Annotated in this window: 53 protein-coding genes (2 of these 53 cut by a window edge); 24 read left to right on the top strand and 29 right to left on the bottom strand. The window is 71.5% G+C overall.

The features are described from left to right. Positions 1-425, top strand: partial view of a prenyltransferase gene (locus tag ABZ911_RS27960; RefSeq protein ID WP_358062051.1) — the 3' end only. Its footprint begins 616 nt before the window's first position; only the last 425 of its 1,041 coding nucleotides appear in the window; the start codon falls outside the window, past its left edge; its stop codon occupies positions 423-425. Between the two features lie 140 nt (positions 426-565). Next, complete coding sequence (locus tag ABZ911_RS27955) at positions 566-1,534, top strand: DUF1702 family protein (RefSeq protein WP_358062048.1); 969 nt, start codon at positions 566-568, stop codon at positions 1,532-1,534. Here ABZ911_RS27955 and ABZ911_RS27950 read toward each other — a convergent pair. Together ABZ911_RS27950 and ABZ911_RS27945 are read right to left on the bottom strand one after the other, a co-directional pair. Next, complete coding sequence (locus ABZ911_RS27950) at positions 1,531-2,547, bottom strand: alcohol dehydrogenase catalytic domain-containing protein (protein ID WP_358062045.1); 1,017 nt, start codon at positions 2,545-2,547, stop codon at positions 1,531-1,533. The two genes, ABZ911_RS27955 and ABZ911_RS27950, sit on opposite strands and share 4 nt — an antisense overlap. Then, the gene (locus tag ABZ911_RS27945) at positions 2,544-3,443 is read right to left on the bottom strand and encodes a dihydrodipicolinate synthase family protein (RefSeq protein ID WP_358062042.1); all 900 of its coding nucleotides are present in this window, start codon (positions 3,441-3,443) and stop codon (positions 2,544-2,546) included. Before ABZ911_RS27945 ends, ABZ911_RS27950 begins: the two co-directional genes overlap by 4 nt. A 121-nt stretch (positions 3,444-3,564) precedes the next feature. Here ABZ911_RS27945 and ABZ911_RS27940 point away from each other — a divergent pair, with 121 nt between their 5' ends. Together ABZ911_RS27940 and ABZ911_RS27935 are read left to right on the top strand one after the other, a co-directional pair. Then, the gene (locus tag ABZ911_RS27940; RefSeq protein ID WP_358062039.1) at positions 3,565-4,353 is read left to right on the top strand and encodes an IclR family transcriptional regulator; all 789 of its coding nucleotides are present in this window, start codon (positions 3,565-3,567) and stop codon (positions 4,351-4,353) included. Positions 4,354-4,411: 58 nt separating this feature from the next. Further along, positions 4,412-5,254 carry an amidohydrolase family protein gene (locus tag ABZ911_RS27935; protein WP_358062036.1) on the top strand — a complete coding sequence of 281 codons (843 nt, stop codon included), beginning with the start codon at positions 4,412-4,414 and terminating at the stop codon, positions 5,252-5,254. A 39-nt stretch (positions 5,255-5,293) separates the two neighbouring features. On the opposite strand, the gene ABZ911_RS27930 is transcribed toward ABZ911_RS27935, so the two are convergent. From ABZ911_RS27930 to ABZ911_RS27920, 3 genes are all read right to left on the bottom strand, one after another. Next, a complete protein-coding gene (locus ABZ911_RS27930; RefSeq protein WP_358062033.1) occupies positions 5,294-6,595 on the bottom strand; it encodes an MFS transporter in 1,302 nt (433 codons plus the stop codon). Further along, positions 6,592-7,779, bottom strand: coding sequence for a mandelate racemase/muconate lactonizing enzyme family protein (locus ABZ911_RS27925; RefSeq protein WP_358062030.1), 1,188 nt, complete (start codon positions 7,777-7,779; stop codon positions 6,592-6,594). Before ABZ911_RS27925 ends, ABZ911_RS27930 begins: the two co-directional genes overlap by 4 nt. Positions 7,780-7,925: 146 nt before the next feature. Continuing rightward, positions 7,926-8,570 carry a class I SAM-dependent methyltransferase gene (locus ABZ911_RS27920; RefSeq protein ID WP_358062027.1) on the bottom strand — a complete coding sequence of 215 codons (645 nt, stop codon included), beginning with the start codon at positions 8,568-8,570 and terminating at the stop codon, positions 7,926-7,928. 79 nt (positions 8,571-8,649) lie between these two features. Between ABZ911_RS27920 and ABZ911_RS27915 the strand changes: the two genes are divergently transcribed. From ABZ911_RS27915 to uppS, 4 genes are read left to right on the top strand one after another with little or no spacing between them, the layout of a single operon-like run. Continuing rightward, positions 8,650-9,099: a pyridoxamine 5'-phosphate oxidase family protein gene (locus tag ABZ911_RS27915; protein WP_358062024.1), complete on the top strand. Its 450-nt coding sequence runs from the start codon at positions 8,650-8,652 to the stop codon at positions 9,097-9,099. 17 nt (positions 9,100-9,116) lie between these two features. Beyond that, positions 9,117-9,308: a ferredoxin gene (locus tag ABZ911_RS27910; RefSeq protein WP_358062021.1), complete on the top strand. Its 192-nt coding sequence runs from the start codon at positions 9,117-9,119 to the stop codon at positions 9,306-9,308. 6 nt (positions 9,309-9,314) lie between these two features. Next, positions 9,315-10,400 carry a Zn-dependent alcohol dehydrogenase gene (locus tag ABZ911_RS27905; protein WP_358062018.1) on the top strand — a complete coding sequence of 362 codons (1,086 nt, stop codon included), beginning with the start codon at positions 9,315-9,317 and terminating at the stop codon, positions 10,398-10,400. Positions 10,401-10,457: 57 nt separating this feature from the next. Next, positions 10,458-11,237: a polyprenyl diphosphate synthase gene (gene uppS / locus ABZ911_RS27900; protein WP_358062015.1), complete on the top strand. Its 780-nt coding sequence runs from the start codon at positions 10,458-10,460 to the stop codon at positions 11,235-11,237. A 13-nt stretch (positions 11,238-11,250) separates the two neighbouring features. Here the strand turns inward: uppS and ABZ911_RS27895 are convergent, their stop codons facing one another. The 7 genes from ABZ911_RS27895 to ABZ911_RS27865 form a co-directional block, all read right to left on the bottom strand. Further along, a complete protein-coding gene (locus ABZ911_RS27895; RefSeq protein ID WP_358062012.1) occupies positions 11,251-12,255 on the bottom strand; it encodes a sugar phosphate isomerase/epimerase family protein in 1,005 nt (334 codons plus the stop codon). Then, positions 12,252-13,415, bottom strand: coding sequence for a Gfo/Idh/MocA family oxidoreductase (locus ABZ911_RS27890; protein ID WP_358062009.1), 1,164 nt, complete (start codon positions 13,413-13,415; stop codon positions 12,252-12,254). The genes ABZ911_RS27895 and ABZ911_RS27890 overlap by 4 nt, the downstream gene beginning before the upstream one ends. An 11-nt stretch (positions 13,416-13,426) precedes the next feature. Further along, complete coding sequence (locus tag ABZ911_RS27885; protein ID WP_358062006.1) at positions 13,427-14,485, bottom strand: substrate-binding domain-containing protein; 1,059 nt, start codon at positions 14,483-14,485, stop codon at positions 13,427-13,429. Beyond that, complete coding sequence (locus tag ABZ911_RS27880) at positions 14,482-15,480, bottom strand: ABC transporter permease (RefSeq protein ID WP_358062003.1); 999 nt, start codon at positions 15,478-15,480, stop codon at positions 14,482-14,484. The genes ABZ911_RS27885 and ABZ911_RS27880 overlap by 4 nt, the downstream gene beginning before the upstream one ends. Continuing rightward, positions 15,477-16,967 carry a sugar ABC transporter ATP-binding protein gene (locus tag ABZ911_RS27875; RefSeq protein ID WP_358062000.1) on the bottom strand — a complete coding sequence of 497 codons (1,491 nt, stop codon included), beginning with the start codon at positions 16,965-16,967 and terminating at the stop codon, positions 15,477-15,479. Before ABZ911_RS27875 ends, ABZ911_RS27880 begins: the two co-directional genes overlap by 4 nt. Continuing rightward, complete coding sequence (locus tag ABZ911_RS27870) at positions 16,967-18,103, bottom strand: ROK family transcriptional regulator (protein ID WP_358061997.1); 1,137 nt, start codon at positions 18,101-18,103, stop codon at positions 16,967-16,969. Before ABZ911_RS27870 ends, ABZ911_RS27875 begins: the two co-directional genes overlap by 1 nt. Positions 18,104-18,284: 181 nt before the next feature. After that, the gene (locus tag ABZ911_RS27865) at positions 18,285-19,157 is read right to left on the bottom strand and encodes an SDR family oxidoreductase (RefSeq protein WP_358061994.1); all 873 of its coding nucleotides are present in this window, start codon (positions 19,155-19,157) and stop codon (positions 18,285-18,287) included. A gap of 195 nt (positions 19,158-19,352) precedes the next feature. Between ABZ911_RS27865 and ABZ911_RS27860 the strand changes: the two genes are divergently transcribed. Further along, a complete protein-coding gene (locus ABZ911_RS27860; protein WP_358061991.1) occupies positions 19,353-20,411 on the top strand; it encodes a dihydrodipicolinate reductase in 1,059 nt (352 codons plus the stop codon). 48 nt (positions 20,412-20,459) lie between these two features. Next, positions 20,460-20,786, top strand: coding sequence for a DUF6247 family protein (locus ABZ911_RS27855; RefSeq protein ID WP_358061988.1), 327 nt, complete (start codon positions 20,460-20,462; stop codon positions 20,784-20,786). 293 nt (positions 20,787-21,079) lie between these two features. Here ABZ911_RS27855 and ABZ911_RS27850 read toward each other — a convergent pair whose 3' ends face one another. The 8 genes from ABZ911_RS27850 to ABZ911_RS27815 all read right to left on the bottom strand — a co-directional run bounded on the left by ABZ911_RS27850 (position 21,080) and on the right by ABZ911_RS27815 (position 27,925). Further along, complete coding sequence (locus ABZ911_RS27850; protein ID WP_358061985.1) at positions 21,080-21,502, bottom strand: PepSY domain-containing protein; 423 nt, start codon at positions 21,500-21,502, stop codon at positions 21,080-21,082. Positions 21,503-21,698: 196 nt separating this feature from the next. Beyond that, positions 21,699-22,235: a flavin reductase family protein gene (locus ABZ911_RS27845; protein WP_358062193.1), complete on the bottom strand. Its 537-nt coding sequence runs from the start codon at positions 22,233-22,235 to the stop codon at positions 21,699-21,701. 2 nt (positions 22,236-22,237) lie between these two features. After that, positions 22,238-22,750, bottom strand: coding sequence for an NAD(P)H-dependent oxidoreductase (locus ABZ911_RS27840; protein WP_358061982.1), 513 nt, complete (start codon positions 22,748-22,750; stop codon positions 22,238-22,240). Then, on the bottom strand, positions 22,747-24,048 hold the full coding sequence (locus tag ABZ911_RS27835; protein ID WP_358061980.1) for an LLM class flavin-dependent oxidoreductase: 1,302 nt from the start codon (positions 24,046-24,048) through the stop codon (positions 22,747-22,749). The genes ABZ911_RS27840 and ABZ911_RS27835 overlap by 4 nt, the downstream gene beginning before the upstream one ends. Continuing rightward, positions 24,045-24,962 (bottom strand): ABC transporter permease, encoded by a 918-nt coding sequence (locus ABZ911_RS27830; protein WP_358061978.1) that lies wholly within the window; start codon positions 24,960-24,962, stop codon positions 24,045-24,047. The genes ABZ911_RS27835 and ABZ911_RS27830 overlap by 4 nt, the downstream gene beginning before the upstream one ends. Beyond that, the gene (locus ABZ911_RS27825; protein ID WP_358061975.1) at positions 24,955-25,725 is read right to left on the bottom strand and encodes an ABC transporter ATP-binding protein; all 771 of its coding nucleotides are present in this window, start codon (positions 25,723-25,725) and stop codon (positions 24,955-24,957) included. Before ABZ911_RS27825 ends, ABZ911_RS27830 begins: the two co-directional genes overlap by 8 nt. After that, positions 25,722-26,708: an ABC transporter substrate-binding protein gene (locus ABZ911_RS27820; RefSeq protein ID WP_358061972.1), complete on the bottom strand. Its 987-nt coding sequence runs from the start codon at positions 26,706-26,708 to the stop codon at positions 25,722-25,724. Before ABZ911_RS27820 ends, ABZ911_RS27825 begins: the two co-directional genes overlap by 4 nt. A gap of 161 nt (positions 26,709-26,869) precedes the next feature. Continuing rightward, positions 26,870-27,925: an MBL fold metallo-hydrolase gene (locus ABZ911_RS27815; RefSeq protein WP_358061969.1), complete on the bottom strand. Its 1,056-nt coding sequence runs from the start codon at positions 27,923-27,925 to the stop codon at positions 26,870-26,872. 101 nt (positions 27,926-28,026) lie between these two features. On the opposite strand from ABZ911_RS27815, the gene ABZ911_RS27810 reads away from it, so the two are divergent. Both ABZ911_RS27810 and ABZ911_RS27805 read left to right on the top strand, forming a co-directional pair. Next, positions 28,027-29,145: a histidine kinase gene (locus ABZ911_RS27810; RefSeq protein WP_358061966.1), complete on the top strand. Its 1,119-nt coding sequence runs from the start codon at positions 28,027-28,029 to the stop codon at positions 29,143-29,145. Next, entirely contained in the window at positions 29,142-29,747 is a 606-nt protein-coding gene (locus ABZ911_RS27805; protein ID WP_358061963.1) for a response regulator transcription factor, read from the top strand. The genes ABZ911_RS27810 and ABZ911_RS27805 overlap by 4 nt, the downstream gene beginning before the upstream one ends. Here ABZ911_RS27805 and ABZ911_RS27800 read toward each other — a convergent pair. Both ABZ911_RS27800 and ABZ911_RS27795 read right to left on the bottom strand, forming a co-directional pair. Then, complete coding sequence (locus ABZ911_RS27800) at positions 29,697-30,983, bottom strand: MFS transporter (protein WP_358061960.1); 1,287 nt, start codon at positions 30,981-30,983, stop codon at positions 29,697-29,699. The genes ABZ911_RS27805 and ABZ911_RS27800 overlap by 51 nt on opposite strands. After that, entirely contained in the window at positions 30,980-31,594 is a 615-nt protein-coding gene (locus ABZ911_RS27795; RefSeq protein ID WP_358061957.1) for a helix-turn-helix domain-containing protein, read from the bottom strand. The genes ABZ911_RS27800 and ABZ911_RS27795 overlap by 4 nt, the downstream gene beginning before the upstream one ends. A 124-nt stretch (positions 31,595-31,718) precedes the next feature. On the opposite strand from ABZ911_RS27795, the gene ABZ911_RS27790 reads away from it, so the two are divergent. The 11 genes from ABZ911_RS27790 to ABZ911_RS27740 all read left to right on the top strand — a co-directional run bounded on the left by ABZ911_RS27790 (position 31,719) and on the right by ABZ911_RS27740 (position 49,938). Further along, the gene (locus tag ABZ911_RS27790; RefSeq protein WP_358061954.1) at positions 31,719-32,369 is read left to right on the top strand and encodes a phenylalanine--tRNA ligase beta subunit-related protein; all 651 of its coding nucleotides are present in this window, start codon (positions 31,719-31,721) and stop codon (positions 32,367-32,369) included. A gap of 203 nt (positions 32,370-32,572) precedes the next feature. Then, positions 32,573-36,220, top strand: coding sequence for a multifunctional oxoglutarate decarboxylase/oxoglutarate dehydrogenase thiamine pyrophosphate-binding subunit/dihydrolipoyllysine-residue succinyltransferase subunit (locus tag ABZ911_RS27785; protein ID WP_358061951.1), 3,648 nt, complete (start codon positions 32,573-32,575; stop codon positions 36,218-36,220). Between the two features lie 197 nt (positions 36,221-36,417). Further along, complete coding sequence (locus ABZ911_RS27780; protein WP_358061948.1) at positions 36,418-36,573, top strand: hypothetical protein; 156 nt, start codon at positions 36,418-36,420, stop codon at positions 36,571-36,573. Between the two features lie 17 nt (positions 36,574-36,590). Next, a complete protein-coding gene (locus tag ABZ911_RS27775) occupies positions 36,591-36,767 on the top strand; it encodes a DUF6104 family protein (protein ID WP_358062190.1) in 177 nt (58 codons plus the stop codon). A 52-nt stretch (positions 36,768-36,819) separates the two neighbouring features. Next, positions 36,820-37,668 (top strand): DUF4132 domain-containing protein, encoded by an 849-nt coding sequence (locus ABZ911_RS27770; RefSeq protein ID WP_358061945.1) that lies wholly within the window; start codon positions 36,820-36,822, stop codon positions 37,666-37,668. Further along, positions 37,658-42,205: a hypothetical protein gene (locus tag ABZ911_RS27765; RefSeq protein ID WP_358061942.1), complete on the top strand. Its 4,548-nt coding sequence runs from the start codon at positions 37,658-37,660 to the stop codon at positions 42,203-42,205. The genes ABZ911_RS27770 and ABZ911_RS27765 overlap by 11 nt, the downstream gene beginning before the upstream one ends. Then, on the top strand, positions 42,202-43,281 hold the full coding sequence (locus tag ABZ911_RS27760) for an AAA family ATPase (protein WP_358061940.1): 1,080 nt from the start codon (positions 42,202-42,204) through the stop codon (positions 43,279-43,281). Before ABZ911_RS27765 ends, ABZ911_RS27760 begins: the two co-directional genes overlap by 4 nt. Further along, positions 43,278-46,652 carry a DUF5682 family protein gene (locus tag ABZ911_RS27755; protein WP_358061937.1) on the top strand — a complete coding sequence of 1,125 codons (3,375 nt, stop codon included), beginning with the start codon at positions 43,278-43,280 and terminating at the stop codon, positions 46,650-46,652. The genes ABZ911_RS27760 and ABZ911_RS27755 overlap by 4 nt, the downstream gene beginning before the upstream one ends. Beyond that, positions 46,649-48,331, top strand: coding sequence for a hypothetical protein (locus tag ABZ911_RS27750; RefSeq protein ID WP_358061934.1), 1,683 nt, complete (start codon positions 46,649-46,651; stop codon positions 48,329-48,331). Before ABZ911_RS27755 ends, ABZ911_RS27750 begins: the two co-directional genes overlap by 4 nt. A 60-nt stretch (positions 48,332-48,391) precedes the next feature. After that, complete coding sequence (locus ABZ911_RS27745; RefSeq protein WP_358061931.1) at positions 48,392-49,195, top strand: DUF4097 family beta strand repeat-containing protein; 804 nt, start codon at positions 48,392-48,394, stop codon at positions 49,193-49,195. Further along, positions 49,192-49,938 carry a PadR family transcriptional regulator gene (locus ABZ911_RS27740; RefSeq protein ID WP_358061928.1) on the top strand — a complete coding sequence of 249 codons (747 nt, stop codon included), beginning with the start codon at positions 49,192-49,194 and terminating at the stop codon, positions 49,936-49,938. Before ABZ911_RS27745 ends, ABZ911_RS27740 begins: the two co-directional genes overlap by 4 nt. Positions 49,939-50,013: 75 nt before the next feature. Here the strand turns inward: ABZ911_RS27740 and ABZ911_RS27735 are convergent, their stop codons facing one another. The 7 genes from ABZ911_RS27735 to ABZ911_RS27705 all read right to left on the bottom strand — a co-directional run bounded on the left by ABZ911_RS27735 (position 50,014) and on the right by ABZ911_RS27705 (position 55,070). Then, positions 50,014-50,880: an oxygenase MpaB family protein gene (locus ABZ911_RS27735; RefSeq protein WP_358061926.1), complete on the bottom strand. Its 867-nt coding sequence runs from the start codon at positions 50,878-50,880 to the stop codon at positions 50,014-50,016. Between the two features lie 47 nt (positions 50,881-50,927). Then, positions 50,928-51,884 carry a zinc-binding dehydrogenase gene (locus ABZ911_RS27730; protein ID WP_358061923.1) on the bottom strand — a complete coding sequence of 319 codons (957 nt, stop codon included), beginning with the start codon at positions 51,882-51,884 and terminating at the stop codon, positions 50,928-50,930. Between the two features lie 206 nt (positions 51,885-52,090). Further along, positions 52,091-53,071 carry a hypothetical protein gene (locus ABZ911_RS27725; protein ID WP_358061920.1) on the bottom strand — a complete coding sequence of 327 codons (981 nt, stop codon included), beginning with the start codon at positions 53,069-53,071 and terminating at the stop codon, positions 52,091-52,093. A 45-nt stretch (positions 53,072-53,116) separates the two neighbouring features. Then, on the bottom strand, positions 53,117-53,545 hold the full coding sequence (locus ABZ911_RS27720) for a type II toxin-antitoxin system VapC family toxin (RefSeq protein WP_358061917.1): 429 nt from the start codon (positions 53,543-53,545) through the stop codon (positions 53,117-53,119). Next, positions 53,532-53,810, bottom strand: coding sequence for a hypothetical protein (locus tag ABZ911_RS27715; protein WP_358061914.1), 279 nt, complete (start codon positions 53,808-53,810; stop codon positions 53,532-53,534). Before ABZ911_RS27715 ends, ABZ911_RS27720 begins: the two co-directional genes overlap by 14 nt. 100 nt (positions 53,811-53,910) lie before the next feature. Then, positions 53,911-54,789 (bottom strand): hypothetical protein, encoded by an 879-nt coding sequence (locus ABZ911_RS27710; protein ID WP_358061911.1) that lies wholly within the window; start codon positions 54,787-54,789, stop codon positions 53,911-53,913. Then, positions 54,786-55,070: a hypothetical protein gene (locus tag ABZ911_RS27705; protein ID WP_358061908.1), complete on the bottom strand. Its 285-nt coding sequence runs from the start codon at positions 55,068-55,070 to the stop codon at positions 54,786-54,788. The genes ABZ911_RS27710 and ABZ911_RS27705 overlap by 4 nt, the downstream gene beginning before the upstream one ends. A 297-nt stretch (positions 55,071-55,367) precedes the next feature. On the opposite strand from ABZ911_RS27705, the gene ABZ911_RS27700 reads away from it, so the two are divergent. Continuing rightward, positions 55,368-56,284, top strand: partial view of a serine protease gene (locus ABZ911_RS27700; RefSeq protein ID WP_358061905.1) — the 5' portion only. The gene runs 187 nt beyond the window's last position; only the first 917 of its 1,104 coding nucleotides appear in the window; the start codon lies at positions 55,368-55,370; its stop codon lies off the right edge, out of view.

The raw sequence follows: 56,284 nt of genomic DNA, 5'->3' as shown, positions 1-56,284 counted from the left end.
CGGTGCTCGGCGGCGCCGTGCGCGGGGCCCAGGCGTTCGAGCTGCTGGCCAGGGAGTGGTCCCGGTTCGTGGTGCCGGGGCTGGGTATCCGCTGCGTGTCCGACCAGCCGTGGGTGACCGGCGCGGAGACCTGCGAGCTGGTGCTGGCGCTGGACGCACTGGGCGACCGCGAGCGCGCCACCCGGCTGTTCGCCGACGTCCAGCACCTGCGCCACGACGACGGCTCCTACTGGACGGGCTGGCAGTTCGCCAACGACCGGCACTTCCCGCACGAGCGCTCCGGCTACACCGCCGCCGCCGTGGTCCTGGCGGCCGACGCCCTGTGCGGCTACACCGAGGGCGCCGCGCTGTTCAGGGACGCGGGCGCGCCCTCGGTGCCGGCCATCGAGCCGCATCTGTGCGGCTGCACTCCGGCCCGCGCCTGACCGCAACCCCTTTTACCTGTTCTTTGCCGTGAATTCCGGAGCGCCGCCGCTGGGCGTCGCCCGAGCCTTACTAGCTTCGGGAATGGCCGTACAAGGCGTCTTCCGGGGGAACAGTGGGCGACACGGACACGACCGCACTCTTGGACAACACTTTCCTGGGTTACGAGGATCCGCGCCCGTCCGGAGCGACCGGCCTGTGCCGGCTGCTCACCCGGCACCCGCGCGAGGCTGACCTGGCCAGACGGCGTTTCCGGCCGGGGCCCGCGCGTACCAGCCTGGAGCAGGCCGAGAAGGCCCACCTCTTCGGCTTCAACGCGATCCTGGCCGACGAGCTCGACCTGATCGAGGACCTTCCCCGCGAGCTGCGGGGTTCCGGCTACGAGGGCGCCGCGGCGGCCTGCGCGACACTGGACCTGCTCACCCTGAGCGGCGACCGGCGGCTGCACGCGCTGCTGATCGGCCCGGCCGCCGACCATCCGCAGGCCGTCTACCTGGGCGCGGGACGCGCCTGCGCCCGGTTGCGGGTGCCGCCGATGTGGGGGCTGCGCGGGCCGCATCCGCTGCGCCGCTGGTTCGCGGTCGACGGGTACGGCTTCCAGCGGGCGCTGTCGCAGGCCGACCGGCTGGTGGGTGAGAGGTGCGCGCCCGCCCTGCACACCAGGTCACAGCAGGCGATCTTCGATCTGGGGCTCGGGCGGCTGCTCTGGTTCCACGACTGCGCCTTCGCCGAGGACGTGGCGGCGCGGGTGGCGGGCTTCCCCGTAGGCCGGCGGCCCGACCTGTGGAGCGGTGTCGCCTACGCCGCGACGTACGTGGGCGGGGCCGACGACGAGGAGCTGGAACGGCTGGCCGCGCACGCCACCTCGGGCGGCTTCCGGGCGAACCTGGCGCAGGGGGCGGCGTTCGCGGCGGCGACGATGCTCCAGGCGGGGCACGTGCCGGACCGGGCGGTGCAGGCCGTGCGCACCCTGGCCGGAGCCGACCCGGACGAGGCGGCCTCGTGGACGGCCAGGGCCCTGGCCACACTCGACCTGGACCCGCACGACCACCAGGAGTTCCTGGCGTGGCTGGCCCACACCCGGCGGGTGTGGGCCAGGCGGGACCGCTAGCAGCGGACGAGCACCTTGCCCGCGATGCCGAGGTCCTGGGCGAGCTGGGCGAAGGCGGCGGGCGCCTCCTCCAGCGCGACCTGCTTCTCGATGAGCCGGTCCAGCTCGGCGGGCGCCTCGGCGACCCACTCGGCGGCGGCCCTGAACTCGGCGGCCGGGTAGGAGAACGTGCCGATCAGGCTGCGCTCGGCGGTGCTGATCGCGAACGCGCCCAGCTCGACGATGGGCGCGCCCATGCCGACGAGCACCACCCTGGCGCCCAGCGAGGTGGCGGCCAGCGCGTCGGCGATCGTCGCGGAGACGCCCACCGCGTCGAAGGCCACCGTGGCGGGCCCGCCGAGGCGCTCGCGCACCTGGTCGGGCAGCGCTCCGGCGGCCGGGTCGACGACCTCGGCGCCGAGGCTCTCGCAGAGCCGCCTGCGGCCCGCGTTCGGCTCGCTGACCAGGATGCGCTCGGCGCCCATCCGGCGGGCGGCCAGCACGACGGCCTGGCCGATGGGGCCGCCGCCGATCACCAGGACGGTGTCGGCCGCGGTGACCGCTCCCCTGGTGGCCGCGTGGTAGCCGACCGCCAGCGGCTCGATCAGCGCGCCGTACGCCTCGGGCATCGACTCGGGCAGCGGCACGAGGTTGGCGGCGGGCACGGCGACGTACTCGGCGAAGGCGGCGGAGATGGCGGGGTCGACGCCGATCACCCGCTTGGTGGCGCAGAGCTGTTCGGTCCCGGCGGCGCAGGCCGGGCAGACGCCGCAGGAGATCACCGGGTTGACCGTCGCGAGCAGCCCTTCGGGCAGGTCGACGCCGTCGCCCACGGCGGCGACCCGGCCGACGGTCTCGTGGCCCATCACCTGACCCGGCACCCGGCGCCCGTTCGCGCCGGTGTAGCCGTGCAGGTCGGAGCCGCAGATGCCGGTGGACAGGGTGCGCAGCAGCACCTGGCCGGGACCGGCCACCGGGGTCTCGCGCTCGGCCACCACCAGGTCGCCGAAGTCCTTCAGCACCAGCGCCCTCACGCGAACACCACGTCCTTCAGCCGGTCGAACAGCCCGTCGATCTGCCTGCGGGACTCGGCGTCCAGGCTGAAGGCCCGGGGGCCGCGGACGCGGGCGTCGGTCAGCACGCCCTGCCGTACCAGGAGGTGCTTCTCGAAGGCCACGTAGGAGTCGAGGCTGGTGACGGGGGCGAGCAGCGGGGTCAGGGCCTCGTTCACGGCTTGGGCCCTGGCCTGGTCGCCCGATTCGAGGGCCTGCCAGAGGGCGCTGATCGCCCACACCAGGTCGGGGCCCGGCATCGTGCCGACGACGCCGCGGGCGAAGCTGTCGGCGAGCGCCATGCCGCCGCTGCCCTCGAAGGCCCGCGCCCGGCCGCCGGTGGCGTCGCGCAGCTCGCTCAGCCGGGGGCCGACCGGCACCGCCTCGGGCTTGAACAGCACCCGGTCGGGCCCGTGCTCGTCCAGCAGGTTGGCCTGCAGGTCGAGGGAGATCGGGCGGCCGACGTAGCCGCTGGCGTCCTGGACGATCAGCGGCAGCTCGGTCTCGTCGAGGATCGCCCGGAAGTAGGACTCGATCTCGTCGTCGCCGGGCGCCGTGGAGAGCGGCGGCACCGCCATGACGGCGTCGGCGCCCGCGCGGGTGGCGGACCTGGTCAGCCGGAGCGCCACGTGGGTGCTCTCGGCGCCCACGCTGACCACCACCGGACCGCGCCCGTTCACCTGCTCGCAGACCACGGCCGCGAGCTGCTCGCGCTCGTCGGTGGCCAGCCGCAGGATCTCCGACACCATGGCGATGACGACGCCGTCCGCCCCCTGCGCCAGCACCCAGTCGACCTCGGCGCCGAGCGCCTTCTCGTCGATCGACCAGTCCGCGGCGAACGGTGTGGCCAGGACGGGGAGCACCCCGCGGAGCGTCATCCGATCCCCCTCTTGTTCGGTACTACAGAACGATATTCTCTAGTACCGAATCTATGGGGACATTCCCGCCGTTGTCAACGCCGGGTTTGACAGGTTTTCCCCGTCACGAGACCCTTGTTCGGTGGTAGCGAACGAGATTGATGCGCGATACCAGGTGCGCAGCGTCAGCCGCGCGATCGAGATCCTGGAGAGCCTGGAGCAGCCGGGCGACGGGCTCACCGTGACCGAGGTGGCGCGCCGGGTGAGCGCCTCCAAGAGCGCCGCCTTCTCCACCCTGCAGACCCTGGAGATGCACGGTTTCGTCTCCTCCCAGGGCGAGGGCACCTCCCGGCGCTACCGGCTCGGCCTGGCGCTGGCCAGGCTCGGCGAGCACGCGGTCGCGCAGGTCTCGCTGCGCGAGGTGGCCGGCCCGGTGCTGCGGGAGCTGTCCGAGGAGACCGGCATGTCCTCCCGGGTCGCGGTGCCCGAAGAGGGCTTCGCGGTGATCGTGGGACGCGTCGACGCCCCCGGCACGGTCCGCTTCGACCTGCACATGGGCCACCGCGAGCCGCCGCACTGCACGGGCCTCGGCAAGGCGATGGCGTCCGCGATGCCCGAGGACCGGCTACGGGAGATCGTCGAGCGGGTCGGCCTGCCGCAGCGCACCTCGCGGACCATCACCGACCTGCCCACGCTCCTGGCCGACCTGGCCGAGGTCCGCCGCCGCGGCTACGCCGTCGACGACGAGGAGGACGCCGAGGGGATCTTCTGCGTCGGCGCGCCCGTCCACGACCACCGCGGCCAGTGCGCGGGCGCGGTCAGCGTGACCGGCCTCAAGCTCGACCTGCCCGCCTGGCGCATCCACCAGATCGGCGAGAGCGTGCGCACCCACGCGGAGCGCATCACCGGCCTGCTCGGGGGCCGCCAGTAGGCGATGTCATATGCTCCTTGGCGAACAACGTTCTGCTATACCGAACAAGGAGTCTGACGTGATCGTCGACGTGCACAGCCACGCGTTCGGCTGCCCCGACCACTTCGCCGGCGACTTCCTCGCGCAGGCGGGCCGGTCCCGCACCGGCGAGGTGGACCTGACCGTGCGCTGGGAGGAGTACGCCGCGAGTTCGCCCGCCGACTCCAAGGCGATCGTCTTCGGCGGCAAGGCCAGGCTGTCGGGACTCTGGGTGGACGACGAGCACGTGGCCGCCTACGCCGCCGCCCACCCCGACCGGCTGATCGGCTTCATGTCCCTCGACCCCACCCAGGACGGCTGGCGGCAGGAGCTGCGGCTCGGGCACCGGGACCTGGGCCTGCGCGGCATCAAGCTGATGCCGATGTACGCCGGGTTCGACCCGGGCCACGAGGACTTCGACCCGCTGTGGGCCTACGCCTCCGAGCACGGGCTGCCCGTTCTGCTGCACACCGGCACCACGTTCGTCTCCCAGGCGCCGATCGAGTACGCCAGGCCGATGCTGGCCGACAAGGTGGCGCGGCGCTTCCCGGAGCTGCGCATGATCCTCGCCCACCTGGGCCACCCGTACGAGGGCGAGTGCCTGGCCGTCATCCGCAAGCACCCGCACGTCTACGCCGACGTCAGCGCGCTGCACTACCGGCCCTTCCAGCTCTGGCGGGCGCTGATGCTGGCGCAGGAGTACGGCGTGTGGGACAAGCTGCTGTTCGGCAGCGACTACCCGTTCACCACGGTGAACGACTCGGTGAAGGGCCTGCGCGCGGTGGCCGCGGTGGAGAGCCCCAAGGGGCTGCCCGGCCTGGACGCCGAGCAGGTCGAGCGGCTCATCGACCGCGACGCGCTCCCCCTGCTCGGCCTGAGCTGACCGCATGCGGAAGGGCCGCCGAGGCGGCCCTTCCTCCGGTCAGGACGTCGTCCAGTCCTTCCTGCGCGACAGCGTGAAGGCGACCGTCGCGCCACCGAGGGTGAGCGCGCTCACCACCAGCAGCCCCCACACGGCCGTGCCCGTCGTCTCACTGATCCACCCGATCGCGTACGGCCCGGCGAACCCGGCCAGGTTGCCCACCGAGTTGATGAAGGCCAGCCCGGCCGCCGCCGCCGTACCGGTGAGGAAGGTCGGCGGCAGGCTCCAGAACAGCGGGGTGGTGGAGAACAGCGCGGCCATGCCGATGCTGATCGCGATCAGCGCGAGGACCGGCGTGTCGCGCACCAGCACAGCGGTGAGCAGCGCCAGCGCGGTGACGGTGAGCGTGATGCCCGCCTGACGCGGGATGTTGCCCCGCTTCCTGGCGAAGCGTTCCCAGGGCAGCATGACCATCGCGGCGAACAGGTTGGGGATCATGACCAGCAGGCCGACGACGCCCGTGGAGTAGTCGCCCATGCTCTTGACGATCGTCGGCAGCCACAGCCCGAGGCCGTAGGCGCCGAACACCACGCCGAAGAAGAGGAAGATCAGGCTCCACAGCTTGCCGTTCCTGAACACCTCGCCCAGGCTCAGGCGGCCGTGGCGGCGCTCGGTGGCGGCCTCCTCCTCGGCGAGCGTGCCGGTGATCCAGTCCCGCTCGTCGTCGTCGAGCCACTTGGCGTCCTGCGGGCGGTCGGGCAGCCAGCGGTAGGTGACCACGGCGAGCAGCAGCGCGGGGATGCCCTCCAGGATGAAGACGAGCTGCCAGCCCTCCAGGCCCCACATGCCGTGCAGTTCCAGGATCCAGCCGGAGATCGGCGCGCTGATCGCGTTGGCCAGCGGGTTGGAGACGGCGAAGATGGCCAGGACCGTCGTCCGGTACTGCTGCGGGAACCAGAACGTGATGTACAGCAGCACGCCGGGGAAGAACCCGGCCTCGGCGACGCCGAGGATGAACCGGGCGACGGTGAACTGGGTCGCGTCCGCGACGAAGGCGGTGAGGATCGCGACGATCCCCCAGCTCACCATGATCCGGGCGATCCACTTGCGCGCCCCGAAGCGCTGCAGCAGCAGGTTGCTGGGCACCTCGAAGATCAGGTACCCGATGAAGAAGATCCCCGCGGCCAGCCCGAACGCCGACTCGGTGATGTTCAGCGCCTGGGTCATCTCCAGCTTGGCGAAGCCCGCGTTGTTCCGGTCGATGTAGGCGATCAGGTACAGCAGGCCGAGGAAGGGGCCGAGCCGCCACATCGCCTTGCGCATCGCCCGCTGGCCGACCGTGGGGGCGTAGGTCGTGGTCACGAGCGTTCCCGCCTCTCCCAGCCGGGGGCGAACATGTTCCAGAAGCCCTGCGTGGGCGGGTGCTCGGCGAAGACCTCGTCGACGAGCTCGACGCCGATCCCGGGCCGGGTGGGCAGCTCCAGGCGGCCGTCGACGACCGGCAGGCATCCCTGGAGGGCGTCGAAGACGTACGGCTCCAGCAGGCTGTCGAACGTCTCCAGGATCTTGAAGTTGGGGATCGAGGCCGCCGCGTGCGCCGAGGCCGTGGTGCAGAACGGCGAGTTGGAGTTGTGCGGCGCCACCACCATGGAGTGCACGTCGGCGATCGCCGCGATCTTGCGTATCTCCGTGTACCCGCCGGCCATGCTGAGGTCGGGCTGCACGATGTTGACCGCGTTGGTCTCGAACAGCCGCTTGTACTCGTAGCGGTTGTGGAAGTGCTCACCGCCGGAGATCGGGATCGTGGTCCTGGCGCGCAGCTCGGCGTACCTGTCGATGTGCGTCCAGGGTAGGGGCTCCTCGAACCAGCCGATGTCGAAGCGCTCCAGCTCGGCGGCCAGCTTGACGGCCTCGTGCATGACGAACCGCGCGTGGCCCTCGATGAACAGCTCGACCTCGGGGCCGACGGCGTCGCGGACGGCTTCGACGATCGCGATCGACAGTCCGCGCTCGGCGCGGTCCAGCTCGCCGGCGCCCGCGCCGAACGGGTCGAACTTCAGCGCCCGGTATCCTCTGCCGACGGTCTGCGCGGCCAGCCTGGCGAACGAGTCGGGCTCGCGCGGGCCGGTGTACCAGCCGTTGGCGTACACCGGGATCTCGTCCCGGCACGCGCCGCCGATCAGCCGGTAGACGGGCACGCCGAGGAACTTGCCCTGGATGTCGTGCAGCGCCTGGTCCACACCGCTGAGCACGATGCCGCCGATGTCGCCGCCGCGCAGGAAGTCGCCCTGGTACATGCGCACCCAGAGCTCCTCGGTGTCGAACGGGTCGGCGCCGATCAGGTGGCGGCGGCCCATCGCCTCGGCGAGCGCGCACGTCTCGGCGCCACGGTACGGATGGGTGATCTCGCCGACGCCGGTCAGGCCCTCGTCGGTGGTGATCCGCACGTAGCCGAAGTCGCGCCAGGCGGTGCCGAGACTGAGCGTCTCGACCTTGCTGATCCGGCCTGCGCCCGTGGCCGGGCGGGTCCGGTTGATGGTGAGCATGTGTGGGCCACCCCTTGTTGTTCGGTCCTCCCGAACGCTGTTCTGTATTGATGGTATGCTGCTCGAACAGCGCTTTCATCGTCAAGAGGCGGGCACGCAAAAAAAACCGGCCGGGACGCCTCCCCGGCCGGTAGACCTCAGGACGTTCAGATCCCGGGCGCGACCCGCTCCAGCACCCGCAGCGAGCCCGTCACGGCGACCTCCTCGAAGGCGCCCGAGGCGAGCGCGCGCAGGTATACGCCATAGGGAGCCTGGCCGCCGTCGGCCGGGTCGGGATAGATGTCGTGGAAGACCAGCGCGCCGCCGACGACGACATGCGGAGCCCAGCCCTCATAGTCGCGGGTCACCGGCTCCTCGGAGTGCCCGCCGTCGATGAACAGCAGGCCGAGCGGCGTGTTCCAGAGCGCGGCCACCCGCTCGGAGCGGCCGACGATCGCGACGACCTCCTCCTCCAGCCCGGCGGAGGCGATGGCGGTGCGGAAGGCGGGCAGCGAGTCCATCTTGCCGAAACGCGGGTCCACCAGCGTCGGGTCGTGGTGCGCCCAGCCGGGCTGGATCTCCTCCGAGCCGCGGTGGTGGTCGACGGTGACCACGACGGAGCCCGTCCGCCTGGCCGCCGCGCCCAGGTAGATCGCGGACTTGCCGCAGTAGGTGCCGATCTCGCAGATGGGGCCGCGCGGGCCGTAGGAGCAGGCGGCCTCGAACAGGGCCAGGCCCTCCTCGCGCGGCATGAACCCCTTGGCGTGCTCGGCCGCGCGGAGGAGGTCGGACGGCATGCTCGGATGGCTCATAGGCATGCACCCTAATCCAACCGAACAACATTCCGTCGACCTCTTGCCCGGCCATTTGGGAACCTGTTCTACTGACAGCGTGAATCAGCGAGCCCGGATCGCGATGTCCGCCGACGAGGTCACCGCCTTCCTCGGGGAGGCGCGCAAGCTGCAGCTCGCCACCATCAACCCCGACGGCACCCCGCACCTGGTGACCATGTTCTACGGCCTCGACGACGGGCGGATCACCTTCTGGACCTACGACAAGTCACAGAAGCGGCGGAACCTGGACCGCGACCCCCGGGTGAGCTGCCTGATCGAGTCCGGGGAGAACTACGAGGACCTGCGCGGCGTCCTGCTGTACGGCGTGGCCCGGCCCATCGACGACCGCGAACACGTGCTCGAAGTGGGCATGGAGATCGCCCGTAGGATGACGCCAGGGGTGCCGGACGAGGCGATGCGCGAATATGTCGCCCACACCGGGCGCAAGAGAGTCGCCTACCTCGTCGAGCGCACCAAGGTGGTCTCCTGGGACCACCGCAAGCTCTGACGGTCCGGGAGGCGGCCATGAAGATCAAAGTAGATGACCTGGTGTGCGAGGCCAACGCGGTCTGCATGGGGCTCGTGCCCGAGGTCTTCGACGTCGACGACGACGACCAGTTGCACATCCTGCTGCCTGAGCCGCCGCCGAACCTGCGGGACCGCGTACGGCACGCCGTGCGCTCCTGTCCGAAAGCCGCCCTCACCCTGGAGGAGTAACCCCACATGCGCGCCGCTCTCCTGCACGCCGTAGGCGATGACAAGCTCGACATCCGCGACGACTTCACGCTGACCCCCGTCGGTCCGGCGGACGTCCGGGTCAAGATCAGGGCGACCGGCGTGTGCCACTCCGACCTGTCGGTGCTCAACGGCGTCCTGCCGATGCCGCTGCCGGTCATCCCCGGGCACGAGGCGGCGGGCGAGGTCGTCGAGGTGGGCGACCACGTCACCACGGTCCAGCCGGGCGACCACGTCATCATCAACTGGACGCCCACCTGCGGCACCTGCCCCAACTGCGTGGCCGGCCAGCCGTACCTGTGCATGACGTATGTGATGCAGAGCTTCTCGCTGGCCCGCTTCCGCTACGGCGCCGACACCCCCGCCTTCGGCATGGCCGGCTGCGGCACCTGGGCCGAGGAGATCGTCGTCCCGTGGCAGGGCGCGATCAAGGTGGACGCCGACGTGCCGTTCGAGGTGGCGGCGCTGATCGGCTGCGGCATCACCACCGGCGTCGGCGCGGTGCTGAACACCGCCAAGGTCCGCCCCGGCTCGACCGTCGCGGTGGTCGGCGCGGGCGGCATCGGCCTGTCCGTCATCCAGGGCGCGCGCCTGTCCGGCGCCACCACGATCCTGGCGATCGACCCGCTGGAGTCCAAGCACGAGCTGGCCAAGAAGGTCGGCGCGACCCACGCGATCACCCCCGACCAGCTCAGGGACGCGATCGGCTCGATCACCGGTGGCGTCGGCTTCGACTACGGCTTCGAGGCCGTCGGCAAGTCCGCCGCCATCATGACGGCCTGGCAGGCGACCCGCCGCGGCGGCGACTGCGTCGTGGTCGGCGCGGGCGCGATGGACGACGTGGTCCCGCTCACCGCCTTCAGCCTCCTGTTCGAGGGCAAGAACCTCCTCTCCAGCCTGTACGGCGAAGCCGACGTCCGCCACGACTTCCCGTTCCTCGCCGGTCTGTGGAAGGCGGGCAAGCTCGACCTCGAATCGATGATCAGCTCCCGCATCCGCCTCGCCGACCTGAACGACGCCGTCCAAGCCCTCAAGAGCGGCGAGGTGCTCCGCCAGATCGTGCTGATGGACTGAGGCCAAGTGTTCTGAATACCCAGGTTTCTCCCCTGGGAAGTCCGCGATGATGGACCAATGAGTCTGCGTGCCCTCCTCAAAGACGCTCTTTACGCCATGTACGAACGGCGGCTGCGCGGACAGGTCGCCCGCGGCCCAGTGCCGCGCCATGTCGCGCTGATCATGGACGGCAACCGGCGCTGGGCGCGCGAGCAGGGATACGAGAACCCAAGCGTCGGACACCAGTACGGCGTCGAGCACATCCACGACGCGCTCGGCTGGTGCGAGGAGACCGGCATCGGCGAGGTCACCATCTTCGTCGCCTCCACCGACAACGTCCGCAAGCGCGGCTCGGCCCAGGTGGCGTACTACATGGAGCTGATCGAGCACGTGATCGCGGCGCGCATCGCCCTGCCGGGCAACCGCTGGCGCATGCACGTCGCGGGCCGGCTCGACGACCTGCCCGACTCCACCCGGCACGCGCTCAAGCTGACCGAGGAGGTCACCCGGGACCGCGACACCGGCCACCACCTGACCGTCGCCATCGGCTACGACGGCCGGGTGGAGATCGTCGACGCCGTCCGCTCCCTGCTCGACCAGCGCGTACGCCAGGGCGCCACGATCGAGGAACTGGCCACCACGATCACCGACGACGACATCGCCGCCCACCTGTACACCGCCGGACGCCCCGACCCCGAACTGGTCATCCGCACCAGCGGCGAACAGCGCATGTCGGGCTTCCTGCTCTGGCAGGCGGCCGAATCCGAACTACACTTCTGCGACGTCTACTGGCCCGGCTTCCGCAAGGTCGACTTCCTCCGCGCCCTACGCGCCTACGCACGCGGACGCCGCCCCTGAAGACCGGCCGGACTCAGTCGGTGGAGAAGGCCGCGTCGAAGGCGGCCGCGGGTGGGGTGATGGCGTTGAGTCCGCGGATGTAGGCCAGGGCCTCGGGGGCGCCGGCCAGGCGGTCCATGCCCGCGTCCTCCCACTCGATCGAGATCGGCCCGTCGTAACCGATCGAGTTCAGCGCCCGGAAGCAGTCCTCCCACGGCACGTCGCCCCGGCCGGTGGAGACGAAGTCCCAGCCGCGCCGCAGGTCCGCCCACGGCAGGTGGGAGGAGAGCCGTCCCCTCCGGCCGTCGCCCACCCGGACCCTGGTGTCCTTGCAGTCGACGTGGTAGATCCGGTCGGCGAAGTCGAGGATGAAGCCGACCGGGTCGAGGTCCTGCCACACCATGTGCGAGGGGTCCCAGTTCAGGCCGAACGCCTCGCGCCCGCCGATGGCCTCCAGGGTCAGCTTGGTGGTCACGTAGTCGTAGGCGATCTCCGAGGGGTGCACCTCGTGCGCGAACCTGACGCCGACCTCGTCGAAGACGTCCAGGATGGGGTTCCAGCGGTCGGCGAAGTCCTGGTACCCGGCGTCGATCATCGAGGCGGGGACGGGCGGGAACATCGCCACCGTGTGCCAGATGGACGAGCCGGTGAAGCCGACGACGGTGTCCACGCCGAGCAGGGCGGCGGCGCGGGCGGTGTTCTTCATCTCCTCGGCCGCGGCGCGCCGTACCGACTCCGGGTCTCCCGTGCCCCACAGGCGGGCCGGGAGGATCGCCTGGTGGCGGGCGTCGATCGGGTGGTCGCAGACCGCCTGGCCGACGAGGTGGTTGGAGATGGCCCACACCTTCAGCCCGTGCTTGTCGAGCACCGCCCGCTTGGCGGCGACGTAGGCGGGGTCGGCGACGGCCGCGGTGACATCGAAGTGGTCGCCCCAGCAGGCGATCTCCAGGCCGTCGTACCCCCACTCGGCGGCCAGCCGGCACACCTCGTCGAAGGGCAGGTCGGCCCACTGCCCGGTGAACAGCGTGACCGGTCTCATGGCGTCTCCTCCACGTGCGTGTAGCGGCTGCCGTCAGCCGCGCTCTGTTCCACCGCGGCCAGCACCCGCTGGACCCGCAGCCCGTCGGCGAACGAGGGCGACGGGTCGGTGCCCCGCCCGATCGCCTCCAGGAAGTCCTTCACCTCGTGGGTGAAGGTGTGCTCGTAGCCGAGCCCGTGCCCCGGCGGCCACCAGGCTCCCGCGTACGGATGCGACGCCTCGGTGACCAGGATCCGCCGGAACCCGCCGTCGTCACCGCCCTGCTCGTGCACCCACAGTTCGTTCATCGCCTCGAAGTCGAAGGCGAGGCTGCCCAGCGACCCGTTGACCTCGACGCGCAGCGCGTTCTTGCGCCCGGTGGCGAACCTGGTCGCCTCGAACGAGGCCAGCGCCCCACCGGACAGCCGCCCGATGAACACCGCCGCGTCGTCCACGGTGACCGGCCCCCTGGCCTCGGTACGGCTGCCGCCCAGCCCTTCCGACTCCCCGGCGAGCGGCCGTTCCTTGACGAACGTCTCGGTGAGCGCGGACACGCCGACGATCCGCTGCCCGGTGATGAACTGCGCGGTGTCGATGATGTGCGCGCCGATGTCGCCCAGCGCTCCGGACCCGGCCCGGTCCCGCTGCAGCCGCCACACCAGCGGGAACTCCGGGTCAACGATCCAGTCCTGTAGGTAGACCGCCCGGACGTGCCGGATTTCGCCCAGCCGCCCGTCGGCGACGAGCCGCCGGGCCAGCGCGACCGCGGGCACCCTGCGGTAGTTGAAGGCGACCATGCTCCTGCCGGGCGCGCCGGCCGCCGCCTCGGCCATCGCCTCGGCCTCGGCCACGGTGTTGGCCAGCGGCTTCTCGCAGATGACGTGCTTGCCGGCGGCCAGCGCGGCGATCGCGATCTCGGCGTGCGAGTCGCCGGGCGTGCAGATGTCCACGATCTGCACGTCGTCCCGCTTGACCAGCTCCCTCCAGTCGGTCACCACCGAGGCCCAGCCGAGGCGGGCCGCCGCCGCGGCCGCGCGCTCCTTCGACCGGCCGGCGAGCACCGCCATCACGGGTGTCACCGGCAGGTCGAAGAAGGCCCCCACGCTGCGCCAGGCCTGGGAGTGGACGCGTCCCATGAACGCGTGGCCGACCATGCCCACGCCGACGGTTCTGTCAGACATTCAGACCCCGATCATGATTCAAAGCCGAGCGGCAGGTACTTCTCGACGTTCTCCTTGCTGATGGTCTCCGACGCCAGGGTGATCGACTGCGGGACCTGGGTCTCCACGAGGTCACTCATGCCCTTTCCTTGGGCGATCAGCCGGGCCAGCTTGATGGCGGAGGAGGCCATGGTCGGGCTGTAGGTGACGGTGGCCTCCAGCACCGAGGAGCCGCTCTGGATCTCCTTCATCGCGTTCAGCGACCCGGCGCCGCCGACCATGAAGAACTCCTTGCGGCCCGACTCCTTGATCGCGGCGAGCACGCCCACGCCCTGGTCGTCGTCGTGGTTCCACAGCGCGTCGATCTTCTTGTGCGCCTGCAGGAGGCTGGTGGCCACCTGGTTGCCGGTCTCGACGGTGAACTTGGCGTCCTGCTTGGCGGTGACGGAGAAGCCGTAGGACTTCAGCGCGTCGGCGAAGCCCTTGCTGCGGTCCTGGGTCAGCGGCAGCGTCGCGATGCCCTGGATCTCCACGATCACCGGGCTGGCGACGCCCTTGTCCTTGAGCTTCTTGCCGATGTAGTGCCCGGCGGCCACGCCCATGCCGTAGTTGTCCCCGCCGATCCAGGTCCGGTAGGCGAGCTTGTCCGGGAAGACCCGGTCCAGGTTGATCACCGGGATCCCGGCGGCGGTAGCCTGCAGCGCGATCTGGTTGAGCTGCTGGCCGTCGTTGGGCAGGATGACCAGCGCGGCGACCTTGGCCGCGATCAGCGTCTCGACGGCGGCGATCTGCGCGTTGATGTCGTTGGTCGGCTCGACGGGCTTGAACTCCACGTCGGAGTAGAGCTTGGCGGTGGCCTCGGCGTTCTTGGCGATCGCCGCGATCCACCCGTGGTCGGCGGCGGGCGCGGAGAAGCCGATGACGACCTTGGCGCCCGGCTGGTCGTTCCCGCCGGTGGCGGGCGCGGGCGCGGGAGCCGCGGTGGCGGGCGAGTCCTGCGGCGCGTTACTGGTGCAGGCGGAGGCTAACGCCCCGGCCCCGAGTACGGCACCGCCGACGAGGAATCCCCTGCGGGCGACGTTCTTGGTCATGTGGTTCTCTCCTTGAGGTTCCGCCGCTGGAGAAGGACGGCGACGACGATGATCAGGCCCTTGGCGATGAGCTGGTCGCTGGTGTTCAGGCCGTTGAGGATGAACAGGTTGGTGATGAGGGTGAAGATCAGCAGGCCGAGGATGGAGCCGATGATCGTGCCCCGGCCGCCGGTGAGAAGGGTGCCGCCGATGATGACGGCGGCGATGGCGTCGAGTTCGTACAGGTCGCCGTGGGTGGAGGAGCCCGTGGTGGTGCGGGCCATGATGAGGATGGCGGCGATGCCGCAGCACAGTCCGGACAGCGCGTACAGCAGCGTGGTGTGCCTGCGCACGTCGATTCCGGCGAGCCTGGCCGCCTCGGGGTTGCCGCCGACCGCGTAGGTGCGGCGGCCGAAGGTGGTGCGGTTGAGCAGGATCCAGCCGAGCACGACGACCAGGGCGAAGATGTAGACGAGCACCGGGATGCCGAGCCACCGCGTCGTCGACAGGTTCACGATCGCCTCGTTGCCCGTCTGGATGAGCTGGGTCTTGCGGTCCGACATGCGCTGGGCCAGGCCGCGCGCAGCCACGAGCATGGCGAGGGTGGCGATGAAGGGCACCATCCGCCCGTAGGAGACGAGCAGGCCGTTCACCAGCCCGGCCCCGGTGCCGACCAGGATCGCGCAGAGCGCCATCACGAACGGCCCGTACGCCTGGGTGGCCAGGGTGGTGGCCCAGACCGAGGCGAGCGCCATGATCGCGCCCACCGACAGGTCGATGCCGCCGCCGATGATCACGAAGGTCATGCCGACGGTGATGACGCCGATGGTGGCCGCCAGGGACAGGATGCTGACCAGGTTGGAGGCCGTGGCGAAGTTCTCCGGCTTGGTGGCCACACCGATCCCGGCCAGCAGGACCAGCGCCACGACCAGGCCCAGGTGGCGGCCCTGGCCCGCGCGGGCCAGCAGCCCGGGGGCGAGCGCCGGGCGCACCTGTTTCACGCGTGAGTCGTTCATCCGGCCGCGCTTCCTTCCATGATCATGTCGAGGACGGCGTGCTCGTCCAGGTCCCGGGCGTCGCCCTGATGGATGACGGTCCCCTCGCGGATCACCAGGACCCGGTCGGCCAGGCCGAGCACCTCGGGCACCTCGCTGGAGACGAGCAGCACCCCGATGCCCTCGTCGGCCAGCTTCCTGATCACCGCGTACAGTTCGGCGCGGGCGCCGACGTCCACGCCCCTGGTCGGCTCGTCGAGCAGCAGGAGTTTGCGGCCGTTCAGCAGCCAGCGGGCCAGTACGGCCTTCTGCTGGTTGCCGCCGGACAGGGTCTTGATCGGGCGTTCGGGGTCGGCGGGCCTGATGTCGAGGAGCTGGACCAGGCGCCTGGCCTCCTCGCGTTCCCTGGCCCGGTCCAGCCAGCCCAGGCGGGCGAAGCGGGGCAGGCTGCCGAGGCTGATGTTTGCGGTGACGCTCTGGTCGAGCAGCAGCGCCTGGGCCTTGCGCTCCTCGGGGGCGAGACCCATGCCGCGCCGTACGGCCGTGCTGGTGCCGCCGCGGGTGAGCGGGGTGCCGTCGAGCAGGACGCGGCCCGTGGCCCGGCGGGCGCCGTAGACCGCTTCCAGGATCTCCGAGCGGCCCGAGCCGACCAGGCCCGCCAGGCCGACGATCTCGCCGGCTCGGACCGAGAAGGACACGTTCGCGAACACGCCGGGGAGGGTCAGGCTCTCCACCTGGAGGACCTGCGCGCCGGGTTCGCGGGTGGCGCGTGGCGGGAAGACGTACTCGACGTCGCGGCCCGTCATGAGGGAGACGACGCGCGAGGTGGGGGTGTCGCGGGCGGGCAGGCCGACCGCCACCGTGCGGCCGTCCTTGAGCACGGTGACCCGGTCGCCGATCTCGCGGATCTCCTCAAGCCGGTGCGAGATGTAGACGACGGCCACGCCCTGCGCGGTCAGTTCCCTGATGATCCGGAACAGGTTGCCGACCTCGTCGTGGGCGAGCGCGGCCGACGGCTCGTCCATGATGATCAGCTTGGCGTCGTGGGACAGCGCCCGCGCCATGCTGACCACCTGCTTGGCCGCCGGGGACAGCCGCGCGACCTCGGTGGACGGCCTGATCTCCGGGTGGCCCAGCCTGGCCAGCACCTGCCCGGCGGCGCGGTGGGCGGCGGCGCGCCGGGTGAAGCCGAACCTGGCGGGCTCGTGGCCGAGGAAGATGTTCTCCGCGACGCTGAGCCCGTCGACCAGGTCCAGTTCCTGGTAGATGGTGGCGAAGCCGAGCCGGATGGCGTCGACGGGGCTGGACGGGCGCACCTGGACGCCGCCGAAGGTGACGGTGCCCTCGTCGGGCTGGTGGACTCCGGCGAGCACCTTGATGAGGGTGGACTTTCCGGCGCCGTTCTGGCCGAGCAGGCAGTGCACCTCTCCCGCGCGCACGTCCAGGTCGACGCCGTCGAGGGCGCGGACGCCGGGGAACTGCTTGACGATGCCCTTCATGACCAGCATCAGGCGGCCCTCCAGACGTGGTCGGTGATGAGCCGGGCGGCGCCGATGACGCCCGCCGTACCGCCGAGTTCGGACAGCACGATCGGCAGGTTGCCGGTGGCCAGCGGGAGCGAGCGGCGGTAGACGGTGCTCCTGATCTCGGCGAGCAGCACGTGGCCGAGTCCGGCGACGCCGCCCGCGACGATCACCATGCCGGGGTCGAAGAAGCTGACCAGGCCCGCCAGCACCTGCCCGACCCGGCGCCCGCCCTCCCGGACGAGCCGCGCCGCCTCGGGGTCCCCCTGCGCCGCCGCGTCCGCCACGTCCTCGGCGGTGAGCGGCCCCTCCTTCCTCGCCAGGTACGGCGAGGCCGCCGCGATCGCCCGCGCCTGCCGGGCCAGCGCGGCCCCGCCGAAGGACGCCTCCAGGCAGCCGGTGTTGCCGCACGCGCACGCGGGCCCCTGCTCCTCCACCTGGATGTGCCCGATGTCGCCGGCGCTGCCCGACACGCCCCGGTAGATGCGGCCGTCCACCACGATCCCGCAGCCGATCCCGGTACCGAGCTTGATGAGCAGGAAGTCCCCGACCCGCTTGGCGACCCCGGCGTGCAGCTCGCCCAGGGCCATGATGTTGACGTCGTTGTCCAGCACGACCGGGCAGCGCAGTTCCTGGCCGACCGCCTCGCGCACCGGGTAGCGGTCCCAGCCGGGCATGATCGGCGGGACGACCGGGGTGCCGTCGCGGAAGCTCACCGGGCCCGGCACGCCGATGCCGACGCCGTGCAGCCGGTCGGCGCCGAGCTTGCCGAACAGTTCGACGGCCCGGCCGAGCACGTGCGCGGGGCCCGCCGCGACGTCGCACGGTTCGCTGAGATGGCCGAGGATCTCCAGTTCGCCGTTGGTGACGGCGACGTCGAGGGAGGTGGCGCCGATGTCGACGCCGCCGAAGCGGAGGCCGCGGGCCAGCCGTACCCTCCCGGAGCGGCGGCCGCCGCGGGAGGCGGCCGGGCCCGCGTCCTCGGCGAGGCGCGCGCCCATCAGGCGGTCGAGTTCCACGGACAGGCGGGGGCGGGAGAAGCCCAGATCGGCCGCGAGTTCGACGCGGGAGCGGGGGCCGTCGCGGAGCAGGCGCAGCAGGCTGGCCTGGGGGGCGGTCATCTGCTTCACATGTCCTCCGGTATGGAGTGATGTGAGCAGAAGCTAATCCGCTTCTGTCGTTTTGTGAAGACCCTTTTATGAATTCGACTCCATCTTTCGCCGATCGTCGACATAAGAAAGGGTCACGACGACGAAGGGCGGGCCACCTCGTGATGAGGTGGCCCGCCCGTGGCGCGATCGGTCAGAGCATCGCCTTCATGGAGTCCTGCGCGGTGAGCACGTACGGCTGCTCGGCCATGATGGCGTCCCAGTTCGCGGCGATCGCCTCGGGGTCGAGGTCGTCGGTCTTCCAGCCGGGCCCCTCCGCGACGAACACCCGCGCCACCCGGCCGCCGCCCACGCTGAACACCTCACCGCTCACCTCGCACGAGTCGTGCACCAGGAACGCGACCAGCGCGCTCACCCGCTCGGCGGTGAACTTGGCCTCGAACTCGGCCGGCAGCAGCGCCTCGGTCATCCGCGTCCAGGCGATCGGCGCGATCGCGTTCGCCTTGATGCCGCTGCGCGCGCCCTCGATGCCGAGCGTCTTGGTCAGCCCCACCAGGCCCATCTTCGCGGTGGAGTAGTTGGCCTGGCCGAAGTTGCCGAACAGGCCCGCGGGCGAGGAGGTGTTCACGATGCGGCCGTAGCCCTGCTCCTTCATGTACGGGTAGGCGGCGCGGCTGACCAGGTACGAGCCGCGCACGTGCACCGCGAGCACCGAGTCGAAGTCCTCGACCGTCATCTTGCCGAGCGACCGGTCGCGCAGGATGCCCGCGTTGTTGACGAGGACGTCGACCCGGCCGAACGCGTCCACCGCCGCCTGGACGAGCGCCTTCGCGCCCTCCGGGGTGGCCACGTTGTCGGTGTTGGCGACCGCCTGGCCGCCGTTCTTGACGATCAGCTCCACGACGTCGGCCGCCGGGCCCGCCGAGGCGCCGGTGCCGTCGAGCGCGCCGCCCAGATCGTTGACCACGACCTTCGCGCCGCGCTCGGCCAGCAGCAGCGCGTGGGCGCGCCCGAGTCCGTGACCGGCGCCCGTGATGATCGCGACCTTGTCGTCGAAGCGCAGCATCGAACCTCCCGAGGAGAACATCGTTCTAGTCAGCTCACCTTAGCCCGCCCCGTCAGGACGGACCAGTATCCCCATCGTCGCGGATAGTGATCAGACACCTCTTTTTCTGCTAGAGTTCATCCCCCGCACGGGCGGTGGTCAACGAAGCCCTCCACCCCGCCTCGGCCCCGCCCTTCACCCGGCTGGAGGCCCCGCATGCCCGTGAAGCCGCCCCTCCGCGTGGTCCAGTGGGCCACAGGCGCCGTCGGACGCTACTCGCTCCGCAACGTGCTCGCCCGCGAGGGACTCTCCCTGGTCGGCGTCCTCGTCTACGACCCGGACAAAGTCGGCAGGGACGCAGGGGAAATGGTCGGCCGCCGGGCGGCGGGCGTCACCTGCACCGACGACGTCGAACGCATCCTCGCCACCGAGGCCGACTGCGTCCTGCACATGCCGCTGCCCGCCTCCTACTTCGGCGGCGACCACACCTCCGACCTCGAGACCATCTGCAGCCTGCTCGCCTCGGGCAAGAACGTCATCACCACCACCGGGTTCGTCTACCCCAAGTCGTACGGGCCCGGGGCCGTCGCCCGCCTCGAAGCCGCCTGCCGCCGCGGCGGGACCTCGCTGCACGGCACCGGGATCAACCCCGGATTCATGAGCGACTACCTGCCGCTGGCGCTCACCGGCCTGTCCGGGCGGGTCGACCACCTGTACGTCCGGGAGTCGTCCGACTTCCGGGGCCATCCGTCGCGGCAGATCGTCGTCGACCTGGTCGGGTTCACCCGGTCGGCCAAGGACTACACCGCCGCCGTCCGGCCGTACCGGGCCTACCAGCGGGCGCTCTTCGCCGAAAGCGTGCAACTCGTCGCCGACGCGCTCGACGTGCGGCTGGACGAGGTAGAGGAGACCGACGAGTTCGAGCTGGCCCGCGAGGAGTTCGAGATCTCGGCCGGGCTGGTGCGGGCGGGGACGGTGTGCGCGTCGCGGTGGGTGTTCTCGGGGCTGGTGCGCGGGCGGCCATTCATGACCATCGAATGCGTGTACAAAGCCGACGCGACCAAGGTACGGCGCTGGCCCGACCCCGGCTTCACCGTCCACATCGAAGGCTTACCGCAGATGACGGTCACCGTGGACGAGGTCTCCCACGGCCTGGCCGCAGCGGCCGCCCGCGCCGTCAACACCATCCCCGCCCTCTGCGCCGCCCCACCCGGCATCCACACCCTCCTCGACCTCCCCCTCTCCACCGGCCGCGGAACCGTACGCCTGTCCTGACCGCTTGTTGCGGACTCCGAGCGATGTCCTTGGGGGTGACCAGTAGAGATGCCGTCTGGAGCGGAGCCACTGCCGGAGAAAGACCTGCGCGCTATACGTGAAGCGCTGGTCGTGTCACAGGACCGCGAAGGGTTCGACTCCGGCCTCGGCATCGCCTTGGCCGAGGTACGGGCCAGCCTCGATCTCAGTCGGCTGAGCGCGTTCATCCACACGTGGTGGCTGATCGCGCGCGACTCGGTCAAGGACCCGCAGGGCCGCAGAGACCTCTACGAACGCGCTGCCCATATCCAGGATCTGGCCGACCGCGATCAGCCGCTCCCCCACGGCGACAAAACCTGGCGTGAGTTGCTCACCGAGCGAGGTGTCGAGCTTTAGGTGTAACACGAGGTGTACATCGTTCTCGGGCAGTGGGTCTAGGGTCGCCGTTGGGACGCCGGCCCCGTGCGCTCGGTGAGCGTAGCCCTCGGTAGACGCCCGCCCCGTGCCGAGGGTGGTGGGTCAGCTGGCGTGCCGTATTGGATCATGTGTGGGGGAGAGTTCCCGCCGGTGTTCCCCGGGTGGCCCCGCGACGCGCACCGCCTCCAGGGTGTGAATGCTGAAGGCGGCTCCCCCACGAGGAAGCCGCCTTCAGGAGCCGTTGGGGTCAGTCGATCTTCGAGGCCGTCGCCTCAGTCGTCATCTTCGGAGTCGTCGGAGTCGTCCTTGTCGTCCCTGGCGTCGTCTCGGTCGTCGGAGTCGTCGTCGTCGGTGTCGTCGTCGGTCTTGTCGAGCTCGTCGGCCAGGACGGTTCCCTTGGCGGCGTCCACCGAGATCTCGTGCTCGGTGCCGTCGGTGGCGGCGATGTCGACCTCCCATGCCTGCAGACCGTCATCGGTCTCCAGTTCGGACGAGGTGACCTTCCCGCCCGGCACCTTGGCGAGCGCCGTCTTCTCCGCCTGCTCCCGCGAGATCGCGGGGACGGCCGTGGTGCCCTGGTCCTGGAAGGACGTGGTGGTGGAGGAGGGGGACGGGGTCTGGTTGGCGAAGGCGGCGCCTCCCACCGCGAGCACGGCTACCGTGGTCAGTCCAGCGATGATCATGGGCTTGCGCATCAGAGTCTCCGGTGCGGTCGGTGTTCGTGCTGACACCGCCAGGTTGCCGGGACAAGTGATAGCGGCGAACTGCGAGAACCCTAACGTCTGGTTAACGCCGCCAGGGCCGTGGCGCGATGCTCCGCCGGGCGCGGCTTTGGGGCGTTCGGAAGAGGGGTGAGCCCCGCGCGAAGGGGGTGCGCGGGGCTCGGGGGGGTTAGAGGTGGGGCAGGAAGCGGCCGTAGCGGCCCTGGTGGTAGAGGAGGGGGGCGCCGCGGCCGGTGGAGGTGTCGGTGACCAGGCCGACGACCAGGGTGTGGTCGCCGATGTCGACCGTGGTGTGCGGGGTGCAGATCAGATGGGCTGAGACGTCCTCCAGGAGTGGTGTGCCGTCGGGGGCGGGGTTCCAGCGGGTGGGGTCGGCGAAGCGGTCGATGCCCTTGCGGGCGAAGCGGGTGGCCAGGTCGTGCTGGTGTCCGGCCAGGACGTTCACCGCGAACCGGTCGGCCAGCCGGAGCCACGGCCAGGTGGTGGAGTTGTGGTCCACGTAGAAGGACACCAGCGGCGGTGTCAGGCTGACCGACGAGAACGAGGTCGCGGTGAGCCCCACGGGTACGCCTTCGGCCGCGGCGGTGATGATGACGACGCCGGTGGCGTGCCGGGCCAGCGCCTGCCGGTAGGCATCGGCGTCGACGACCCGGTCGGCGCGGCGCCTCTCACCCGAGGCGGTGGTCAGGTTCGCGGGATCGGTGATCGTCACCGCAGGGCTCCTTCTCGGATCGGGATCTGGGGGGCGACGCGTTCGGTCCAGCGGGCCAGCGCCTCCGCCCCCGGCAGTTCGGACTCCAGGAGGGCGAGTCCGGGCGTGGGGACGAAGGCGCCGAGTTCGGTGAGGAGCGGCCGGAAGTGGACCTCGACCGCGAGGGCGTGGCGCGGGTCGCCCATCACGAGGACGGGCAGCGCCGTGGTCCCGTCCAGGGCGTTCGGGGGTAGCCGGTCGACAAACGCCTTCAGCAAACCGGTGTAGGTCGCTTTGTAGGTGGGGCTCGCGAAGACGGCGATGGAGGCGCCCGCCACCAGTTCCAGGGCGATCTCCAGCCCGGCGTGCGCCCCGGGGGCGAGAACGGCGGAGGCCAGCGCGGACAGGTCGACGACGTCCCTGGGCCCCTGGTAGCCGATCCGGAAGGCCAGGGCCTCGGTCGCGTCCACCGCCGCCTCGTACGTCCTCGATCCCGAGCGCGGGTTGCCCACCACGGTCACGATGCTCACGACACCTCCAAGAGTTCGGGCCTGGCCAGGCCGTAGTGGTCGCGCAGGGTGCGCCCCTCGTACTCGGTGCGGAACAGCCCGCGCCCCTGCAGTTCGGGTACGACGTGGTCGACGAAGTCGGCGAGCCCACCGGGCAGGTGGGGCGGCATGATGTTGAAGCCGTCGGCGGCCCCGTTCTCGTACCACTCCTGGAGCTGGTCGGCGATCTGCGTGGGGGTGCCCGCGACGACGCGGTGGCCGCGTCCTCCGGCGAGCCTGGCGATCAGCTCGCGGATGGTCAGGTGCTCCCGCGCGGCCAGCGAGGTGACCAGCTCGAACCTGCTCTGCTGGCCGTCGGGGTTCGGCGCGACCTCGGGCAGCGGCCCGTCGAGCGGGTACCCGGTGAGGTCGACGCCGAGGATGGTGGACAGTTGCCGCACGCCGTACGCGGGGATGATCAGCTCTTCGAGTTCCTTCTCCAGGCGCAGCGCCTCGCGTTCGGTGGAGCCGATGATCGGGGAGATGCCGGGGAGGATCTTCAGCGAGCCGGGGCTTCTGCCGTACCGCGGGAGTCTGTTCTTGATGTCCTTGTAGAAGGTTTGGGCGTCCTGGAGGGTCTGCTGGGCGGTGAAGACTGCCTCGGCGTAGCGGGCGGCGAACTCCTTGCCGTCCTCGGACGAGCCGGCCTGGACGAGCAGCGGGTGGCCCTGGGGCGGGCGCTGGACGTTGAGCGGGCCCTGTACGCGGAAGTGGGTGCCTTCGTGGTCGACGGGCCGGATCTTCGCGGTGTCGGCGTAGACGCCGTTCCGGTGGTCGGCGAGGACGGCGTCGTCCTGCCAGCTGTCCCAGAGTTTGGTGACCACCTCGATGAACTCGCCGGCTCGCTGGTAGCGCTCGGCGTGCGGGGGGCGTTCGATGCCGAAGTTGCGGGCTTCGGCCTCGCCCGCCGAGGTGACGATGTTCCAGCCGGCCCGGCCCCGGCTGAGGTGGTCCAGCGAGGCGAACTTGCGGGCGATGTGGAACGGCTCGTTGTAGGTGGTGGAGACGGTGGCGATCAGCCCGATGTGCTCGGTCACCGCGGCGAGCGCGGCCAGCAGCGTGAGCGGCTCGAATCCGCCCAGCGCGTTGTGCCGGACGTCGCCCCACAGGGCCAGGCCGTCGGCCAGGAAGACCGAGTCGAGCTTGCCGCGCTCGGCGATCCTGGCCAGCTCCTGGAAGTGGCGCAGGTCGGTGATGCGGGCGGGGTCGGTCAACGGATGCCGCCAGGCGGCCTCGTGGTGACCGACGCCCATCAGGAAGGCGTTCAGATGCAGGCTCACGGGGTCCTCCAGGTGGAGAAGCGGCGCTCCAGGCGGATGAGAAGCAGGTTGAACAGCAGGCCGAGCACGGAGATCGTGATGATCCCGGCGTACATGTCGGGGACGCGGAAGTTGTACTGCGCGTAGTTGATGAGGTAGCCGAGCCCGGCCTTGGCGCCGACCATCTCGGCGGCGACCAGGACGAGGATGGAGTACGCCCCGGCCAGCCGGATACCGGTGAACACGGTGGGCACAGCCGCGGGCAGGATCACCTTCTGGAACAGCCGGTACGGCGTGAGCCCCATGGACCTGGCCGACTTGATCAGCAGCGGGTCGACGCCTTTGACGCCCGCGATGGTGTTGAGCAGGATCGGCCACGAGCAGGCGTACAGGATGATCGAGATCTTGGAGGTCTCCCCCAGCCCGAGGACGAGCACGAACACCGGCAGCAGGGCCAGCGCCGCGGTGTTGCGGAACAGTTCGAGCGCCGGGTTGAGGAAGTCGGCGACCGGCCGGTACCACCCGATGAGCAGGCCGAGCGGGATCGCCGCCACGATGGCCAGGCCGAACCCGGCCAGCGACCTGATCAGCGACGCCTGCACATGCTCGGCCAGCTCGCCCCCGCTGAGCAGGTCCGCCCAGGCCAGCGCGACCTCGCTGAGCGGCGGCAGGAAGGTCGGGTCGACGACCGCCAGCCTCGGCAGCGTCTCCCAGACCAGCGCCAGCATCACGATCGCCGCCGACGAGCGGACGACGCGCCCGGCGATCCGCGCACCCGAACCGGACCGGACGACCGGGACCGGCGGATCCACCGGTTCGGTCGGAGTCGCAGGGGCGATGCTCGCCGAGCCGGTGAGGGCGTCGGACAGGGTGATCGGAGGGTCGTCGAGGGCGGAGGCCGACAGGCCCGCCGACGCCGGGGACGGCCTAGGCAACGGAGGCCACCTCCTCGCGCAGCAGGGTCCAGATCGCGTGCCGGTACTCGCCGAACCGCGGGTCGGCCCGCAGATCCCCCTCACGGGAGTCGAACGACACGTCGATCACCTGCCGGACGCGCCCGGGCCGCGACGACATCACCGCGACCCGCTGCCCGAGGTACACGGCCTCGTCGATGCCGTGCGTGATGAACACGATGGTCTTGCCCGTCTTCTCCCAGATGCGCAGCAGTTCCTCCTGCAGCGACTCCCTGGTCTGCGCGTCCAGCGCGGCGAACGGCTCGTCCATCAGCAGCACGTCCGGGTCGAAGGCGAGGCTCCTGGCGATCGCCACCCGCTGCCGCATCCCGCCCGACAGCTCGTGCGGGTAGCGGTCGCCGAACCCGCCGAGCCCGACCAGGTCGAGGTGACGCCGGGCCAGCGCGCTCCGCTCCTTCCGCGGTACGGCCTTGGCCTCCAGCCCGAACTCCACGTTGCCCAGGGCGGTCCGCCACGGGAACAGGGCGTACTGCTGGAACACGATCCCCCGGTCGAGGCCGGGCCCCTCGACGGGCACCCCGTCGATGCGGATCTCGCCGGAGGTGGGCGCGGTCAGGCCGGTGAGCAGGTCGAGCAGGGTGGACTTGCCGCAGCCGCTCGGCCCGACGAGGGTGAGGAACTCCCCTTCCCGCACCCCCAGGTCGATGCCGTCGAGCGCGCGGAAGGGCCGGTCGGAGTCGCGGACGGCGAACTCCTTGGTCACCTGCCGGAATTCGATCTTCATGTGGCGCCTCCCGAGGCGTACGGGTTGTAGGCGTTGGTGTAGACGTCCTCGGCCTTGACCTGGCCGGGGCGGAGGTCGCCCTCGCGTTCGAGCCAGTCGATCCACCGCTTGATCTCGACGTCGGCGATGACGCCGCCGGTGGTGGCCACGCCGCTGCTCTTCCAGTAGCCGATGGAGGTGGCGTCCTCGTTCCTGCCCCGCCTGGCGATGATCTCCTTGTACTTCGCGACGACCTCGTCCCTGCCGTGGGTCCTGGTCCACTCGATGGCCTTGGCGGTGGCCTCGACGAACTTCCTGGTCGTGCTCGGGTTCCGCTCGATGAAGCGCGTGGTCAGCACGTAGGTGCCGGCCGAGAACGGCCCGAACAGCTCGATGTCGGTGAACAGCGGCCGCAGAGCGCCGCGCTCCAGCGCCTTGTCGCGCAGGACGCCGCTGAGCACGGCGACGTCGATCTGCCCCTGGCGCAGGCTCTGTTCGAGGTTGACCGGCGGCACGACGACCGGCTCGACCTGCTTGACCTGCTCGGCCGTGAGCCCGCCGCGCTTCAGATACTCCTTGAGTACGGCCTCGGCGTGCGCGCCCAGCGTGTTCATGCCGATCTTCTTGCCGATCAGGTCCTTGGCGCTCCTGATCGGGTTCCCGTCGAGCACGAAGAAGCCCTGGTTGGCCTCCTTGTCGCTGCCGTAGTAGCTGATCACCGACTTGATCGGCGCCTTGGCGGCGACGAGCTTGACGACCGCGCCGTTGAAGGCGCCGCCGAAGTCGGTCTGTCCGGTAGCCGCGGACTGGATGTCCTGCGGCCCGCTGATGGTGTTGCCGATCCACTTGAGCTTGACGGGCTTGAGATAGCCGAGTTCCTCGGCCAGCTCGGGGAAGGTGACGGCGCCGACACTGCCCTGGTATCGAAGCTCCTGGGTCTCGGCGGCCTGGGCGGTGCCGCAGGCGGTGAGCAGGAGGGCCACGGGGATGATGCGTTTGATCACGGGGTTTCCTCAGCTAGGGGGGAGATTGACCGTGATCAAAGACACTGGGCGCTGACGACGCGGCAGAAGTCGACATGCGCGCGCCGGGTCAGGAGGAAGACCGGGCTCATGCGTCAGACGCTACGCAGGCCCGCTCAAGAAGTCAACATTTCCTACTGGGTTTACATGAAATACAGATCCGGCTCGCCGCGCACCGACCGCACCCGTCCCCTGGCCTCCAGCCAGACCAGGTGGGCCAGCGTCTCGTTGTTCGCCCCGCGCCGCATGAACGCCGGAATCGTCTCCCACGGCCTCGACCAGGTCAGCCTGGTCGCGATGTCCCAGCAGGTGAGGCCATCGGACCCGGCCAGCACGCCCTCGATCTCGGCCAGCCGCTCGTCGTGGTGGGCCATCACGTAGTCGACGCGCTCGGCCAGCTCCAGGAAGCGGTACTCGTGGGCGGGCAGCACCTCGTCCACGTCCATCTTGCGCACGGCGGCCAGCGAGTCGAGGTAGTCGGCCAACGGGTTCGGGCCCGACTGCGGGTGCACGGCCACGATCGGGGTGATCTTGGCGAGCACGTGGTCGCCGGAGAACAGCACCCGGCGCTCGGGCTCGACGAAGCACAGGTGCCCCGGCGAGTGGCCCGGCGTCCAGAGCGCCCGCAGGTCCCAGCCAGGCAGGTCGAGGCGGTCGCCGTCCTCGATCAGCCGGTCGGGCTTGGCCATCGTGACGAAGCTCCTGAGCATCATCGACGCGCCGGCCAGTTCGTCCAGCGTCTGCGCCGGGACGCCCGACCTGACCAGGACCGCCCGCTCCCGCTCCACCAGCGAGTCGATCGCCGCCTCGTCGTAGCGGTCGTGCAGCAGGCGCGCGTCCGCCGGGTGCAGCCCGATCCAGGCGCCGCTCATCTCGCGCACCCGCCCGGCCAGGCCGTAGTGGTCGGGGTGGATGTGGGTGACCAGCACGGCCTTGACGTCGGTGATCGCGTATCCGGCGACGCCGAGGCCGTCGACCAGCGCCTGGTAGGCCTCGTCGGTGTTCCAGCCCGCGTCGATGATCGCCACGCCGTCCGGCAGTTCCAGCGCGTAGACCAGCACGTATCGCAGGGGGTTGATCGGGATCGGCACCGGGATCGACCAGAGGCCGGGCCGTACCCGCTCCACTTCCGGCATCAGCCCGCCGAGCCAGGCCTCGCGCTGGGTCACGTTCGCCGGAGTCACTACAAACTTCGTCATGCCGCTGATTGTGCCTCCTTTCCCGAATGATGTTCTATTCGGGTGCTGTGTGCACAGCCGGCTCTAGGAGGCGCGCCGCCGTACGGCCTACAATCCGGCAGGTGCCAGACTCGCGGTTACGCCGGGCCAGAATCGTCACGCTGGGCACCCTGAGCATGGCCGTGCTCGCCAGCCTGCTCCTGCCCGGAGCGGGCCTGTTCCGCGAGCCGAGCCCGGTGCGCGCCGTGCTCGGCGCGCTCGCCATCGCCGCCTTCGCCGCCGCCCAGGCGGGCGTCCTCTACGCGGCGATCACCCCGGCGCTGAGCGGCGGGATCCATCGGCGGTTCGTCGTCGCGTTCGCGGTGACCACGCTCGTCTCGATCCCGCTGGCCGGGCCGGTGGGCGGGGCGGACTGGCAGACCTGGGCCTGGATCGGCGCCTCCGTCGTGGCGACGGCGCCGATGCTGGCGGGCCGGGCGGTCGCCGTCGCGGTGACGGTGGCGGCGACCGCGGTCTCCGCCGGGGTCGGCTGGTGGGTGGGCGGGCCCGTCGACGACTTCGTGACCATCACCGCCCTGATCGGGCTGTCCACCGTGGCGATCAGCGGCGTGCACGTCTGGCTGTGGAACCTGCTGCTGGAAGGCGAGGAGGGCCGGGCGGCCCAGGCCAGGCTGGCGGCGGCCGAGGAGCGGCTGCGCTTCGCCCGGGACGTGCACGACCTGCTCGGCCACGACCTGTCGCTGATCGCGCTCAAGGCCGAACTCGCCGAACGGCTGGCCGTCTCCGCGCCCGAGCGCGCCGAGCGGGAGGCCGCCGACCTGCGGCGGCTGGCCGCCTCGGCGCTCGCCGACCTGCGCCAGGCCGTACACGGGTATCGCGCGACCGACCTGCGGGCGCAACTCGCGGCGATCGAGCGGGTGCTGCGCTCCTCCGGGGTGCGCTGCACGGTCGGCCTGCCGGGCGGCGAACTGCCGCAGGAGGCCGCCGACCGGCTCGCGCCCGTCGTCCGCGAGGCGAGCACGAACGTGCTGCGGCACAGCACCGCGACCTGGTGCCGGATCGAGATCTCCCGCCGGGACAATGGGTTCCTGATGACCGTGACCAACGACGGCGCCCGCGCCGCCCCGCCCGACCGGCACAGCACCGGGCTGCGCGGCCTGGCCGAGCGGCTCGCCGAGTCGGGCGGCTCGCTCCGTACCCGCCTGGAGGGCGGCGTGTTCACGCTGGAGGCCGTGCTGTGATCAGGGTGCTGCTCGCCGACGACGAGGACCTGATCCTGGCCGCGCTGGCGGCGCTGCTCGGCCTGGAGGACGACCTGGAGGTGGTGGCGCGGGCCGCCGACGGCCGGGACGCCGTGCGGGCCGCGCTGGCGCACCGGCCCGACGTGGCCGTGGTCGACCTGGAGATGCCCGCCATGGGCGGCCTCGACGTGAGCGCCGAGCTGGCCACCGCGCTGCCGTCGTGCGCGGTGGTGATCCTCACCGGGCACAGCAGGCCGCCGCTGCTCAAGCGCGCCCTGGACGCGGGGGCCAAGGGGTTCCTGCCCAAGGGCTCCCCCGGCGGCACGCTGGCCGACGTGATCCGCCGGGTGCACGCCGGGGGCCGGTACGTCGACCCGGCGCTGGCCGCCGACGCGCTGACCGCGCCCGAGTGCCCGCTGACGCCGCGCGAGCTGGAGGTGCTCAGGCTGTCGGAGTTCGACACCCCGGTGGCGGTGATCGCCAGGCGTACCCACCTGTCCAACGGCACGGTGCGCAACTACCTGGCGGCCATCGTCGCCAAGCTCGGCGTGTCAGGCCGGGCGGACGCCTTCCTCCTCGCGCGCGAGCACGGCTGGCTCTAGCGGCCGGCCCGGCATCCTGACGTACAGCAGCGCCGAGGCCAGCACCAGCAGCGCGGTCAGGCCCCAGGCCGTCGCCGTGCCCGCCTGGGCGGCCAGCGTGGCCAGGCCCAGGTTGGCCAGCCCGCCTCCGACATGCAGGGAGAGCGAGGCCATCGAGGAGGTGGTGGCGCGCTGGGCGGAGGTGACCCGGTGGTGGGCCATCTCGGCGCGCAGCAGCCCGTTGACCGACAGGCCGGTGAACATGACCGCGTAGGCGCCGCCCGCCGCCACCACGCCGACGACCCCGTCCAGGCCGGTCGTGGCGGCCAGCGCGGCCAGCGACAGTGCGCTCAGCACCGTGCCCGCCGCCGCCCCGCCCGGCGAGGTGCGCGCCACCCGCGCCACCCACGGCGCGATCGCGCTACCCAGCGCGCTACCCGCGAACCCGACCGCCGCGACCACCGCGTACACGGTCGCGCCCGACTCGGCGGCCCCGGTCAGCTCGGCCAGCCGCCCCGGGGTGAGCAGCTCCACCGCGACCAGCGCAGCCCCGAACGCCACCCCCGCCAGCATCAACCGGCGCAGCACCCCGTCCCGGGCGGCCAGCGCCAGCCCCGACCCGATCGTGGCCGGCACCGCCCGCAGTACCTCGCCCAGGCGCGCCTTCGGATGCGGCGGCTCCGGCATCGCGAACAGCACCACCACGAGCAGCACGGCCGCCGCGGCCGACCCCATCAGCGTCGGTACGGCCAGCGGCATGATGATCCGCTCCGGCACCACGAGCGGCACGAACCCGCCCACCAGCGTGCCGCCGAGCAGCGCCACCGACTCCATCGTGTAACCCCGGGACAGGCCGGGCCTGAGGTCGGAGCCGGGCCCTTCGAGGGCGTGCACGGTGTCGACGTACCAGGCTTCGGCGGGGCCGCTCGACAGCGCCCTGGCCACGCCCTTGAACACGGAGCAGACCAGGAACAGCCAGAGGGAGTCGGCGAAGGCGGCCAGGCCGAGGCCCAGCACGCTGAAGGCGGCCGAGCAGGAGAGCACCACCTTGCGGCCGAGCACGTCGGCCAGGCCGCCGGTGGGCAGTTCGAGCACGATGATGACCAGCGAGTAGGCGGCGACGACGAGACCGGCCTCGGCGATGCCCAGGCCGCGTTCCAGCATCAGCAGCACCATGGCGGGCATCATCAGGCCGGGCGGTAACCAGGTCAGGAAGCTGACCAGCATGTACCTGCGGCGGGCGGATCTGGGGGTCACCGTGCTTCACCTCCTTCGGAGTCTTCGGAGGCGGACGCGGGCGTGTCCTCGGGTGCGGACGGTGAGCGGGGGTAGGCCGTGAGCCCGAGGTAGACCTGCTGGGCCGCGGGGTCGTCGCCGTAGCGCTCCTCCATCTCGTCGCGGAGCTCGTCGATGCGCCGGAAGTACTCCCGCACCCCTTCCGGCGTCAGCCGGACGAGCAGGTCGCTCATCCCGCTGACGTCGCCCCACTCCGCGGGCCAGGCCGAGGCGTCGAACGACCGCACCGAGCGGACCAGCGCGTCAAGCTGGCGCATCCGCATGACCTCGAGCACCTCGCGGCCCTCCGGTGTCGCGGCCATGTCCTTGTTGTCCCATGAGGTGTAGCGGTGCCGGGCCCGCCAGCGCCGCTCCCGGCCGTCGCGCTGCTCGGGGTCCTCCTCGATGAAGCCGTACTTGGCCAGCTCGCGCAGGTGGTAGCTGGTCAGGCCGGAGCTCTCGCCGACCTTGCGGCCCAGCTCACTGGCGGTCGCGGGCCCCTCGGCGCGCAGCAGGCCGAGCATCCGCGACCGCAGCGGGTGCGTCACCGCCTTCAGCACCTGGGGATCACTGATCCGGTACGAGTCGTCCATGAGACGAGAGTAGAACCGCAAAGAGAAATTTGCAAACCTTTCTTTGCGGTCTGTCGGCACCGGCGTGGCCAGGGGATCCTCCGGTGACCGGACGGGCGGCTGTGCGGTGGCTAAGCTGCCAGGCATGCTCGACGACATCTACGTGGATCCCGCCGTCGCGGAGCTCAGGCCCGACTTCGCGGTGCTGGCCATGACCGCGCACGGACTGCGCAACGGCCCGACCGACGAGCGTTCGCGCGCCTGGCTCGAAGGGGCCTCGGCGCGGGCCGTACCGAATGACCATGAGCGGCTGGAGGCGTGGCGGGAGGCGTACCGCGCGTTCGGGGCGAAGCCGTCGCGGACCCGGCCGTCGGTCGACGCGCTGGCCCGCAGACTGCCGCTGCCCGAGATCAACCAGGTGGTCGACGCCTACAACTCGGTCAGCGTCCGGCATGTGCTGCCCATCGGCGGCGAGGACCTCGACCACTACACGGGGGCCGCCAGGCTGGTCAGGGCCGCAGGCGACGAGCCGTCGGAGGAGGCGCTCGGCACGCCCGAGGCCGGAGAGGTCGTCTGGCGCGACGACCTCGGGGTCACCTGCCGCCGGTGGAACTGGCGCCAGGTGGTCCGCACCCGGATCACCGAGGAGACGGTCAACGCGCTCTTCCTGCTGGAGCGCCTGGAGCCGATGTCGACGGAGGAGCTGAAGGCCGCCGGCGAGGAGCTGGCCGACCTGCTCACCGAGCTCGCGCCGGGCGTCCGGATCGCCTCCAGGATCATTGGCAGCGGGAAGTAAAACCCGCGCCACCACGTTGATACCAAACAGTAACAATGACTGCACCGCCAAGATTGACGAGGGGGGCGTGACCGCGTTGGCCTGTCCTGAGAGGATCAGTGCTGGCGGCCTCGCCTCAAAGGCGCATGCTGTCGTCCAGGCGAGTAGCCTTGGACAGGTTCTCTATCATCAACGCCGATCTGCGGAAGAGGGCGATTTCCGCCGTGTCGTCTGAGTCGTCGCGGACAAACCCGCTGGCAAGCTTCGGTCAGAACGAATGGCTTGTCGACGAGCTGTATCAGAAGTACCTCCAGGACCCGGAGTCTGTTGACAAGGCCTGGTGGAACTTCTTCGCTGACTACAACCCTGACAACGGCCCGGGGCGCGCCCCGGCCAGGGAGGCGGCCAACGGCACTGCTACCGCGCCCGCCCCCCCTCCACCCAAGGCTGCGGTGACCCCGAAGCCTGTCGAAAAGCCGAAGCAGCCTGCGACTCCGGTGCCCGCGGGCGCCGAGGAGATCAGGCTGCGCGGCGCCGCCGCCCGCACCGTCGCGAACATGGACGCCTCTCTGTCGGTCCCCACCGCGACCAGCGTCCGGGCCATCCCGGCCAAGCTGCTCATCGACAACCGCATCGTGATCAACAATCACCTCGCGCGCGGTCGTGGCGGCAAGGTCTCCTTCACGCACCTGATCGGCTACGCCGTCATCAAGGCGCTGCGGGGCATGCCGGAGATGAACTACTCCTACACCGAGGTCGACGGTAAGCCGACCCTGGTCAAGCCCGAGCACGTGGGCCTCGGCCTGGCGATCGACGTGCAGAAGAGCAACGGCGAGCGCCAGCTCCTCGTGCCCTCCATCAAGGGCGCCGAGGACATGGACTTCCGCCAGTTCTGGATGGGCTACGAGGAGGTCGTCCGCAAGGCCCGCTCCGGCAAGCTCGGCGTCGACGACTTCGCGGGCACCTCGATCTCGCTGACCAACCCCGGCACCATCGGCACGGTCCACTCGGTCCCGCGCCTGATGCCCGGACAGGGCACGATCATCGGCGTCGGCGCGATGGAATACCCGGCGGAGTACCAGGGCGCCTCGCCCGACACGCTCTCCCGGCTCGCCGTCTCCAAGGTGATGACCCTCACCAGCACCTACGACCACCGGATCATCCAGGGCGCCCAGTCGGGCGACTTCCTGCGCCAGATCCACCGGTTGCTGCTCGGTGAGAACGGCTTCTACGACGAGATCTTCGAGTCGCTGCGGATCCCGTACGAGCCGGTCCGCTGGATGCAGGACGTGTCGGCCTCGCACGACGACGACGTGGCCAAGTCCGCGCGCGTCATCGAGCTGATCCACGCCTACCGCGTCCGCGGCCACCTGATGGCCGAGACCGACCCGCTGGAGTACAAGCAGCGCAAGCACCCCGACCTCGACATCCAGTCACACGGGCTGACCCTGTGGGACCTGGAGCGCGAGTTCGCCACCGGTGGTTTCGGCGGGCGTCCGCTGATGAAGCTGCGCGAGATCCTGGGCGTGCTGCGCGACTCGTACTGCCGCACCGTTGGCATCGAGTACATGCACATCCAGAACCCCGAGGAGCGGGCCTGGATCCAGGCGCGCATCGAGAAGGCGCACGCCAAGCCGGACCGCGAGGAGCAGCTGCACATCCTCGCCCGGCTGAACACCGCCGAGGCCTTCGAGACGTTCCTGCAGACGAAGTTCGTCGGCCAGAAGCGCTTCTCGCTGGAGGGCGGCGAGTCGCTGATCCCGCTGCTCGACTCGGTGATCGGCGCGGCGGCGGACGAGCACCTCGACGAGGTCGTCATCGGCATGGCGCACCGCGGCAGGCTCAACGTGCTGGCCAACATCGTCGGCAAGTCCTACGGGCAGATCTTCGGCGAGTTCGAGGGCAACCTCGACCCGCGCACCGCCCACGGCTCCGGCGACGTGAAGTACCACCTCGGCGCCGCGGGCGAGTTCACCGCCCACGGCGGCAAGACGATCATCTCGTCGGTGGTGGCCAACCCGTCCCACCTGGAGGCGGTCGACCCGGTCCTGGAGGGCGTCGTGCGCGCCAAGCAGGACCTGCTGGAGCGCGGCGAGGAGGGCTTCTCGGTCCTTCCCGTCCTCGTCCACGGCGACGCGGCCTTCGCCGGCCAGGGCGTGGTGGCCGAGACGCTCAACCTGTCGCAGCTGCGCGGCTACCGCACCGGCGGCACCGTCCACATCGTGGTCAACAACCAGGTCGGCTTCACCACCTCGCCCGCGTCCTCGCGCAGCTCCGTCTACGCGACCGACGTGGCGCGGATGATCCAGGCGCCGATCTTCCACGTCAACGGCGACGACCCCGAGGCCGTCGTCCGCGTCGGCAAGCTGGCCTTCGAGTACCGGCAGGCGTTCCGCAAGGACGTCGTCATCGACATGGTCTGCTACCGCCGCCGCGGTCACAACGAGGGCGACAACCCCGCCTTCACCCAGCCGCTGATGTACGACCTGATCGACGCCAAGCGCTCCACCCGCAAGCTCTACACCGAGGCGCTGATCGGGCGCGGCGACATCACGGTCGAAGAGGCCGAGCAGGCGCTGCGCGACTACCAGGCCAAGCTGGAGCAGGCGTTCACCGAGACCCGCGAGGCGAGCAAGAAGCCGCTGGAGCCGGGTGCGATGGTGGTGCCGGCGCGCGAGGAGGTCGTCAAGTGGTCGCACGACGACACGCCGACCGCGATCACCGACGAGACGCTCAAGCGCGTCGTCGACACCCAGCTCAACCTGCCCGAGGGCTTCACCATCCACCCGCGTCTGGCGCCGGTCATCCAGCGCCGCGGTCAGATGGTCGAGCAGGACCAGATCGACTGGAGCATGGGTGAGACGCTGGCCTTCGGCTCGCTGCTCATCGACGGCCACCCGGTCCGGCTGGTCGGCCAGGACTCCCGCCGAGGCACGTTCACCCAGCGCCACGCGGTGCTGGTGGACCGGGTCACCGGCGAGGAGCACACCCCGCTCAAGGCGTTCAACGACGGCACCACGAAGCTCTACATCTACGACTCGCTGCTGAGCGAGTTCGCGGCCCTGGGCTTCGAGTACGGCTACAGCGTCGAGCGTCCCGACGCCCTGGTGGCGTGGGAGGCCCAGTTCGGCGACTTCGTCAACGGCGCCCAGACGATCATCGACGAGTTCATCTCGTCCGGTGAGCAGAAGTGGGGCCAGAAGTCGGGTGTCGTGCTGCTGCTGCCGCACGGCTACGAGGGCCAGGGGCCTGACCACTCCTCGGCCCGCATCGAGCGGTTCCTGCAGGTCTGCGCGCTCGACAACATGACGGTCGCGCAGCCGTCCACCCCGGCCAACTACTTCCACCTGCTGCGCTGGCAGGTCGAGTCGGGCCGGCACAAGCCGATGGTCGTCTTCACGCCGAAGTCGCTGCTGCGCAACAAGCAGGCCACCTCCAAGGCGGCCGACTTCACCTCCGGCACCTTCCAGCCGGTCATCGGCGACTCCGTCGTCGACCCGGCCAAGGTGACCAAGGTCGTGCTGTGCTCCGGCAAGATCTACTACGACCTGGTCAACGGTCGGGAGAAGGCCGGTCGTACGGAGGACGTCGCGATCGTCCGCCTTGAGCGGCTCTTCCCGTTCCCTGTCGACGAGCTCTCCGCCGAGCTGTCGCGCTACGGCTCCGATGTGAGCCTGGTGTGGGCGCAGGACGAGCCGGTCAACATGGGCCCGTGGCCGTTCCTCACGCTGAAGAACGCCGAGAACCCGAACCTGTTCGGCGGTCGTGGCATCAGCCGGGTCTCCCGCACGCCCAACAGCTCTCCGGCGACCGGCTCACACGCGGCCCACGAGAACGAGCTCCACCAGATCCTCACGGAACTGTTCGGCTAACCGCTCCACCCAGGAACCCCCGCGAGCCTCACGGCCGCGGGGGTTCTCGCTTTCCAGCGGCAAACGAGCTGCTAATTGGGCTCTGGTTAGCAGCTAATTAGCTGTTAACGGCGCCAGAATTAGCAGCTCGTGACGAAGCCTGCAGCAGATGATCATCGAGCTGCACACACACCTCCATCGCAAGGACCCGGCTCACCGTGACCTCGCACGCGGCCAGTCACAATGTGGTGGCGCAGACCGCGCGTACCGACCTGCGCGAGCTTGAGGACAGGGGGCTGCTCGCTAGAGTTAGGCAAGGTCGAGGGTTTGCCTGGGCCGCCGTCGAGGGTCTCGACGATCTACTGCGCGAGTGACAAGGACACACCCCAAGATGTATTTCACCGATCGGGGGATCGAGGAGCTGGTCGAGCGCCGGGGCGAGGAGGAGGTCAGCATCCTCTGGCTCGGGGAGCGGCTGCGTGAGTTCGTCGATCTGAACCCGGAGTTCGAGACGCCGGTCGAGCGGCTCGCCACCTGGCTGGCCCGCCACGACGAGGACGACGACTAGCCCATATAGGGCGAAACGGGAAATGTCCTGATCGTCTGTCATGATGCTGGCCATGTCTGACGACCTGGTGTGGGTAGCGGCCACGGCCACTCATGAGATCGCCCTCGACGGGACCACACTGATCTGCCGGAACTCCGCGGGGCGGCGGCTGAAATCGGTGCCGAAGCCGGCCCGGGAGAGCAGGGCCGCCGAGGATCTGCTCGCCCTGCGCGACTACCTCGCCCGGCACGAGGCCGAGTGCGCCGCCACCGTGGAGTCGTGGATGCTGGGCGCGCTGCCGGTGCCGAGCGCGGTCATCGCCGAGGTGTGGCCCGACCCGTCGTGGCGGGCCAAGCTGGTGGACCTGGTGCTCGTGCCGTACCCCTCGGGAGAGCCGGGGTTGCTTCGGCAGGTGGGTGACGGGGGGCGGATCGGGGTCGTCAATCTTGACGCCGAGACCGAGTGGCTGGAGCCGGGGCCGGTGCTGATCCCGCATCCGGTGCTGTTGGAGGACCTGGACGAGCTGCGGGAGTTCGCCGCGGAGCTGGGGGCCGTCCAGCAGGTGCCGCAGTTGTCGCGCGAGGTGCGGCACCGGCAGGGGCGTACGGGTGGCAGGGTGGGCGACTACGCCGACGGGCGGTTCGCCGAGTTGCGGCACGCGGTCGCGCGGGCGGCCAGGTACGGGTTCCAGGTGCGCGGCGGGTACGCGATCTGCCGGGTCATCGACGACGGGCGGCCGGTGCAGGCGCGGTACTGGCTGGGCGCCGACTCCCCGGACTACGAGGCGCTGACCGGCGAGCTGATCTGGGTGGACGCCGACGAACGGCCGCTCGACCTGGCCCAGGTCGGGCCTGTCGCCTGGTCCGAAGGCATCCGCATGGCTGAGCTGATCTTCGCTGGCAGGAGCACCGATGACGAATGACGCGACCCTCCTCGACGCGGGCCTGGCCCCGGTCGGCACCCCGGACGGGGAGGCGATCTCCGCGCGCCGCTACCGCCATCCGCACCTGGGCGAGCGGCCCGTGGTCCGGCTGGTCGGCGAGGCACTCGCCCCCGGCGAGGACCGCGCGCTGGCCTTCCTCGGCTTCACCGCGCCCGAGACCGGCGAGCCGCTGACCGCCGGACGCCGCCGCGGCCTCGGCTACCCGGCCTGGGCGCTGGTGCACGATCCGCAGCGGGCCAAGACGGCGCTGTCGGCCGTGACGGGGATGGAGAAGGCCGCCAGGCTGGCCCGTACCAGGCCGGGCGCGGCGGTCGAGCTGTACGACGCGGTGGCGGCGAAGCTGCCGCACGCTCACCTGCCGTCGTTCTGGGAGCAGGCGGGCCGCGCGTTCATCGCGGGCGGCCAGGCCAAGCAGGCCGCGGTCATGTTCGGCCGGGCCCGGGAGGCCGAGCGCACGTACGCGCTGCCGGTCGACGAGGAGACCAGGCGGGCGGTCTTCCTGGAGTACGCCTTCGCCGGCGCGCTCCCGGTCAAGGCCATCGCCTCCTACGTCGCCGAACTGGCCCTGCGGTACGAGCCGCGACCGGCCTACGAGGAGCTGTACGAGCTGGCGGTCCGGCGCACCCTCGGCGGGCTGCCGCCGTGGAGCGACCTGCCCAAGCAACTGCGCAAGCTGGCCAAGGCGGCGGGGCTCGACGTGGACGCCGAGGACCGCAGGCTGGTCGAGACCCTGCTCGCGGTGCCCTCGGTGCGGTCGGTGACCGCCGGATTCTGGAAGTCCTACCGCGCCGCCCTCGTCGAGGCCGCCAAGCGGTCTCCCGAGCTGCGGGACGCGCTGCTCAACCTATTCCCCACCGCCGACGACCTCGACGGCTGGTGGCTCGACCTGCTCGGCGACGCCGGGGCGCTGGACGACGTCACCTCCGCCTGGCTGACCAGGCAGGCCGCCCACCTCAAGCGCGGCTGGCGCGGCGACAGCACGCCCGACCAGCTCCTGGACCTGGTCAAGGAATCCGCGGCGAAGCTGCGCGAACCGGTCTGCCTCGAAGGCGGCGGCCGGAGCTGGCGCGGCAACGTGCTGGACGCCGACCTGCTGGACGCCTGCCTCGCCGCGGGCGTCCCCGTCGCCGATCCGAGCGACCAGGCCGTCCTGCGCCTGGGCTCGTGGCTGCGCAAGCGCCGGAGCGACCTGTCCGCCATCGCCGCCGACCCCCGCTACGCGCGGGTGCTGCGCCGCGCGGTCGGCGACTTCGCGCGGGGCGACCACCTGGAGGAGCTCACCGACCTGCCCGTGCTGCGCCCGCTGGCGCGCGACTGGCTGATCGAAACGGCCCGCGCCGCGCTCTCCGGCGGTCTGGCCGACACCGGTGCCGCTCTCGGCCGGTTGGAGAGCGGCCTCGGCGGCGGCGCCCTGACCACGCTGGACGGTGTGCGCGAGGCGATCGAGGCCATCGACCCAGCCGTGTCGCTGCGCCGTACCCTGCGGGCCGGGATCATGGACGAGCTCGGGTGGGACGTGCTGGACGAGGCCGTCGCCGAGCTGGGCGAGACGGCCGAGGTCGAGGCGAGCTGGCCGGTGCTCACGGTGTTCACCAAGGCGAAGGCGATCGCGGTCGGGCCCGGCGGCCGGGTGGCCGAGCACGACCTGCGCGTCCCCGCCGCCGCGGACAACGTCACGGTCCTCTACTCGGGGGGCGCGTTCCGGGTCATCTGGAGCGAAAGCTACGGCGACGCGCGCATGTACTGGTCCTCCACCCCCACCGAGGTCATCGAGCTGACCAACTGGTACCACTGGCACACCCTCTCCGGCGGTGCGGGCTACGACTTCCTCACCCCCGACGGCGACCGGATCTCCGGCCGGAAGGCCCTGCACCCGGGCGGCCACCGCTCCGACCACGGCGAGACCGGGCGGCTGTTCTGGGACGGCGGGACGTTCTGGATCCAGCCCGAACGGTGGAAGAACGAGCTGCGCGAGCTCGACCCCGCCACCGGCCAGCTCGGGCGGACGTCGCTGCCCGCCTTCCTGGAGGACGCGCCGCTCCCCGACGGCCACCGCTGGGTGCTCGACTCCTGCTCGCTCGCCCCCCTGCCCGAAGGGGTACGGCACACGCCGCTCGGCACCGACGGCGACCGGATCGGCTTCCGGGTGAGCCTCGGCGACGGCGACACCTACCGGATCGAGGGCGTGGACGGCAGCGCCGCACAGGTGGCCGGGACGCGTCCGTCGGCCCTGCTGCACCTGCCCGGCACCGCTGATCCGCTGGTCGTGGCGGGCGAGCGGACCGCGAGCGTGCACGGCGAGGACGGCTCCCAGCACTGGTCGGTGCTGACGAGCCAGATCCACCGGAAGCCGGAGGGCCTGAAGGGCTGGGCGCTCGGCACCCCGCTCGTGCCGCCCCTGGCGTACTGGCACTTCCTCGGCCCGCGTGACCCCGGCGGCTCGACGGCGCTGCGCGCGATCTCCGAGGAGGGGGTGCGCGCGCTGCTCCAGGACGCGGAAGCCGGGCTGCCGGAGGTGACCCATCCCCGGCTGCGGCGCGGGCTGGCCGGGGTCGTCTGCGAGGCCGCCGACCTGGTCCGCAGGCGCGACGAGCTGCTGGCGCGGGCGCGGGCGGTGTCCGGCGGCAACCTCGACGAGGACGCGCTCGACGACGCGCTGACCGGCCTGGTGGAGTACGACGGCTGGTCCAGCGACAGCGCCCCCGGTCGGCAGAGCGAGATCGCCGCCCGCTTCCTGTCCGGCGAGCTGGACGCCGAGGCCACGCTGGCGAGCATGCCGGAGGCGTCGCTCGACTGGACCAGGGTGCTCGGCAGGCTGGGCGCGGTGGCCTACCGCGCCACCTGCGCCGCGATCGCCGAGGAGCACCGCCTGGCCCTGCTCGACCTGCTGGAGACCTGGACGGACTCCCGGCTGGCCGAGCCGGGCCTGCGCCGCGGCCTCGTCGTCCTGCCCGCGCCCGCGGCCCGCCGCGACGAGGCGGGCGCCTTCATCGCCCTCGACCTCGTCACGGACCGGGTCGGCCCGTGGCAGCCCGGCAAACGCGTCTTCGTCGAGTACGGCACCGCGCCCCGCACCGGCGAGATCACCGACGTCACCGAGATCCCCACCGGCTGGGCCACCCCCGACCGGCTGCGCGCCCTGGTGGCCACCGCCCGCGAGCGCGGCCCCCTGGCCTGGGACGCCGAGGCGGTCGCGCTGCTCTCCCGGGAGACCGGACTGAGCGGGCCCGCCGCCGCGCTGCTGCTGGGCGGCCTGGCCGGGCTGCAGAGCTGGCAGCGCAGCCTGTTCAGCAGCGAGTCTCGCAAGCTGCTCGGACTCAAGGTGAAGGAAGCCGACAGTGGCTTCGCCGAACTGGGCGAACTCACCCCCGCCCAGGTCCGCGACCTGCTCGACGCGGTCATGCCCGAGGACCCCGCCCAGGACTGGGACCTGCGGTCCTGGGCGGCGAGGCTGGCCGCCGAGTGGACCGCCCGCTTCGGCCGCCGCGTCAGCGTGCCGGAGGAGGCCGTCCGCGCGGTCGCCACCCTGTCGCCGCGCACGCCCGCCGCCGTCCTGCTGGCCGCCCTCGTCGCGCCCGCGGACTCGCCCGCGCTCACCAGGGACGTCGAGACCTGGCTCGCGGGCGGCGAGTACGACGTGCGGCTGGCGCGTCCCGAGGGCGCGCCCGTCCTCGACCAGTTGGTGGTCGACCTGGCGCTGGCCATCCCGTGGGCGTACTCGTGCCTGCCGGGCGGGGATCCGGTGCGGGCGGGCATCGGCGCGGCCCTCGGCCTGGTGCGGCAGCGGCTCGCCTGGGACGGGCTGCTGCTCGACGGCGGGGCCGTGCAGGTCTACGAGGACGAGGAGCTGCGCGCCATGTTCGGTGCGGAGCCGTACCGGGGCAGGAGTGAGTTGACGCGGGGGGCGGCGGTGGACGACGGGCTGAACGTCGTCTGCGGCTCGCAGGTGTTCTTCCGGCCGGCGCTGCTGGGCGGCGACGCCCGCTCGGCCGTGGTCCGGGCGATCAGGCCGTGGGACGGCGGCGTGGGCGTGGCCGAGGCCGCCGCCCGGCTGCGCTCGCCCGGGTACGCGGCCATGGCGGCTGCGGCGGACTCGCTGCCGGAAGGCGCGTGGGAGGCGAATCCGCTGGTCAGCGCCCCCTCGCTGGTGGCCGACGTGGGGCTTGGCGAGGACGCCTCGGTGCTGTACCTCCAGTTGCTCACGCTGCTCGAACCCACCGACCGCAATGTCAGGATGTGGAACGGCTGGACCCCGGCCAGGCACAAGAAGGCGGTCGCCGTACTCGTGGAGAAGGGGCTGGTGCTGGCGGCCAAGCGGGAGCGGGCCGGGCGCGGGGTGTTCCTGCCCGGCGACTGGACCCGGGCCAAGGCGCCCAACCTGCCGGTGGAGACGTGGAAGGCGCCGATGTACGAGCTGGACGACGCGCCGCTCCGGCGGTTCCTGCCGTTGCGGCCACTGCCCGAGCTGTTCGCCGAGGCGTGGCGTCGGGTGCAGGACGGGGAGGGGCCGCGATGAGCGCGCAGGTCCAGCCCGCCGAGGTCCGCTACGCCGAGGAACTGGCGTTCCTGGCCGCCGCCGACCCCGGGCCGCGCCCGCCCGGCTGGCTGCTGACGCCGTCGGCGGTGGTGTCGTTCGTGATGGGGTCGGGGCGCGCGGTCAGCGCCAAGTTCGTGGGGCAGCGGGCGCTGGTCGAGCGGGCGGTCGTCACGCTCGCCGGGCAGCGGGCGCTGCTGCTCGTCGGCGAGCCCGGCACCGCCAAGTCGATGCTGTCGGAGCTGCTCGCGGCGGCGATCAGCGGGGACAGCGGGCGCACCGTCCAGGGCACCGCCGGGACCACCGAGGAGCACCTGCGCTACGGCTGGAACTACCAGCTCCTGCTGGCCAAGGGCCCGACCTCGGACGCGCTCACCCCGTCCCCGATCCTCGCCGCCATGCGCGCCGGGGCCGTCGCCCGGGTCGAGGAGATCACCCGCTGCCTGCCGGAGGTGCAGGACGCGCTCGTGTCCGTGCTGTCGGACCGGCGACTGGCCGTGCCCGAGCTGGGCTCCACCGAGTACGCCGACGAGGGCTTCAACGTCATCGCCACCGCCAACCTGCGCGACCGGGGCGTCTCGGAGATGAGCGCCGCGCTGAAGCGCCGGTTCAACTTCGAGGTGGTGCCGCCCATCGGCTCGCTCGCCGCCGAGGTCGCGCTGGTGCGCAGGGAGGCCGGTACGGCGCTGGCCCGCCACGGCGGCGAGCTCGGCGTGGACGACGCCGTGCTGGAGGCGCTCGTCACCACGTTCCGCGACCTGCGGGAGGGGCGGGCCGTGGAGGGCTGGCCGGTCGAGCGGCCCGCCGCCGTGATGAGCACGGCGGAGGCGGTCGCCGTGGCCGGGTCGCTCGGGCTGCAGTCGGCGTACCTGCGGGTGACGGATCCGCTGTCGCTGCTGCCCGGGTACCTGCTGGGCGTCGTGCGCAAGGACGATCCCGACGATCAGGGGAAGCTGCTGGCGTACTGGGATTCGACGGTGCGCAGGCGGGCGGAGGCGGGGGCTCGGATGTGGCGGCGGTTGTACGAGCTGCGGGACGTGATCGGCGAGGAGGCATGACCCTCGATCCGGTGGCGGCGGTGGAGGAGTTGGTCGCGTGCCGCTCGCCGTACCTGGTGGGGGTTCGTCACCATTCGCCGGTGCTGGCCGCCGCGATGCCCGCGCTGCTGGAGGCGGCGGCGCCGGACGCGGTGCTCGTCGAGCTGCCGGGGGAGCTGGAGCCGTGGCTGGAGTGGCTGGGGTCGCCCGGCACCACGGCCCCGGTCGCGCTCGCGGTGGCGTCTCCTTCGGGGGAGCGGCTGGGGTTCTACCCGTTCGCCGACTTCTCGCCCGAACTGGCGGCGATCCGGTGGGCGCGGGCGCGGGGCGTTCCCGTGCACGCCATCGACCTGACCGTGCACGCCGACGACGCCCAAGGACCGGGCGTCGTCGTCCCGGCGCTGCTGCGCCACCTCGGCGTCGACGACCCGGAGGAGCTCTGGGACCGCCTGGTCGAGGCCCCTTCGTACGGCGCGGCCCCGGAACGGATCCGCCGGGCCGCTCTCGCCGTCGGCTGGGCCATGCGCCAGGACGCCGCACCGGTCGGCGAGCGGGATCTGGCCCGCGAGTCCTGGATGCGCCGCCGCATCGCCGAGATCGGCGCCGCCCGCCCGGCCGCGATCGTCGGCGCCTTCCACGCCCCTGCGCTTCTCCAGGCGGATGCCGGGTTCGAGAGGGAACAGCGCGACCTGCCGGAGACGGTGACCGCGCTGGTGCCGTATGCGTTCGCCCTGCTGGACTCCCGGTCCGGCTATCCGGCGGGGATTCGCGATCCCGGCTGGCAGCAGGCCGTGTTCGAGGCGGGAGGGGACCCGGAGGCGGTCGGCGCGGCAGCCGCCGAGATGATCGCGCGGGTCTGCGCGACGCTCCGCGCGGACGGGCATGTCGCCGGAGTGCCCGACGGCTCGGCCGCGTACCGCCTCGCCCGCGACCTCGCCGCCCTGCGCGGCCTGCCCGCCCCCGGGCGGCGTGAACTCATCGACGGGCTGGAGAGCGCCCTGTCCCAGGGCGAACCGCTCGGCCGGGCCCGTGCCGTGGCCCGCGCCGCCGAGCGCGTCCTCGTCGGCGACCGCCACGGCACCGTCGCCCCCGAGGCTCCCCGCGCGGGTCTCCGCACCCACGTCGAGGCCCTGCTGACCGAACTCCGCCTCCCCGGCCCCAACACCCCGGCCACCGACCTGCGCCTGGACCCGCTCCGCTCCCCCCTGGACCGCCGCCGCCACATCACCCTGTCCAGAATGGCCGCCGCCGGAATCGCCTACGCCGAGGAACACCCCCTCGAGGGCGTCGCGGGCGCCGACGCCCTCGGCCGCGCGTGGACGGTGGAATGGCGCCCCCTCACCTCCGCGACCCTGGAAATCGCCGCCCTGTACGGCCCAAGCCTCCCCCAGGCCGCCACCGGCCGCCTCCGCCTGAGCCTCACCGACCCCCGCCCGGACTCACCACCCCGGCCCCTTCCCGCCACCCTCGAACGCGCCGCCGAATGCGCCCTCCCCGAACTCGCCGAAGACCTCCTCCACCGGCTCACCACGGAGTTCCCCCAGGCCGCCTCCCTGACCGAGCTGGTCACCGCCCACCACCTCGTGGCCAGGATCGGCACAGGCGCGGTCCCCGGCCTCCCCGACGGCCTGCCAGGCTGCCCGGAAGCCTCCGCCCACCTGCTCACCGCCGCCGTGGCCGCCCTCGAAGGCCTGTCCGGCGCCACCCACCGAGCCGACGCCGCCTCCCTGGGCGAACTCGTCCGGCTCATCCTCGACTCCGGCGGTGCGAACCAGGTGGGAGCGGGCAGGCTGGTGTGGGCGTTGCGGCGGATGGCCGCCGCCGGGGCGCCGATGGCCCAGGGGGCCGCCGCCGCGGCACTGGTGGTGGCGGGCGCGCACACAGTGCGGGACCTCGGCCTCCGGCTCGCCGGTTGGGCGGACGCCGTCCCGAGCGCGGCCACCCCTGGCGCGGACACGGCGGCGCGCCTCGCCGGAGCGCTGGTGGTCGCCGCACCCCTGCTCGAAGCCTCGGCCGACCTGCTCGCCACCCTGACCGAACGCGTGCACGCCTGGCCGGACGACGGCTTCCTGGCCAGGCTCCCCGCCCTGCGTGAGGCGTTCGACGCCCTCTCCCCCGCCTCCAGGCAAAGACTCCTCGACGCCCTCGAACTCGACGACGACCTCGTCCTGTCGGCCACCGCGGACGACCACGCCCACTGGGCCGTCGCCGACGCGGCAGGCCGTGCCGCCGCCCTCGCCCTCGACCCGCACTCGGTCTCCACCCCACCGGTTCCGGGCGCGGACACCGTGGCGAACCCGCAGGCCGGGGCCATGTTGGGGCCGGATCGGTGGCGGCTCATCCTCGGCAGGGAGCCTGAGCGGCTGGAGCCCGGCAGCCGGGCGGTGGCCAGGGCGCTGGACGATCTGTATGGGCGCGGCAGAGGCGAGGGCAGCCGGGGCGCGGGGGCGAGCGAGCCGTACCCGTCGGCGAGGGAGTGGGTCGAGGAGCTGGAAGAGCTGTTCGGCGGCACGGTCAGGGAGGAGGTGGTGGGGAGGGCCGCCGCCCGGGGGCGGTCTGACGCGCTCGGCGTGCTGGATCCCGAGCGGGTCACCGCCTCGGTCGACCTCCTCCAGCAGGTGCTGGCCCTGGCGGGCGCGCTGCCCGAGGCGAGGCTGGCCCGGCTGCGGCCACTGATCGCCCGCCTGGTCGCCGAGCTGACCCGGCGCCTGGCCACCAGGATGCGCCCCGCCCTGGCCGGGCTCACCACACCGAGGCCGACCGGCCGCCCCGGCGGCCCGCTGGACCTGGGCCGGACGCTCCGCCGCAACCTGCACACCGCCCGGCGCACCCCTGCCGGTGTGGAGGTGATCGCCCAGCGGCCGGTGTTCCGCACCAGGTCGCGCCGCAGCGCCGACTGGCATGTGCACATCTGCGTGGACGTGTCCGGCTCGATGGAGCGCTCGACCGTCTACAGCGCCGTCGTCGCCGCGATCCTGCACGGCGTCCCCGCCCTGAGCGTCCGGTTCATCACCTTCTCCACAGAGGTGGTGGACCTGTCGGCCCGCGTCTCCGACCCCTTGGCCCTCCTGTTGGAGGTGTCGGTCGGCGGCGGCACGGACATCGGCGCGGGCCTGCGGTACGCCAGGGAGCGGCTGACCGTGCCCCGCAGGTCGATCGTCGCGGTCGTGACGGACTTCGACGAGGGCGTCTCGACCGGACGCCTGCTCGCCGAGGTACGCGCCCTGGCCGAGACCGGAGCCCACCTGCTCGGCCTCGCCGCGCTGGACGACTCCGGCAAACCCGTCTACAACCGTGCCGTAGCCGAACGGGTGGCCGCGGCCGGAATGCCGGTCGCCGCCCTCTCCCCCACCGAACTGGCCACCTGGATCGCCGAACGAGTCCGCGCATGACCCGCCCGCCCATCACCCCCGACCTGCTCGCCGCCACCTTGGACGCGGCCCCCGCCCGGGTGCGCAAGCGCCTCGACGCCGCCCCCGCCGTCGCCGAGACCTGGACCTGGGAACGATCCGACGACACCTGGCTCGTCATCGCGGGCGACGAGCGGGTACGGCTCCCGCACACCGAACCCGTGACCACCCTCACCCAGGTGACCTGCACCTGCCTGCTGGCCCCCCGCTGCCTCCACCTCCTGGCCGTCCTCACCGCCCTCCCCCTCGCCGAAGCCGAGCCCAGCCCGGAAAGCGCGCCCCTCCCCCCTCCGGACGAGACGACCGACGCGGTGAGGGCCGAGCAGGTCGAGCTGGACGACGCCCAGCGGGCCGCCGCCGCTCTGGCGTGGGAGGCGGGTGCCGCGCTGCTCGCCACGGGCGCGGCTCACGCCGGTTCGGCCGTCAGGCTGCGGGTGCTGCGGGCCGTGCACGCGTGCCGGGCCGCGGGGCTGCACCGGGTGGCGGCGGCGGCCTCGGCGGTGGCGCAGGCCGTACAGGATCTGGCGGCGGAACGGCCGCACTTCACGCTGGCCGGGTACGCCGACGAGCTGGCCGAGCTGCTGGAGACCGCGTGGCGGCTGGGCGCGGGGCCGGAAGGGGGCAGGCCGGAGGTCACCGCCGCCGAGGTGGGGGTGGGCAGGCGCTCGCACACGGGGCTCGCGCCGACGGTGCTGCACGGGTTGTTCACCGAGGCGGTGGTCACCGGGTCCGGGTACGCGGGCGCCGTCACGTACCTCGCGGACGGGGACGGCAGGCTGCTGACGGTCGGCGACGTCCTGCCGGGCGGGCAGGAGCGGGTGCGGGCGGCGTACCGGGCGGGGGTGCGCTTCGGCGGGCTGTCCCTCTCCCACGAGCAGCTCAGCCGCCGGCGGATCTTCACCCAGCACGCCGCGGCCAGCCCCGACGGCAGGCTGAGCGGCGGCAGGACCACCACCGCCGCCTCCCAGGGCCCGTCGAACTGGAACGCGCCCCCACTGGACGCCCTGTGGACGACCCCACTCGACGCCCAGCTCGACCGCGCCTGGACCTCGGCGGACCGCCTGCTGTTCCTCGACGCCACGGTCGCGGGCCCCGGCCTGCTGCTGGAGACGGAGTACGGCCTGCTCCGCGCGGTCCCCCCGAGCGACCACACCTTCTCCTCCTGCGAGGAGAACCTGCGCAGGCTGGCCACCACCCCGGGCAGGCGCGTCCGGCTGATCGGCAGAATCCTGCCCACGCGGGCAACCGTGGCCGCGCTCGCCGTGGACGGCCTGAACCTCGCCTTCGACGACCTGAACGGCCCCATGACCCCGCCCTTCGCCCCGATCGGCGACGACGCCCCCTCCCCGCTCCGCGAGCTGCGCAGAATCCTGGACCGCCTCGCCCTCGGCGGCCGGACCACCGCGGGCCCCGCCGCCACCGCCACCGTGCGGCGAGCCGCCTCCAGGCTGCGCCGCGACCACCTCCCCACCGCCGCCACCCTCCTGGAGACCCTCGCGGACCGGGCCTCAGAGGTACGGCGCGGCGTCACCGGCCAGGCCGTACCCGCCCCGCCCGATCGCACCGCCCGAGCCTGGCTGGCCGCGATGACCTACGAGCGGCACGCCGCCTTGTCCCTGTCCCGCGCCCGATGGCTCCCCGACAGACGCGATACATCTTGAGTTTTCGCCCAACGCGACATATCGTGTCCAGTGTTGGATGTGTCGAAGGAGGACGGGATCATGCCCCAGTGGACGATCGAGGGGCCCGAACGGATGACGTTCGGGCGGGTGGCCTCGCTGAACGTGCGCACGGTCGCGGGGAAACTGGCGATCCTGGCCAGCGACGGCCCGCCCACCCTGGAGGTCACCGAGATCGACTCGGCCTCGCCGCTGATCGTGACGTACGACGAGGCGCTCAACGAGCTCACCATCGCCTACAAGGACCTCACCTGGGACGGCCTCCTCGGCTGGCTGCGGCGTGACCGGCGCAGCGCCAACGTGTCGATCACCGTGCCGAGGAACTGCACGGTGAACGCGGGGGTCGTGACGGCCTCGGCGGTCGTCGCCGGATTCGAGAACGACACTCACGCCAGGAGCGTCTCCGGCGAGATCGTGCTCGACGGCGTCAGCGGCGACGTGAGCGCCACGACCGTCTCCGGGGACGTCGAAAGCCGCGCGATGGTCGGCAACCTGGCCTTCAAGAGCGTCTCCGGCGACCTGACCGTCGCCGACGGCTCGCCGCGCCGGCTGAGGGCGAACAGCGTGTCCGGCCGGATCACCGCCGACCTGGCACTCCCGCCCACCGCCCACGTGACGCTGAACACCGTCTCCGGCGGCATCCTGGTACGCCTGCCGGAGACCGTGGAGACCGACGTCACCTTCCGCTCGACGTCCGGACGGCTGGCCAGCTCCTTCGACGAGCTGACGACCGTGAACAAGCCGGGATCGAAGTCGCTGTCCGGCAGACTGCGCGGCGGCATGGCGTCCGTCTCCGCCGTCACCGTCTCGGCTGACATCACGCTGCTCAAGGGAGACAAGGAATGAGCCCCGTCTTCGGGCACGGCCGGCTCCGGCTGTACCTGCTCAAGCTGCTGGAGGAGAGCCCCCGGCACGGCTACGAGGTGATCCGGCTGCTGCAGGATCGCTTCCTCGGCGTCTACTCCCCCTCGCCCGGCACGATCTACCCGCGCCTGGCCAGGCTGGAGGAGGAGGGCCTGGTCACCCACGAGGTCATCGACGGCAAGAAGGTCTTCTCGATCACCGACAGGGGCCGCGAGGAGCTGAACGACCGCCTCGACGAGCTGAACGACCTGGAACAGGAGATCTCCGACTCCGTCCGCGACATCGCCCGCGAGGTGAAGGAGGACGTCCGCGACACCGTCAAGTCGCTCCGCGACGAGCTGACCCAGATGGCCAGAACCGTCAGAACCGGCGCCAAGGCCACCAAGGAGGACACCCGCCGCCTGCACGAGCAGCAGAAGGCCGAGCTGAAGCGGATCAGGGAACAGCAGAAGCGCCAGTGGATGGACCACTTCTACCAGTGGCAGGACCAGGGCGAGCGGCTGACCGGCGAGTGGCGCAGGATCTGGGCCGAGGCGTGGACCACCCTGGGCGGCGCCCCCGGCAAGCACGCCGAGAACGACGCCGAACTCGGCGAGCTGCTGGCCGACTTCGTGGCCAAGGTGCGCACCGAGGCGTCCGCGTCCCAGCTCACCCGCGAGGCCCTCGAAGAGTGCAGGCTCGCCCTCGACGAGGCGTCCCGCCGCATCCACGACACCCTCCGCTGATGATCCGGTACGGCTGGCGCCCCCGGGTGCAGCGCCTGGTCCCCCTCCAGCGGGACCCGGCCGCCGCGCCGCCGACTACACCGACCGAAGCGCCCGAGCCGGCCGCTCCCGGCTCCGGGCGGCCCGCCGCGCGCGATAGGCGATCGGCATGTACCGCACCCGCTCGGGCAGGCGCGGCGTGACCGCCGCGACGACCCGCCCGAACCGCCGCAACCGCCGCTCATCCCCCGCCGACCAGGAAAGCCCCAGCTTCTCCCGTACGGCAGGCGGCAGCGTCCCGACGGTGACGAAGTGGGTGAGCCGCCCCGACGTCACACCGAGCGGCGACCACACCCGCCGGAGCCGCGCGGGCAGCATCGGCGGCGGCCCCACCCGCAGCGCGACCTCCAGCACGTCGTGCGCGGTCGGGTGGTCCTCCAGCGTGTTGGCCACCATGTCGGCGAAGTAGCGCCGGTAGTCCTCGACGGTCGGCGGGAGCACCCGCTCCGGCACCCGCAGGATCCTGCCCAACTGGATGATCTCGGCGTAGAGCCGCCGCTCCTCCTCGGGGGTGTGCGGCTCCCCGAAGTACTCGGCCGTCACCAGAGCACGGTCGAAGGCGGTGAGATGAACCCACGCGTACGGCTCCGCGCTCAGCGCGTGGTACCTGCGGCCCTGGGCGTCGACTCCGGCGATGTCCCGGTGCAGTTCCCTGAGCCGCCTGCCCTCCTCGATCGCCGCCGCTCCGCCGTACACCCAGGTCTGCAGTGACGTGAGCGAGCGGGTCAGGCGGCCCCACGGGTCGGTGCGGTAGACCGACTGTTCGCCGACGGCGGCGCCGACCGCGGGGTGCATGACCTGCATGACCAGGGCGCCGCCGAGGACGAACAGCAGCCGGACGTCACCGACGCCGTCCCAGAGCAGCGAGCCAGGGGCGAACGGTTCGGGTTCGGTGGCGGTCATCGCGGTGATACTCCCTTACTGCTGGTATCACCGGAAAACCAGCGCAATCACACCTGGAAGACCACCTTTCCGAACAGGTCGCCGTCGTTCATGGCGGCGAACCCGTCCCTGGCCTCGGTCAGCGGCATGGTCCGGTCGATCACCGGGCGGACGCCGGTCTGCTCCATGAACACCGCGAGCCGCCGCAGTTGGTCGCGGGTGCCCATCGTCGAGCCGACCACGGAGAGCTGCAGGAAGAACACCCGGTTGAGGTCGGCGGGCGGCACCGCGCCACTCGTCGCGCCGGACACCACGATGCGCCCGCCGGGCCGCAGCGACTTGAGCGAGTGGTCCCAGGTGGCCTGGCCCACCGTCTCCATCACCGCATCGACCCGCTCCGGCAGCCGGGCGCCCGTCTCGAACACCTGGTCCGCGCCCAGCTCCAGCGCCCGCTCCCGCTTGGCGGCGTCCCGGCTGGTCGCCCACATCCGGTAGCCGCCCGCCCGGCCCAGCGCGATCAGCGCGGTGGCCACCCCGCCGCCCGCACCCTGCACCAGCACCGTCGCGCCCGGCTGCAGCCCCGCCTTGTCGAACAGCATGCGGTACGCGGTGAGCCACGCGGTCGGCAGGCAGGCGGCCTGCTCGAAGGAGAGGGCCGCCGGCTTGGGCACCAGGTTGCGGCGCGGCACCACGACGCGTTCGGCGAACGTCCCGTCGTGGAACTCCGACAGCAGCGTGCGCTTGGGGTCGAGGGTCTCGTCGGCGCCCGAGCCGATCACCGAGTGCACGATGACCTCGTTGCCGTCCTCGTCCAGGCCGGAGGCGTCGCAGCCGAGCACGATCGGCAGCCGGTCCTGCCGGATGCCGACGCCTTTGAGCGTCCACAGGTCGTGGTGGTTGAGCGCGGTCGCCTTCACCGTGACGGTGGTCCAGCCGTCAGGCACCTTGGGCTCGGGATGCTCGCCGAGCGTCAGCCCGGCGAGTGGGTTGTCGGGATCGGTCTGAGTAACGGTTACGGCGAACATGGCCGCACCTTACTTCGTCCCCTCCCTCAACCCCCCTCCCCCCTTCCCTTCCTCACCCCAACCTCCAACAAATCCCACCCCTAGTCCCTCAACCGCGCCCGAGCTCCTGCAACCCGCCCTGTTTCTCACACCGACGTCCGCACGCGCGGGCCCGCGCGGCACGCTCGCCGTCGGCGCCGCGCAGCGCTCGAGACCCCGGACCGTCGCTACTTTCGCCGAATGCGGATGGCCGATTCCGCCAACGCCACGAAGGGGCCGTCGCCTGCCGCGAACACCTGGACGCCGTCCATGCAGTGCTGGCGGACCGGGCGGGGGTTCCTGGCGAGGATGCCGGGGGTGCGCGTCTCGGTGCGGCAGCCGGGGTTGAGGACGAGGGCCAGCGTGTCGCCCCGGCCGGTGCCGAACCAGAGCTGCGGCCCGACGGGCTCGCCCCGCACATGCTCGCCCGCCACGGCGAGCCGGACGGGTTTCCCGGCCGACAGCACGAGATATCCCTCCCGGCTGTCGTCCCCGTTCAGCGCCTTGGCGAGAGCGACCCGCTGCTCGAAGAGCAACCCGTCGCGCCCGTCATGCATCGTCATGAACCACGAGCCGAACGCGAACAGCAGATCCTCCCCGGCCCCACCCTGCCCCGGCCCGCGCGCGAACAGGCTCACCGTGGGCGTGAGCTTCCTCAGCGGCCCTCTCCCTCTGGCGACCTCCTCCCGCCCGCCGAAGGGAGCGAAGAGCATCCGCAGCAGCGGCCGATCACCGTCCACCCAGATCCCGACGGCGGGCCGGGACCCCATCCCGTCGAGCTGGAGCACGGCCGGATACCGCACCTGGGCCTCGGTCCCGTCAGGGAAGACCACGTCGATGACCTCGTCGTCACCGGTGGCGACGGACTGGGCATGCAGAACATGGGGACCGCCACTCGGCGCACTCGACCGAACCACCCCCGGCCGCCCCGGCTCCCCGCCACCCTCAGCGGACGCCTCCCGCTGACCCGCGCCATCGCTCGGTTCCAAGGCAGCCGCTCCAGGTGGAACCTCGCCGGGGACGGCCTGGGCGGGCACCACGGACTGCGGATCCCGGCTGACCAGCACACCGACGACCGGCACGGCCAGCAGCACGATCAACACCAGCAGGCCGACCCACCGCCTGCGCCCCTCTGTACCCGTGTCGATGACATCGAACTGATCGCCCACGACGATCCTCGCCGAGTAGTGCGGCTTACGCCCTCAGCCCACAGTTCAGTTGAGCGGATGGCGCCAGCGCAACCCCTGGAACTGGCCGAAGTCCTTGTCACAGGTCACGAATTCACAACCGTGCTCGATGGCCAGCGCGGCCAGGTAGGCGTCGGGCACGAGCTTCGCCACGGCCCCGGTCTCCCGACAGAGCCGAGCGAAGATCTCCCAGTGCCTGGGCCCAGGATGGACCACCACGGCGTGCGGCTGGTTCCGGATCGTGTTCGCGAAGCCGAGCGCGCTGTCCGTGCTCGCCGCCGCTCGATACAGCCGCTCGTTCGTGACGATGCGGATGAAGCCGTTGACCACGAAATCGCTGACCGAGTAGGCCTCTTCGCCGTTGACCACGGCGTCCACCCATGCCCGGTACTCGTGGTGCCGGTCGGCCTCCGGCCGGTAGGCGTTGACCAGGACGTTGACGTCAAAGAGCCGCATCGCGCGCCGCCGCCTCCATCCACTCCTCGTCAGCGAGGTCGTGAACGATGTGCTCGATCCCCTCGCCCGCGGCCAGCCTGACTTCGACCCACGGCTGATAACCGACTTCGCCGACGAACTCCGGTAGCTCGATCCGCTCCCGCTCCACGAGCGTGGAGCGGTTCAGTAGTTCCCTCAAGGCGTCCTCCATCACTGAGTTGAGACTGCGTCCCTGTTTGGCCGCGAGTGCCTTCGCCTCGTTCAGGAGTGCCTCGTCGATCCGCACCGTTGTCCTGCGCATAGGTCGAGCCTCTCTCGGCGACATAAAGATGTCAACACCGAGGGTAATCAGATAGTCACAATGATCGCATCAAGTTTGGGAAGCATCACCACACCGCCACATTGACTCGCCCGTCCGGAGCGAGCCGCACCGCCCTGCCCACCAACTCGGCCGACTCCGCCTCGGCGATCAGCTCTGCCTGCCGTACATGGGCGTGAGCCCTGCGCCCGTCCGGCAGGTCCACGACCAGGATGCCCTTCTCGGGGGAGCCGTCGCGGGCGTGCGCGACCGTGTAGCCGGCCACCGTCGCAGGTCCCTCGTACAGGGAGACGATCTCCACCGGGGAGGCGATGTGCACAGGGGCGGCGTCGCCGAGCAGGCCGCCCGGGGAACTGGACCACACCGCGCAGGTGTGCTTGGTGAGGTGCATGCCGACCCCGGTGACCAGCCCGTGGCCGCCCTCGCGCAGCAGCCCGGCCATGGTGGCCGTCGAGTGCAGGACATAGCCGCTGGCCGGTCCGCCCGCGTACGGCAGGCCGCCGGTGACGGTGAGCCCGCGCGGGTCCAGCGGATCGAGCCCCATCGCGTCGCAGGCCATCCGCAGCGCGATCGCGAAGCAACTGTAGACGTCGAGCGCGGTCAACGAGTCCAGCCCCACCCCGGCCCGCTCGAAGGCGGCGTCCGCGGCCTTGGCGATCGCACCGGAGGAGCTCAGCGAGGGGCGCGCCGCCACCTCCCAGGTGTCCTCGGCGTACGCCCACCCGCGCAGGTAGATCCGCTGCTCGCGCGGCACGCCGAGCCGGTCGGCCAGCTCCGTGCCGACCAGCACGACGGCGGCGGCCTGGTCGACCTCCATGACCGCCACGGTGTTCCTGGTGTACGGCCAGCCGACGAAGCGGTTGCCCGGCCCGGCGGCGGCCAGCTCTGCCGGGGTCCGCACCTCACGACGCCACGCGTAGGGGTTGGCGGCGGCCGTCTCCGTCATCGGCGCCAGCATCCCCCGGCCACGCATCTCCTCCTCGATGCCGAGCCCGTCCGGTGGCGGGGAGCGGCGCCAAGCCGGTCGGCGAGGCGCGCGACCGGGTCGTCGTACTGCCAGGACTCGGTGTAGACGACCTGGATCGAGTCGAGGGCGGCGGGGTTCAGGCGGGCCTCGCGGGCGGCCTCGCGGGCGACCGTCTCCCACAGGTCGAGCGGCTCGGGGCCGGGCTGCTCGCGACCCGTGTACTGGGCGGCTCCGACGAGACACGGAGTGCGGGGATCCATGGCGCAATCTAACCAGAACAACATTCTATATGTAACCCAATGATTTTCTGGAGGCGTTGGATAATCAGCGTTACCGGTGTTACCAGAGGGAACTCCAAACATATTCTGACGTGCGCCGATGCCTATCAGGAATACATGCCCATTGGTTATTTCAATAACGGAATGGAACCGGGCCAGACTTTTTCGCGTCGTTTCCTGGTCCGCGCCTTGCGCCATTCAGTAGCGTTCCCAACGTTTTCCTGGCCCACCGGGGCACAGTCCCCCGCTCTGGGCCGCCGAGAACTTGGAAGGAGCTCTATGAAGTCCCGAGCAAGGCGCCTCACCATCCCCCTCGCCGGTGTCCTCATGGCCACCGGATGGATCGGCGCGACCGCGGCGAACGCCACGGCACCCAGCGACGTCATCAGCAAGGCCGCCGGCGCCTCGTCCGAGGAGGCCACCCAGTTCTGGACCCCCGACAGGGTCAAGGCCGCCACCGACGCCGCCGACAACCTCGACGTCACCACCAAGGGCGGCAAGGCCAGTAAGTCCGCCCCCGACGGACCGCCCGGATCGGTTCCGCCGATCGGCCAGGAGGGCGGCAAGTCCGCCAAGAGCAAGCACGTCAATCTGCCCAACACGGTCGGCCGGGTGTTCTTCACCCTGCCGGGCGCCGACTGGAGGGACAAGAAGAACTGGAAGTTCTGCTCCGGTAGCTCCATCCAGAGCAAGTACCGCAACCTGGTCGCCACCTCGGCGCACTGCGTGTACGACACCAAGAACAATGTCTTCTACGACAACTGGGTCTTCATCCCGTCCTACTGGGACGGCGACAAGCCGTGGGAGGGCAAGGCCCCGTACGGCATGTACGCCGCCAAGACCTTCAACGCCCACGACGACTTCGTGGTGAAGGAGGACTACGACTTCGACTACGCGTTCGTCAACGTCCACTCGGGCGTCAAGATCAAGTGGGAGAAGATCGACAACTCCTGGAAGCCCGTCGTGAAGAACGTCGGGCGACTCGGCGACAACGTCGGCGGCCAGGGCTTCACCTGGAACCGCAGCACCAAGGCCACCGTGTTCTCCTTCGGCTACCCGGCGGGCGAGCACCCCGACGGCGACAAGCCGTTCAGCGGGCGCACCATGAAGTGGTGCTACGGCAAGACCGGCCCGATGCCGGCCGCGCCCAAGTACAACCTGCAGGAGCACGTCGGCTTCAAGTGCTCCTTCACCGC

The sequence above is a fragment of the Nonomuraea sp. NPDC046570 genome (assembly GCF_040645915.1).
Classification (GTDB): Bacteria; Actinomycetota; Actinomycetes; order Streptosporangiales; family Streptosporangiaceae; genus Nonomuraea.
Note: the sequence above shows the minus strand (reverse complement) of the source record. Positions and strands in the feature narration are given on the sequence as shown.

Bases quoted from the DNA above. Each gene is read 5' to 3' on its own strand.
- ABZ911_RS27945 (WP_358062042.1), bottom strand. From the start codon at position 3,443: ATGACGCTCCGCGGGGTGCTCCCCGTCCTGGCCACACCGTTCGCCGCG.
- ABZ911_RS27925 (WP_358062030.1), bottom strand. From the start codon at position 7,779: ATGCTCACCATCAACCGGACCCGCCCGGCCACGGGCGCAGGCCGGATC.
- ABZ911_RS27920 (WP_358062027.1), bottom strand. From the start codon at position 8,570: ATGAGCCATCCGAGCATGCCGTCCGACCTCCTCCGCGCGGCCGAGCAC.
- ABZ911_RS27910 (WP_358062021.1), top strand. From the start codon at position 9,117: ATGAAGATCAAAGTAGATGACCTGGTGTGCGAGGCCAACGCGGTCTGC.
- ABZ911_RS27905 (WP_358062018.1), top strand. From the start codon at position 9,315: ATGCGCGCCGCTCTCCTGCACGCCGTAGGCGATGACAAGCTCGACATC.
- uppS (WP_358062015.1), top strand. From the start codon at position 10,458: ATGAGTCTGCGTGCCCTCCTCAAAGACGCTCTTTACGCCATGTACGAA.
- ABZ911_RS27895 (WP_358062012.1), bottom strand. From the start codon at position 12,255: ATGAGACCGGTCACGCTGTTCACCGGGCAGTGGGCCGACCTGCCCTTC.
- ABZ911_RS27890 (WP_358062009.1), bottom strand. From the start codon at position 13,415: ATGTCTGACAGAACCGTCGGCGTGGGCATGGTCGGCCACGCGTTCATG.
- ABZ911_RS27885 (WP_358062006.1), bottom strand. From the start codon at position 14,485: ATGACCAAGAACGTCGCCCGCAGGGGATTCCTCGTCGGCGGTGCCGTA.
- ABZ911_RS27880 (WP_358062003.1), bottom strand. From the start codon at position 15,480: ATGAACGACTCACGCGTGAAACAGGTGCGCCCGGCGCTCGCCCCCGGG.
- ABZ911_RS27875 (WP_358062000.1), bottom strand. From the start codon at position 16,967: ATGCTGGTCATGAAGGGCATCGTCAAGCAGTTCCCCGGCGTCCGCGCC.
- ABZ911_RS27870 (WP_358061997.1), bottom strand. From the start codon at position 18,103: ATGACCGCCCCCCAGGCCAGCCTGCTGCGCCTGCTCCGCGACGGCCCC.
- ABZ911_RS27865 (WP_358061994.1), bottom strand. From the start codon at position 19,157: ATGCTGCGCTTCGACGACAAGGTCGCGATCATCACGGGCGCCGGTCAC.
- ABZ911_RS27860 (WP_358061991.1), top strand. From the start codon at position 19,353: ATGCCCGTGAAGCCGCCCCTCCGCGTGGTCCAGTGGGCCACAGGCGCC.
- ABZ911_RS27855 (WP_358061988.1), top strand. From the start codon at position 20,460: ATGCCGTCTGGAGCGGAGCCACTGCCGGAGAAAGACCTGCGCGCTATA.
- ABZ911_RS27850 (WP_358061985.1), bottom strand. From the start codon at position 21,502: ATGCGCAAGCCCATGATCATCGCTGGACTGACCACGGTAGCCGTGCTC.
- ABZ911_RS27825 (WP_358061975.1), bottom strand. From the start codon at position 25,725: ATGAAGATCGAATTCCGGCAGGTGACCAAGGAGTTCGCCGTCCGCGAC.
- ABZ911_RS27815 (WP_358061969.1), bottom strand. From the start codon at position 27,925: ATGACGAAGTTTGTAGTGACTCCGGCGAACGTGACCCAGCGCGAGGCC.
- ABZ911_RS27795 (WP_358061957.1), bottom strand. From the start codon at position 31,594: ATGGACGACTCGTACCGGATCAGTGATCCCCAGGTGCTGAAGGCGGTG.
- ABZ911_RS27790 (WP_358061954.1), top strand. From the start codon at position 31,719: ATGCTCGACGACATCTACGTGGATCCCGCCGTCGCGGAGCTCAGGCCC.
- ABZ911_RS27775 (WP_358062190.1), top strand. From the start codon at position 36,591: ATGTATTTCACCGATCGGGGGATCGAGGAGCTGGTCGAGCGCCGGGGC.
- ABZ911_RS27770 (WP_358061945.1), top strand. From the start codon at position 36,820: ATGTCTGACGACCTGGTGTGGGTAGCGGCCACGGCCACTCATGAGATC.
- ABZ911_RS27765 (WP_358061942.1), top strand. From the start codon at position 37,658: ATGACGAATGACGCGACCCTCCTCGACGCGGGCCTGGCCCCGGTCGGC.
- ABZ911_RS27760 (WP_358061940.1), top strand. From the start codon at position 42,202: ATGAGCGCGCAGGTCCAGCCCGCCGAGGTCCGCTACGCCGAGGAACTG.
- ABZ911_RS27755 (WP_358061937.1), top strand. From the start codon at position 43,278: ATGACCCTCGATCCGGTGGCGGCGGTGGAGGAGTTGGTCGCGTGCCGC.
- ABZ911_RS27750 (WP_358061934.1), top strand. From the start codon at position 46,649: ATGACCCGCCCGCCCATCACCCCCGACCTGCTCGCCGCCACCTTGGAC.
- ABZ911_RS27745 (WP_358061931.1), top strand. From the start codon at position 48,392: ATGCCCCAGTGGACGATCGAGGGGCCCGAACGGATGACGTTCGGGCGG.
- ABZ911_RS27740 (WP_358061928.1), top strand. From the start codon at position 49,192: ATGAGCCCCGTCTTCGGGCACGGCCGGCTCCGGCTGTACCTGCTCAAG.
- ABZ911_RS27735 (WP_358061926.1), bottom strand. From the start codon at position 50,880: ATGACCGCCACCGAACCCGAACCGTTCGCCCCTGGCTCGCTGCTCTGG.
- ABZ911_RS27730 (WP_358061923.1), bottom strand. From the start codon at position 51,884: ATGTTCGCCGTAACCGTTACTCAGACCGATCCCGACAACCCACTCGCC.
- ABZ911_RS27720 (WP_358061917.1), bottom strand. From the start codon at position 53,545: ATGCGGCTCTTTGACGTCAACGTCCTGGTCAACGCCTACCGGCCGGAG.
- ABZ911_RS27710 (WP_358061911.1), bottom strand. From the start codon at position 54,789: ATGACGGAGACGGCCGCCGCCAACCCCTACGCGTGGCGTCGTGAGGTG.
- ABZ911_RS27705 (WP_358061908.1), bottom strand. From the start codon at position 55,070: ATGGATCCCCGCACTCCGTGTCTCGTCGGAGCCGCCCAGTACACGGGT.